Source organism: Pelomonas dachongensis (assembly GCF_043555865.1).
Taxonomy (GTDB): domain Bacteria; phylum Pseudomonadota; class Gammaproteobacteria; order Burkholderiales; family Burkholderiaceae_C; genus Pelomonas; species Pelomonas dachongensis.
On record NZ_JBIGHY010000001.1, the window covers coordinates 496,624 to 552,225 of the forward strand.

The following is a 55,602-nucleotide window of genomic DNA, read 5'->3' on the forward strand; positions in this document are numbered from 1 at the left end:
ACGACCAGTGGGCCGATCTGACTGGCGACGACACCTGGCGCTGGGAGCGCGTGCTGAAGGCCTTCAAGAAGCACGAGGACCACTGGCGGCTGGACGACCCCAAGACTGCGCCCGAGGGCTTTTCCGACCTGCACGGCCCGCTGCCCGGCAAGAAGGGCGAATGGCGCGTTGAGCAGCAGCGGCTGCGCTGGCCCCTCCTCGACGCCTTCTCGCAGGCGGCGCAGCAGGCGGGCATCCCGGCCACCGGCGACTTCAATGCCGGCAACAACGAAGGCGTGGGTTACTTCGAGGTCAACCAGAAGCAGGGCCTGCGCTGGAACGCGGCCAAGGCCTTCCTGCGACCCACCTGCTTCGGGCGGCCCAATTTCGAGATGTGGACCGGCGCGCACGTGAAGCGGCTGCGGCTGATGCAAGATGATGCCGGCCTGCGCTGCGGCGGCGTGGAGGTGCAGACGCCGCACGGCATCGAGCAGCCCTGGCTGCTGGCCGGCGGCGAGGTCATCCTGGCCGCGGGCGCGATTGGCTCGCCGCAGCTGCTGCAGGTGTCCGGCGTGGGCCCGGGCGAACTGCTGCAGGGGCTGGGCATCAAGGTTGCCCTTGACCTTCGCGGCGTGGGCGCGAACCTGCAGGACCACCTGCAGCTGCGCTCGGTCTACAAGGTCAGCGGCGCGAGGACGCTGAACACGCGTTCCGCCTCGCTTCTGGGCAAGGCCTTCATCGGCCTGGAGTACGCGCTGCGCCGCAGCGGCCCGATGAGCATGGCGCCGTCGCAGCTGGGCGCCTTCACGCGCAGCAGCCCGGACAAGACCTGGCCCGACCTCGAGTACCACGTGCAGCCGCTGTCGCTGGACGCCTTCGGCGAACCGCTGCACGGCTTCGATGCATTCACGGCCAGCGTCTGCAACCTGAACCCGACGAGCCGCGGCACCAGCCACATCACGTCGCCCGACGCGGCCGCGGCACCGGCCATCCGTCCCAACTACCTGGCCACCGACGCCGACCGGCAGGTGGCGGTGGAGAGCCTGAAGCTGACGCGACGCATCGTCGCCCAGCCGGCGCTGGCGGGCTTCAAGCCCGAGGAGTACAAGCCCGGCCCGCAGGTCCAGACGGATGAGGACCTGGCGCGGGTGACCGGCGACATCGCCACGACTATCTTCCATCCGGTGGGCACCTGCAGGATGGGCCGCAAAGACGACCCGGACGCCGTCGTCGATTCGCGCCTGCGCGTGCGCGGCGTGATCGGGCTGCGCGTGGCGGATGCGAGCGTGATGCCCACCATCACCAGCGGGAACACGAACTCGCCCACGTTGATGATTGCGGAGAAGCTGGCCGGGTGGATGGTGGGTTAGGCCGGGCGCCTCGCCCGTGCCACGAGCCGGCGCTGCGGCACGGCGACGGCTGCCTGGGGCATGCCGCACGGGGTGGGACGCCGGTGCACCTGTGGCGGTTGCTGGAACGGGGGATCGGCTAGGGAAAACACGGCCCCGCCCTTGAGGGTGAGACGCTGACCGTGCCGTCGCGTGACGACCAGAATCCGCCCCCGGTAACGGCTCAGCGGATAACAGGATGCGCATCAGATCGTGGATCGCGGCGGCGGCATTGGCGCTCACTGCGCCGGCATGGGCATTGCCCGTGACGAAGGTCGAGTGGGTGCAGCGGACCGGCACGACGAACGGCACGGACGCCGTCGAGATATGGCTGCGGCTCACCACACACGCCGATGCCAGCCCGCTGTTCCTTGACGGATCGACCACCAGCTTCGATGCCAAGGATTTCGAAACGCTCTCGAATCGCGGTTTCGCCCGCATCGACAGGATTTACAACTCCGGAGCGACGTCCTTCGGACGCGGCGACAACTTCTGCCCGCCGCCCCCGGCGCGCGGCTGCAGCGACGCGGCGTCGCCCTGGCGCTTCCAGTTCAATCGCGGCGCCGACTCGTTCTTCGCTGCGCAGGCCGAGCATTTGGCCGCCGGGCAGTCGCGCGACTACCTGTTTGCCACCTTCACGCCCAAAAATGGCGCCGTGGCCCCTGGCATCTACAGTCTCGGGAACGCCGAGCTCTCGCTGGGCGTGGACGGCGTCGATGTCGATGGCAACAGGCTGGCGTTCTCGCTGCGGCTGGGAGCCACATGCGGCGAGGGAGCTGCAGACTGTGCGTTCTCGCGCACCGTCACCGCCGTGCCGGAGCCGGCGACTGCTGCGTTGATGGGGCTGGGTCTGCTGGGGATGGTGATGGCGAGGAACTGGCGCAGGCAACGGCCCGGCTGACGGGCGACACGGCTGCCCGTCGCCGGACATGTCAGGCGAGGGGCGCCCACGGCCGACAATCCCGGCCATGTCGTCCCCGTCTCCCCGCGTGCTCGCCGTCATCCCGCCGATGACGCAGCTGAACACGCCTTACCCGTCCACCGCCTACCTGACCGGCTTCCTGCGCTCGCGGCAGATCGAGGCGCAGCAGGTGGATCTGGCACTGGCGTTGGTGCTGGAGTTGTTCTCGCCCGCCGGTCTCGCCCAGATCCGCGAGGTGGTGCAGGCGCTGCCGGCTGACCAGCAGACCTCGCAGACGGCCTGGTTCGACGGCGAATTCAGCTCGATCGCTGCGGCAACGCCGCGCGTGCTGCGCTTTCTGCAGGGCGGCGACCCGACGCTGGCGCATCGCATCAACACGCGCGCCTTCTTGCCCGAGGGCGCGCGCTTTGCGTCGCTGGACCACTACCTTGGAGAGGAGGGCGAGGACCCGCTGGCCTGGGCCTTCGGCGCTTTAGGCCTGCAGGACCGCGCCCGCCACCTGGCCACGCTGTTCCTGAACGACCTGGCCGACGTGCTGCGCGATGCGGTGGACCCGCGCTTCGAGTTTGTGCGCTATGCCGAGAAGCTGGCCGCCGCGCAGGCCTACTTTGACCCGCTGGCCAACGCGCTGGCCGAGCCGCCGCACCTCATCGACCGCACGCTGCAGCGGCTGACGCTGAGCGCCTTGCAGCAGCACGCACCCGACATGGTGCTTCTGTCCGTACCCTTCCCCGGTTCGGTCTACGCGGCGCTGCGCATCGCGCAGGCCATCAAGGCGGCGCGACCCGAGGTGGTCGTCGTGCTGGGGGGCGGCTACGTGAACACCGAGCTGCGCGAGCTGGCCGAACCGCGGCTGTTCGACTTCGTGGACTACGTGACGCTGGATGCCGGCGAACGGCCGCTGCTGGCGCTGCTGGAACATGTGGCCGGCAAGCGGTCGAAGACGCGGCTGGTGCGCACCTTCTGGCGCGGCGATGAAGGCCAGGTCAAGTACACCAACTTCGTCGAGCCGGACATCCCGTTCGACGACGTCGGCACGCCGACCTGGGACGGCCTGCCGCTGGACCGCTACCTGTCGCTGCTGGACATGCTCAACCCGATGAACCGGTTGTGGAGCGACGGGCGCTGGAACAAACTGACCATCGCGCACGGCTGCTACTGGAAGAAGTGCAGCTTCTGCGACGTGAGCCTGGACTACATCTCCCGCTACGAGGCCGCCAGCGCGGAGGTGCTGGTGGACCGTATCGAGGCCATCGTGAAGGAGACGGGGCAGACGGGCTTCCATTTCGTCGACGAGGCCGCACCGCCCAAGGCGTTGAAGGCGCTGGCGGAGGAGCTGCTACGCCGCAACGTCGCCATCAGCTGGTGGGGCAACATCCGCTTCGAAAAAACCTTCACGCCCGAGCTGTGCCAGCTGCTCGCCGACAGCGGCTGCATCGCCATCTCGGGCGGACTGGAGGTGGCATCCGACCGGCTGCTGAAGCTGATGAAGAAGGGCGTTAGCGTCGAGCAGGTGGCGCGCGTCACCAAGGCCTTTGCCGACGCGGGCGTGCTCGTGCACGCCTACCTGATGTACGGCTTCCCGACGCAGACCACGCAGGACACCGTGGACGCGCTGGAGTACGTGCGCCAGCTGTTCGAGAACGGTTGCATTCACAGCGGCTTCTTCCACCGTTTCGCCTGCACGGTGCATTCGCCGGTGGGCATGAACCCGGCGGAATACGGCGTCACGCTGCAGCTGCTGCCGGCGGATGCGCGCTTCGCGAAGAACGACATCGCCTTCGTCGACCCCACGCCTACCGACCACGACGGCCTGGGGCAAGGGCTGAAGAAGGGGCTCTACAACTTCATGCATGGCATCGGCGTGGACAGCGACATCCGCAGCTGGTTCCCGGTACGGGTGCCCAAGACCACCGTGCCCAAGCGCTTCGTCGAGCGTGCCCTCACCACACCCCGCTGATGTTCACGTCCACCTTCACCTTCGCCCCCGGCGCCTCCGACGACGAGTTCCACGCGCTGGATGCACGCATCGCCGACATGGCCCGCGTCATCCCCGGCTATCTGGGCGAGGAAACGTGGGAGAACCCGACGACCGGGCTGGTCTCCAACGTCTACTACTGGGCCTCGAGGGACGCGCTGCAGAAGCTGATGGGCGATCCGGCCCACCGCGAGGCCAAGCAACGCCAGGCCAGCTGGCTGAAGGGCTACCAGGTCGTCATCGCCGAGGTGCTGCACACTTACGGCGACGGCGGCATCGCCCACCCGCTGGCGGAGAAGCGGGCGGGCTGACCGGGCTCAGGGCTGCTTGACCGGCTGGCTTTCGGCGTCTCGCACGTCGACCTTGCGGCCCAGCTTTTCCAGCTGTGGCTGCACCTGAGCCCGGTCGCCCACGGCCACGACGATGAGCTGCTGCGGGTCCAGGCGCTGTTGCGCGGCCTTCAGCGCGGCGGCCGACGTGACGGTGGCGTACTTTCCCGGCAGCTCGGTGATGGTGGCCAGCGGCTGGCCGGCGGACCAGTTGCCCGCATAGCCGGCGACGACGGCGCCGTTGGTGTCGAACAGCCCCGGCAGCGAGAGCAGCTGCGCGTTGCGCACGCGGTTCAGCTCGGCCGCGCCCATGGGTTTGGCACGCATGCCGGCGATCTCCTTCCACATGTCGCTCAGCGCGGCGCCGGTCGCGTCGGTGCGCACGCTGCCGGAGATGCCGAACTGGCCACGCTCGCGGCCCATGCTGAAAGCCGAGAAGACGCCATAGCTGTAGCCCTTGACCTCGCGCAGCTGGGTGTTGATGCGCGACGTGAACAGGCCGCCCAGGGCCGCATTCATGACCTTCAGCGGCGCTGTGTCGGGCGCGCCCGCGAACGGGCCCGGCGCGACGACGGCCAGCGCGGTCTGCGGCGCGCCGGGCTTGTCGACCAGCACGGTGCGCGCGGCGATGGGCCGGGCAGGCGGTAGCGGCGTGGCGGCAGGCGCCTCGCCCTGGCCGGTCCAGCCGCCGAACAGCGGCTCCACCAGCGCGCGTAGTTCGGCGTCAGTCAGGTCGCCGGCGACGACGAGCGCAGCGTTCTCGGGCCGGTAGCGCGCCTGCCAGAAGGCGCGCAGCGCGGCGGCGTCCAGTGCCTTCAAGCTGGCCTCGGTGCCCAGGGGATGGCCCGCCAGCGGATGGCCTTCGCCGTAGATCGCGCGGCTGCCCACCAGTTGCGCCACGGCGGCGGGCTGCTCGCGCACCTGGGCCAGCGCGGCCTGCATCTGCGCGCGCACGCGCTCGACCTCGGGGGCGGCGAACGCTGGGTTCAGCGCCACGTCGGCCATCAGCGCCAGGCTCTCGCGCACGTTGGCCTTCAGGCCCGACAGCTGCACGCGCGCCTCCTCCGCGCCAGGGCTGGCGGTCAGCGTGGCGCCCAGGGCGGCGGCAGTCTCGGCGATCTGCTGCGCGCTGCGCGTGGTGGTGCCCTCCGGCAGCATGGCGGCCACGAAGCTGGCCAGGCCGGGCCGGTCCGCCGGGTTGGCTCCCTGGCCCGCGCGCACCACCAGGCTCGCGCTGACCAGCGGCAGCCCCGGCTTGGGCGAGTGGATGACAGTCAGGCCGTTGGCGAGCGTGAAGCTCTGCGCGGCGGGCAGCGTCAGCGGTTTGGCCTTGGCGGCCGCGGGCGGCTTCAGGCGCCAGGCCTCGTGACCGTTCAGCGACTCGCGCTCACCCTTGGCTGCCTTCGTCGGCATGGGCGGCGTGGCCACCTCGGCCGCCAGCACCGGCTCGCCCGGCAGCGCCTGCACAACGACGCGTGCGTCGCGCTGAAGCCATTGCGCCACCGCCGCACTGACGCCGGCAGGCGTCAGCGCCGCATAGCGCGCCAGGTCCTGTCCGACGAAGCCCGGGTCGCCGGCCATCTGGTTGTAGTGGTTGACCAGGTCGGCCAGCGACGCGACTTTCTCCATGCGCTGCAGCAGGTCGCTCTCGATGGTGGCGCGGGCCTGCGCGATCTCGGCGGCCGTGGGCGGAGTGGCGGCCAGCTTCGCCAGCTCGGCGTCCACCAGCGCCTCGATCTCGTCCAGCGAGGCGCCGGGGCGGGCCACGACCTCGATGTTGAACACCGAGCTGAGCGACTGCGAGCCCTGGCTGACGCTGACGCTCTGCGCCAGCTGCTTGTCGCGCACCAGCAGACCGTACAGCCGGCTGGCCTTGCCACCGCCCAGCACATGCGCGGCAATGTCCAGCTCGGCGTCGCCGGCCGCGAACATCGGCGGCGTGTGCCACGCGACGTTGAGGCGGCTCAGCTCGATGCGGTCCTTCACGACCAGCCGGCGCTCCTTCGTGATCCGCGGCGCGGCGACGCGCACCTCGGGCGGCTTGGGGCCGGGCTTCATCGTGCCAAAGTACTTCTGCACGAGCGCTTTGGCCTGCTTCGGATCGAAGTCGCCGGCCAGCGCCAGCGTCGCGTTGTTGGGCCGGTAGTAAGTGCGGGCGAAGGCCTTCACGTCCTTCAGCTGGATGGACTGGATGTCGGCATGCGAGCCGATGACCACCGCGCGGTAGGGGTGGCCCTCGGGGTAGAGCGCCTGGTACAGCGCTTCCTCGACGATGCCGTAGGGCTGGTTCTCCACGCTCTGGCGGCGCTCGTTGCGGACCACGTCCTGCTGGTTGGCCAGCGCCACCGAATCGACCTCGTCGATCATCCAGCCCAGCATGTCCGCCTTCAGCCACAGGCCCAGCGCCAGCTGGTTGGACGGCAGCGTGAAGAAGTAGTTGGTGCGGTCGAAGTTGGTGGAGCCGTTGGCGTCGGTGCCGCCGGCGGCGTCGATGTACTTGTCGAACTCGCCACGCGGGACGTGGCGACTGCCGGCGAACACCAGGTGCTCGAAAAGGTGGGCGAATCCGGTCTGCCCAGGGGCCTCGTTGCGCGGGCCGGCGTGCACCCACAGGTTGAACGCCACCAGTGGCAGGCGGCGGTCTTCCACCAGGATGACCTCGAAGCCGTTGGGCAGCGTGAACTTCTCTTGGCGGATGGCCAGCTGGCCGGCGGCCGTGCTGACGGCACCCTGCGCCTCTGGCGCGGCCAGCGCCGGCAGCGAGGTGGACAGCGCGCCGGCCAGGGCCAGCAGGGCGATGAGGCGGCGGGGGGCGTGGGGATTCATGCGATGCGGTCCTGAGGGATGCGACGAATTGGACGGGCGCCGAGCGGACCCTGAAAGTGACGTTGGTCAGGGGGCTGGCCACGGGGACAGCCAGGCCAGCAATGCCAGCCACAGCGGCGCCGTGGCGACGTACAGGATGGTGGAGACGACCGTGGCCGCCGTGACCTCGGCCTCCAGCGCGCGGTAGCGCTGCGCAAAGATCAGCGCGTTGGACCCGGTGGGCAGCGCCGCAATCATGACGACGACGGCCAGCGGCATGCCGGTCAGCCCCAGGCCCCAGTGCGCGGCGGCCAGCACCACCGCCGGCATCAGCAGCAGCTTGGTGGCCACCAGGCCCAGCAGGCCATTCCAGGTGCGCGGCCAGCCGTAGTAGGCCAGCGACATGCCGATCAGAGTCAGGCACAGCGGCACGACGGCGGTGCCCAGGCTCTGCAGTGCCTCGTCAGCCACCATCGGGAGGGGCAGGCCGGTGGCGTTCCAGGCCAGCCCGGCCAGCACCGGCAGCACCACCGGATGGATGACGGTGTTGCGCACCGTCTGCAGCAGCGTGTGGCCCAAGTGGCCGGTGCGGCGCTCGCGCGCCAGGTCCAGCTCCACCAGCGTGGTCAGCAGCGTCAGGATGCACAGCGCGTGCAGGCTGACGACGGCGATGTGCAGCGCCAGGCCTTGCTCGCCGAACACGCCGGCCGCCACGGGCAGGCCCACCTGCAGCGTGTTGCCGAAGCCCGCCGTGATGGCCTTGACGCTGGGCGCCACGATGTTCTCGCCAGGCGCGCGGCGCCAGCGGTAGACGACGTACAGCAGTGCTACGAGCACCAGCGCGGGCAGGAAGAACGCACCGAGGAAGTCCCACGGCAGCGCCGACGTGTCCAGCCGCGCCGTGGTGCGGAACAGCAGCGCGGGCACGAAGATGTAGAAGGCCGCATTGGCCAGCACGCGCGCCGGGTCTCCGGCTTCACCCGGCTGGCTGCCTGCCTCGCCACCGCCGAGCCAGCGCATGCGGCCGACCGCCCAGCCGATGGACACCGCCACCAGGATTGCAACCAGCTTGGCGGCAATCGCCCAGGTCATGCCAGCGGCACGCTCAAATCGAACGAGAAGCAGCTGCCTTGCCCCGCGCTGCTCTGCACGGTGATCTGGCCGCCCATCAGCTTGACGAGCTGCTGGCTGATGGACAGGCCCAGACCGGTGCCGCCGAGGTGACGGGAATCGTCGGAGACCTGCTCGAAAGCCTGGAACAGGCGTGCCTGTTGCTGGGGCGTCATGCCGATGCCGGTGTCGATGACCGCCAGGCGCAGTCGTGCCTGGCCGTCGCGCGCCCGCTCCAGCAAGGTGGCGCTGAGCCGGACGGTGCCGGTGTCGGTGAACTTGACCGCGTTGGACAACAGGTTCAGGAGCACCTGCCGCAGGCGCTGGCCGTCCACCAGCACGCGCACGGGCAGGTCCGGGGCGATGTCCGCGGTGAAGCCGAGGTTCTTCTGCTCGGCGCGCAGGCGCACGCTGTCGCAGGCCATCTCCACCAGCGAGCGCAGCTCGACGGCGCTGGGCTTGAGCGACACCTTGCCGGCCTCGATGCTGGCCATGTCCAGCACATCGCTGATCAGCTCCAGCAGGTGCAAGCCCGAGTCCCGCATCAGCTGCAGTTTGGTCGCCTGGCTGGCGGGCATCGCCGCATCCATCTGCATCAGCTGCGTGAAGCCGAGGATCGCGTTCAGCGGCGTGCGGAACTCGTGGCTCATGGTCGCCAGGAAGCGGCCCTTGGCTTGGTTGGCCGCTTCGGCGCGCAGCTTGGCCTCGCTGAGTTCGGCCGTGCGCTCATTGACGAGGTCTTCCAGGTGCTCGCGGTGGCGTGTCAGCTCGGCCTCGGTGCGCCGCCGCTGCGAGATGTCGCTGACCATGCCCTCGATGCGGCGGTCGCCGCCGCCGGCGTCGACCCAGTGCGCGTTCAGCTCCACCCACAGCGGCTGCCCCCCCCGCGCGCGCAGCTGCAGCTGGGCCTGCTGGATCTTGCCCTGCTCGTCCATCACGCGGACCACGCGCAGCATCTCTTCGCGCGAGATGCCCGCGACCGCGCGCAACCGGCGCCCCACGGGCGAGTGCGTACCCAGGCCCAGAATCTGCGTCAGCGCCCGGTTCATGCTGAGCACGCGTCCATCCGCATCTGCTTGGAAGATGCCCTCGGTCGCGTTCTCGAACAGGCTGCGGTAGCGCGCCTCGCTGGCACGCAGCCCTTCCGAGCTGAGCTGTACTTGGTCGGCGGCACTGCGCAGCCTCAGGCTCATCGCATTGAAGCGCGCGGTCAGCTCGCCGATTTCGTCGTCGCGCTCGATGCGCTCCTGCGCGCCCAGGTCGCCCGAGGCCACGCGTTGCGCCAGGGCGCCGAGCCGCGCCACGGGGCGGCGCACCAGCCAGTGCACCAGCAGCCAGCTGGCCGCCACGATGCCTGCCAGCCCCACCGCCAGCAGCTGCACCACCAGAAGCCGGGTGCGCTGGATCTGGCCGTCCACGAGGTCGCGCCTCAGTGTCAGCACGGCGGTGGCCACCTGCTCGCCGCTGCCGTCGGCCGCCGGTTGGTAGTTGATCGGGAACTCGCGGCGGATGGCGCCGCGGGCGGGCTCGCCGCGCTCGCGCTTCACCACGCCGCCCTGCAGCCCCGGCGCTTGCAGCTCCAGCGCGTGCACCTCGGGGTCGGCCATGACGGCGTCGAGCAAGTTCTCGATGGCGACGTTGTCCAGGTTCCAGATCGGGCCGGCAAAGCCGCGCTCGACGAGGCCGGCCAGGCGCGCCTCGCGCTGGCGCAAGCCCCGCATCAGCTCGTCTTCCTCGTGGGCGTTCCAGTACCAGCCGACCGCCAGCACGAGCAGGCTGGCCACCAGGGCGATGCCGGCCGTCAGGCGCGCCTGTATGCCCCTGCTCATTGGCGTCATGCGCTTTCCTCCCCGCCCGTGACGAGCTGTGGCGGCGAGCATAGGGGATTTGCGCGCGCGGCCGGCCGCTCGCTCAGGCCTTGGCGGCGGCCTTGCGGGCGGGGGCCTTCTTGGCCGGTGCGGCCTTGCCCGCAGCCTTGCCGGCAGGTTTGCCAGTGGGTTTGCCTGCCCGCGGCTCGAACTCGAAGACGACCTTGCCTTCCTTCTTGTCGTAAGCCAGGAAAGCCTTGAACTTGCGGCGCGTCTTGTTGGAGACGAAGTTCTCCAGCAGATCGGTCTTGCCGTCGTGCAGCAGCTTGGTCACCTGCGCCGGCTCGATGGGCTGGGTCAGGATGACCTTGCCGGTCTTGAAGTCGCAGGTCACCTTCTCGCCCACCGAGTGCTCGCACACGTAGTTGGCACCGTGCTCGTAGACATGGCCTGCGCACTTGGGACAGGCGCCCAGCGAGCTCTGGCTGGAGAAGTCCACCGGTTCGCCATCGTTCTCGGCCTTCTTGGCGTCCTCGCCGAAGTCGAACTCCAGCTTCCAGTTGGCGATCTCGTCGTCATAGACCAGCGCCAGCTCCGCCGTGAACGGCCAGCCCGCCTTGGAGCGGAAGCCTTCCAGCGGCCCGATTTTCTTGTTCGCCAGGAAGGTCTCCACCTCGGCAAGCTCGAAGCTGCGGCCGCCGGGGATCTTGCCGATGGAGAAGCCGCAGGCGTCGCTGCCGTCCGCATGCTTGCCGGTGCAGGTGAAGCGGCGGTAGTTCTCTTTCACCACGCCGCCGCACTTGGGGCAGGGCGTCTTCAGCGTCGCGTAGTCGCCGGGGATGGTGTCGCGGTCGTAGCCCTTGGCCTTGGCGACCATCTTCTCGGTCATGGCCGCGATCTCGGCCATGAAGGTCTCGCGGCTCAGCTTGCCCTTTTCCATCGCGGCCAGCTTGGACTCCCAGTCGCCGGTCAGCTCCGGCTTGGTCAGGTCTTCCACCTCGAGCCCGCGCAGCAGCGTCATCAGCTGGAAGGCCTTGGCCGTGGGGATCAGCTCGCGGCCTTCGCGCAGCATGTACTTCTCGCTGATCAGGCCTTCGATGGTGGCCGCGCGCGTGGCCGGCGTGCCCAGACCCTTCTCGGCCATGGCTTCGCGCAGCTCGTCGTCGTCGATCAGCTTGCCGGCGCCCTCCATCGCGCTCAGCAGCGTCGCTTCGGTGTAGCGCGCCGGCGGCTTGGTCTGCAGCGCCTTCACGTCCACGCTCTCGGTGCGCACGACCTCGCCGGTGTTCACAGGCACCAGGTTCGCGTCCTCGTCGTCCACGTCCTTGCCGTAGACGGCCAGCCAGCCCGGCTTCACCAGCACCTTGCCGTTGGTCTGGAAGTGATGCTTGTCCAGCACCTTGGAGATGCGTGTCGTGACCAGGAACTCGGCCGGGGGGAAGAACACCGCCAGGAAGCGCTTGACGACCATGTCGTACAGCTTGGCCTCGATCTCGGTCAGCGCCTTGGGTGCCTGCAGCGTCGGAATGATCGCGAAGTGATCCGACACCTTGGCGTTGTCGAACACCTTCTTGGTGGGCTTGATGTAGCCCTCCTTCAGCGACTTGGCGGCGTGCTGCGACAGCGCGGCCAGCGGGCCGGGCAGGTCTTCCGTCGCCAGCATCTTGGCCGTGTCCTTGGCCACGGCCAGGTAGTCCTCGGGCAGGAAGCGCGAGTCCGTCCGCGGGTAGGTCAGCACCTTGTGCTTCTCGTACAGGGCCTGCGCGATGGACAGCGTCGTCTTGGCCGAGAAGCCGAAGCGCGAGTTGGCCTCGCGCTGCAGCGTCGTCAGGTCGTACAGGCCGCCGCAACTGGTCGTGCTCGGCTTGCTTTCCTCGGTGACGACGGCGGGCTGGCCCAGCACCGCCTTGGCGATGGCTTCCGCGTCGGCCGCGTTCCACATGCGGTCCGCGCGGCGCTCGGCGTCGTCGTTCTTCTTCCAGCTCGGGTCGAACCACTTGCCTTCGTATTGGCCGGCCTGCGCGTCGAAGTTGGCGCGCAGCTCCCAGTAGTCGCGGGCAACGTGCTTGCGGATCTTTTCCTCGCGCTCGACGACGACCGACAGCGTCGGCGTCTGCACCCGGCCCACGGTGGTCAAGAAGAAGCCGCCGTCGCGCGAGTTGAACGCGGTCATCGCGCGCGTGCCGTTGATGCCCACCAGCCAGTCAGCCTCGGAGCGGCAGCGGGCAGCGTCGGCCAGCGGCAGCATCTGCTCATCGCTGCGCAGCTTCTCAAAGCCCTCGCGGATGGCGGCCGGCGTCATCGACTGCAGCCACAGTCGCTGGATGGGCTTGTTGAGCTTGCCCTTGGCGGGCTGCGCGTACTGCTCGATGAGCCGGAAGATCAGCTCGCCCTCGCGGCCCGCGTCGCAGGCGTTGATGAGGGCCGTCACGTCCTTGCGGCGGATCAGCTTGGACAGCGCGTTCAGCCGGCCCTTATTTTTGTCGATGGGGTTGAGATCGAAGTGCGGCGGGATCACCGGCAGGTTGGCGAAGCTCCACTTGCCGCGCTTGACGTCGAACTCCTCGGGCGCCGCGATCTCCACCAGGTGACCCACGGCGGAGCTGACGACGTACTGCTCGTTCTCGAAATGATCGTCGTGCTTGTCGAACTTGCCCGCCACGGGGGTCAGCGCGCGGACGATGTCCTGCGCCACGCTGGGCTTCTCGGCAATGATCAGGGTCTTGCTCATCGGGTCTTGTCTCTCGGTTCCCTAGGGGCGGGGACTCCAAATCCCCTGCCTACAATCCGGGCCTCGCGCGCACACCTGCGCACGCGCACCCATGAAATCACCGTACCACAGCGTTTGATGGCCACCAAAACCCCACGCCGCAAGATCGAAGTCCGGGATTCCGGCGTGCATGGCCGCGGCGTATACGCGGCAGCACCCATCGCGGCGGGCGCCAAAATCATCGAGTACACCGGCGAGCGCATCACCTGGGAAGAGGCGGTGGACCGCCACCCCCACGACCCCGCGCAGCCCAACCACACCTTCTACTTCCACCTCGATGGCGGCCTGGTCATCGACGCGCTGTATGGCGGCAACGATGCGCGCTGGATCAACCACGCTTGCGAGCCCAACTGCGAGGCCGACGAGGTGGACGGCCGTGTCTTCATCCACGCGCTGCGCGACCTGGAGCCCGGCGAGGAACTGTTCTACGACTACGGATTGGTGCTGGACGAGCGCCACACGGCCAAGGTCAAGAAGCAGTTCGCCTGCTGGTGCGGCGCGCTGACCTGCCGCGGCACGATGCTGGCCCCCAAGACCCGCCGCTGACGTGATGGAGCGGCGCCACCTCGCCGAATGCGGCTCGACCAACACCGAAGCGCTGGCGCACCTGCGCGACGGCGGCCGCCCGCTGATCGTCTCGGCCGACCGCCAGACCGCGGGCCGGGGCCGCCTGGGCCGGGCCTGGCAGTCGGATGACGCCTCGCTGACCTTCTCCATCGCGCTGCCCCTGCCCGCCGCGCTGGACCTGTCCGGCCTGTCGCTGGCCGTCGGCTGCACCGTCGCCGACGTGCTGGACCCGGCCGGCGACCGCATCCGCCTGAAGTGGCCCAACGACCTGTTCCTGGATGGCGCCAAGCTGGGCGGCATCCTCATCGAGACCGTGCCGCTTGCGCATGACCGCCGCGGCGTCGTCGTCGGCATCGGCCTGAACCTGCAACCGCTGCCCCCCGAAGCGGATCGCAGCGCCTTCGCCAGCGGCCATGCGGCCCTGCGTACGCTGGACCCGGAGGCTGCCGCCGCCGCCACGCTGGACCGCCTCGCCCCCGCTCTGCGCGCGCTGCTGGCCGACTTCGAGACGCTGGGCTTCGGCCCCTGGCAGCTGGCGTTCTCGCGGCGCGACTTGGCCGCAGGCCGGCGCGTGCGCGTCGGCGAGCAATCGGGCATCGCGCGCGGCGTGTCCACCCGCGGCGAACTGCTGTTGGACACGGCCACCGGCATGACGTTCGTCAGCGCCGGCGAACTCAGCCTGAGACTGGAGACTTCTTCGTGATGCGTGTGCTGGTCATCGTGCTGCTGGCGATCAACGCCTTGTTCTTCATCTGGTCCAAGGGATGGCTGGACACCGTCTCCGGGTTGCCCGCGCATGCCGGCCGCGAGCCGCAGCGCCTGGCGGCGGAGCAGCACCCGGAGCGCATCCAGCCGCTGGCGGCCAGTGCCGTGGCGGCGCTATCGCGGCGCAACTGCCTGGAGCTGGGGCCGCTGGATGGCGACACCGCACTGGCCGCCGCGCAGACGGTGCTGCGCGCGATGGGCGCCGAATCGCAGACCCGCAGCAGCGAGCAGGCCGGCGAGTGGGTGGTCGCGACCATCAGGCTGGCCGACCCCGACTTCCGCGCCCGCAAGGAGGCCACCTACAAGCAGATGCGCCTGCCGTTCGAGCTGCTGGAAGGCATGCCGGCCGAGAACCCCACGTTCGTGATGAGCCGCCACGCCAGCGAGGCCGAGGCGGCTGCGCAGCTGGAGGCCTTCGGTAAGCGCGGGCTCAAGGGCCTGCGCGTGCTGGCGCTGAAGCCGGCGCAGTCGCGCCACACGCTGGTCATCCAGGCCGACGGCCTGCTGGCGAACCGCCTCAAGGCCAGCAAGGATCCCGCGCTGGCCGCCGGCTTCAAGGCCTGCGCCGCAGCGCCTGCCGCATCGGCGGCCTCCGCAGGCTGACTGCGGCCAGCAGCAGCGCCAGCAGCCACGCCGCGCTGACGCCGCCACCGCCGCCGCCACCGCCACCGCCACTGTTGCCGCCGCTGCTGGTGCCGGGCGTCGTCGTGCCGCCCGAGGCGCCTGTGACGCTGATGCTGGCTGACTGGCTGTAGACGAAGCCCAGGTTGTCGGTCACGTCGGCGCGCACGACGACCGTGCCGCCTGCGGTGGGCGTCAGCGTCGTGGTGGCCGTGCCGGCGCCGGACGCCAAGCCGGTCACGGCGCCGCCGCCATCGACCAGCGTCCAGGCGGTGGACGCCACCGAGCGCCCGCTGGCCAGGCCGGTCACGGCCGCGGTCAGCGTCAGCGTCTGGCCGGCGGTCAGGCCGCTGCCGGGTGACGGCGTGATCGCCACCGTGGCGCCTGCCATGGCCTGCGCGGCCTTCACGGCCTCGAAGGCGTCCACCATGCCGGCGCCGCAGGTGGTGGTGGTGCAGTAGCACTCGTCCTGCACCGCCGAGGTGGGTGCCGCGCAGGCGCCGACACCGGTCGATCCCCCGGTGGTGGGGAAGGTGCGGGCGGTCAGCTTCAGGATGGAGACCGCCTCCGTGGGGGCCAGTGCCGGCCGCATCGAGGCCATCAGGCCCACGATGCCGCTGACGATGGGCGCCGAGAAGCTGGTCCCGACCGACTGCGCACTGTTCGTGTAGGCCGCCTCGGCGGCGACCGGCGCCGTGGTGCCGCTGTTGGTCGTGCTGACCATCGGGTACAGGCAGGGCTGGCCGGCGAAGATGTTGACACAGTTGCCACCCGGCGCCGCCACGGTCACCTCGGGGCCGACGCTGGAGAAGCCGACCTTGGTGCCGACATGGCGCAGCGCCGCGACGGTCACGACGCCAGGGCAGTTGCCCGGCAGTCCGACGGCCTGGCCCTCGGAGTTGCCCGCCGCGACGACGATGGTGGCGCCGGTTGCGTTGACCTTATTGATCACCTCTCGGTAAAGACCGCCGGTGCCCGAGGTGCCACAACTGCCATCGCCGCCCAGGCTGAGGTTCAGCACCTTGGCCTTTTGTGTGTTGGTCGGCAGGCCCGGCACGTCCAGCCCGGCCGCCCATTTCATGCCGGCCATGATGTCGCTGTCGTAGCCGCCGCACTTGCCCAGCACGCGCACCGGCAGGATCTTCAGCCGCCAGCCCACGCCGGCCATGCCTTGACCGTTGTTGCTGGCCGCACCGATGAGGCCGGCGACGCGCGTGCCGTGCCAGGAGCTGTTGCCGACGTCGCCGCTGTTGCAGTCCTTGCCCAGGGCGCCGCTGTTGACGTCGGCCTGCGTGACCCAGTCGCCCGGGTCTGACGCGTCGGCGTCCGGGCCGTCACCATCGTTGGCGATGGCGGTCGACATCGCGCCGGGGCTGCCGTAGCCGACCATGTCGTAGCCGCCCACGAGCTTGCCGGCCAGGTCGGGGTGGTCACCGCGCACGCCGGTGTCCAGCACCGCGACGATGACGTTGTCCGCGCCGGTCGTGAGGTCCCACGCCGCTGGCGCATTGATGCTGGACTTCACCACACCGGCCGGGGCTTTCAGGTACCACTGGTCGATGAGGCGGTTCTGCGTGCCGCCCGTGGTCGTCTCGGGGTTGACCGTCGCGCCGCCGAACAGCGGGTCGTTCGGCAGCGCCGCGATCTTGCGCCGGCCATCCACGGCAGCCACTTCCACCTCGGGGTCCATCGCCAGCTGCCGCGCCAGGTGCGCGGCCGTCATGCCGCGGGCGGTGACGACGTGCGTGCGCTCGTCCAGGCTGAGGCCGGCGCGCAGCGCGTGGCCGGTGCGCATGCCCAAAGCGGTGGCGCGCGTCTGGGCTACCTCACGGGCCTCCAGGCGCGTTGCACGCAGTGCCAGGGCCTTGGCGCGCACGCTGTCGGCCTGGGGCCTGAAGCGCACGATGACGCGCGCCTCGTCGTCGTTCTGGGCCGGCGCGGTGAACGGCACGGCCAGCATGGCGGCGGCGAGGGTGAACAGCAGTCGGCGCGGGAGGCTCATGGCGGCAACGGTGGGACGGGACGAACCAGTTTAGGCGCGCCCGCCTGTCAGCGGACGCCGCAAAATCCGCCGGCCTTGGGGGGCAAGCGCGCGATGCGCTGCCCATGCGTCTGAGTCAGCGCACGGGCGCGGGATGCATGGCGAGGCGGCCCAGCGCCTCGCGGGCGCGGCGGCGCGCCTCGGCCAGCCGCGCCGTCAGCCAGCCGACAGCAAACCAGGCGGCCGGGTCGGCGGCCACCAGGGCCTGGTAGGCCGTGCGGGCCACCACCAGGTCGTTGATCTCGCCCAGCGCCTGCTGCGCCGCGGCCAGCCCACGGCGGTAGGGCTTGAGCCGGTCCGCCGGCTGCAGCGGCGCGAACAGCTCGAGCGCATAGCGCTGACGCTTCACGCGCTTGCGCAGTTCGTGCAGCGCCTCGTCGTCCAGTTCCTCGAAGGCCCGGCAGGTGGTGGCCAGCGCGCGGTGCCAGCGGCGCAGCCTGCGGCGGGCCAGGCGCTTCAGCGACAGGTCCGGCGGTGCGTCGTCGTCGCTGAGCGCGGTGCGCCAGCGCAGCCAGTCCAGCAGCAGGCGCTGCGTGGCGGCCTCGCGCATCAGCGCGGCAGGGTCGGTCGGCGCCATGGGCAGCGGCAGCGGAAGCGGCGGTGCCCCGGCGCGTGCGAGGTCGGCGGCCACGCCGCTGTCCAGCACGTCGCGGTCGCGCGATTCGCCCAGCGTCGCGAACAGCGCGCGCAGGCCGTCCACCAGCTCGGGTGGCGGCGCGGCCACGCCGTCGCGGAAGGCGCTCAGCGCGCTGCGCAGCCGGCGGATGGCCACCCGCGCCTGGTGCACGTGCGCACCTCGCGCGGTCGGGTCGCCGGCGGCGGGTGAGGCCAAGGCGATGGCGTTGCGGCCCAGGTGGGCCAGGCATTCGTCCAGCACGGCGCCGAACGCTGCGGTGACGGTGGCGCCCTGGGCGTAGCGCGGTGTGGCCGCCTTGCGCAGCGGCGCGTCGGGAGCGCCCGTGGCCAGCGCGAAGCCGCGCTCGGCCTTGTTGCGCGGGTCCAGCACGAGGCCGAAGCGCGCACGCCAGCGCTCCGCCAGCGCCAGCAGGGCCAGCGGTGAGCCGGACACCAGCTCGAACTCGACCTCGCGCAGCCGCAGCTCGCGCCCGCCGGCCTGCACGCGGCCCTCGTCCAGCATGACGTCCACGACGGCACCGCGGGTGCGCACGCGCCGCGTCAGCCGCAGCACGCGGGTGCTGAAGCAGGGCGTGGGGGCATGGCCTTGCTTGTGCGCGGCCGCCAGCAGCGCCAGCAGCTCGCGGCCGGGCGCAGTGTCGGCATGGGCCTGGGCGTCGGCATTGGCGTCCGACAGTTCGACCTCGTGCTCGAAGCGCTCCAGCGCACCGGCCCGCGCGGCCTTCAGCGCCTGCACCCAGCGCCCGCCCTCGCGGCGCAGGCGCCAGGCCAGGCCGGCGCGCGCCAGGTGCAGGTCCGGCGTGTCGAGGTAGATGTCCTGCAGCAGCGTGCGTTGCGCGGTGCCGCGTCCAGTCAGCTCGACGGCCAGCGCGGCGCGGCGCGCGGCCGGTAGCAGGAACTTCAGCTCGATCTCTACCAGAGCTGTCAACGGCTTCAGCCGGCGCGGTTGGCGGCCAGCGAGCGTTCCTGGTCGGCCTTGCGGTCGGCGCTCACGCGCAGCGCATGCGGGCGCTCCCCGATCAACTTGGCGTATGGCTTCCAGTCCACGCCGCCGGCGGCCAGCAGGTCTTCGCCGTAGACGGCCTTGGTCGACATGGCCACCAGCGGCAGGCTGACCCAGCCGGCGCAGTCGGCCAGCGTGAACTGGTCGCCGGCCAGGTAGGGGCCGAACTTGGCCAGCCGCTTGAAGGCGGCGATATTCTCGGGCAGCACGCGGGCCACGCGCTGCTTGGTGCCGTCGCTGACCTTGCCGCCGAAGAAGGCCTCAGCGTACAGCTCGCGCGCTACCAGCTCCAGGTGCAGCTCCACGTAGGTGATCAGCTCGCGAACCTTGGCGGCCTGCCAGGAGTCGGCGGGAACGAGCCGCGGCGTGTCGGGGTAGGCGGCTTCCAGGTAGTCGACGATGGCTTGGCTTTCACACAGCGCGCCCTGGGGCGTCTTGATGAAAGGCACCTTGCCCAGCGGCGTGCAGCTCAGCACGGCCTCGTCGTGGGAATGCGTCTTCACGTATTCCTCGGTAAACGGGATGCCCTTCTCCAGCAGGGCCAGCTTGACCTTGTTGTAGTAGTTGGACAGCGGGATGCCGCAGAGGGTGATCATGGAAGTCTCCTGGTGTGATGCCGCAGTCTAGGCAGCCCGGATGACAGCACCTGGCGCGCTGGGGACATCAGCGGTTCACCAGCACGATGCCGGCCGCCAACGCCACCAGCGCGGCCACCAGCCGCGCGCTGATGCTCTCGCCCAGCAGCAGCGCGCCGGCCAGCAGCCCGAACAACGGCGTGCTCAGCGTGAACACTGCGAGCTTGGTGGCCGCGTAGTGACGGATGAGCCAGAACCAGGCCAGGTAGCTCGCGAAGGACACGAGGATGGCCTGGAAGCCGAACAGCCCCAGCAGCCGCGGTGACCAGTGCGTGGGCAGCGGCTCGCGGGCCAGGGCCGCCGCTGCGCACAGCGCCAGCGCCGACACGCCGAGCTGGTACAGCAGTGTCTTCTCGGCTACGGCCGACGACAGCCGCGTGCCCCGGATCGCCAGCGTCGTGCCGGCCCACAGCAAGGCGGCGGCAACGCCCAGTGCATCGCCCCACCAAGAGGGTCCGCGGGTATCGCCGTGCGGCGACGAGAAGCCCTCGGCAAACGCGAACGCCACCGCGCCGAAGGCGAGCGCCAGGCCGGCCCACTGCCGGCCGGCCAGCGTCTCGCCCCGCGCGATGAACGGCATGCCCAGCGCGACGACGAAGGGCGACAGGTAGAGGAACACCACCATGCGCGACGCGCTGGTGTATTGCAGGCCCAGGAAGATGCACGCGAACTCGGCCGCGAACAGCAGCCCGGCCAGCAGTCCGCCGCCGAGGCTGCCGTCGCGCTCGAACAGCCGGATGCCACGCCCCGCTGCCCAGGCCCACACCAGCAGCCCAGCGACCACCGAGCGCAGCCCCGCCTGCCACAGCGGCCCGATCTCGGTCAGTGCGGCCTTGACGGCCACCTGGTTGATGCCCCACAGCACGCAGCACAGCAGCAGCAGGGCAATGGCGCGGGCGTCGAGCTGGGTCTGGCGGGGTTGCGGGCTCATGGCCGCCATGCTGCCAGCATGTCGGGTGTGGCCGTCGCTGGGGGCAGCGTCAGGAGCGCCACGCTGCGCGATGCCGACGTGGGCTGAACCCGGCCGCAGCCGTTCACTCAGCGGTTGCGCACGCGCTTCTTGGCGGGCGGCTCGCTCAGCACGTAGCGCGTGGCTGTCAACCGCTCCGACACCGCCGTGGTCTTGTTGTCCACGTAGCCGCGGGCGCGCAGTTCCAGCCGCACGTCCGAGTCCGACGGGTTGGCGCCGGGGCCCTTGGCGTGCACCACCCAGACGGTCTTGCAGATCATGTCGGCGTGGAAGTCGGCCATGCGCGCCAGTTCGTCGCGCTTGCTGATGACGGCCACCAGCATGCGCGCCTCACGGACATTGGTCGTGATGCAGCCGGCCAACGCCTCGGCCAGCGCGGGGTCCAGCGTGCCGACCGTGGGGCCGATCAGCAGCGCCGGACTGGCGGCGCTGACGCCGAGCTTGGCGGCCAGCGTGGGTGGCGGGGTCTGCAGCTTCTTCAGCCACTTGCCGGCCTCGGGCTCGCCGAGCTGCAGCGTGACGGCGTCATCGCCCGCCTCAAAGCGCAGGGCGCCGCCTGCTTCGACGCGCAGGTTCTGCAGTGAGGAGATGTCCCACTTGCACTTGAGTTCGCCGCGCAGCACGACGGTGGTGGATTCGAGCAGGGCCGTCACATCGGCGGCCTGGGTGCCAATCTGGGCGGTACAGCGGGCTTCACGTCCCATGGGGCGTCCTGGTGGGGCTGGATAAGCGCTCCATTGTCAGCGCGCCGGCGATCAAGCCGGCGCCGGCGCCACAAAGATGCGCGAAAGGTGCCACGGCGAAGTCGAATCCCGGCGTCGCCCGCAGCACCGGCCCCAGCGGCGCTTCGAGCACCAGCTTGACCAGCAGGCCTGCGGCGATGGCCGAGCCGATGGCGCGTTCGCGCCCCCCGCGCCGTAGCAGGGCCAGCGCGGCGATGGCCGCCAGCGCATGAAGTTCGCCGGACAGGCCGGCGTAGCGCTGCAGCTCGGGCCGCAGCAGCAGGCCCAGCTGCGTCAGCGGCAGCGCGGCCAGGCCTGCCACCACCTGCCGCGGGCCCAGCAGGGCGCGCCAGCCCAGCAGCGCCAGCACCGCGCAGCCGGCCAGGTTGGCGGCCAGGTGTGTCGGCGTCCAGTGCACGAAGGCGGCGCTGACGGCGCGCCACGGCTGCGTGGCCGCCAGTGCGGGCTGCCAGTCCAGCGCCTCGCGCGGCCAGGGCCACGCCAGCAGCGACAGCAGCGCCAGCACGAGACAAAAGGCGGGCCAGCAGGCGGCGCGGGGCAATGGCATGGCGGCAGTATCCGGGGCCGATCTGGTCGCGCGACCGGGCGGTTCGAACCGCCAGGGGACAATCCGCCGATGGCAGTCCTCTCCCTAACCAACGCTCACCTCGCTTTCGGGCACGTCGCACTTCTCGACGGCGCAGGCTTCTCACTCGAAGTCGGCGAGCGCGTCGGCCTCATCGGTCGCAACGGCACCGGCAAGTCGTCGCTGCTGAAGATCCTCGCCGGGCTGGAAAAGCTCGACGACGGGCTGCTGCAGCAGCAGCAAGGCCTGACCAACGTCTACGTGCCGCAGGAGCCCGAACTGCGCGGCGATGCGACCATCTTCGACGTCATCAGCGAGGGCGTGGCGGAGCACAAGGCGCTGCGCGAGCGCTACGAACTCCACGACGAGAACGACGACCTCGCCTGGGTGCAGGAGCGCATCGAGCACATCGGTGCATGGAACTGGGAGCAGCGTGTCGAGGAGACGCTGCACCGCCTGGGGCTGGATGGCAGCCGTTTGGTCGGCAGCCTGTCCGGCGGCCTGAAGAAGCGTGTCGCCCTGGGCCGCGCGCTGGTCGCCCAGCCCGACGTGCTGCTGCTGGACGAGCCCACCAACCACCTGGACCTGGACGCCATCACCTGGCTGGAAGGCCTGCTGAACGACTTCAAGGGCTCGCTGCTGCTGATCACCCATGACCGCGCGTTCCTAGACAACGTCGCCAACCGCATCGTCGAGCTGGACCGTGGCCAGCTGCGCGGCTACCCCGGCAACTACGCCGCCTTCCAGGCCGCCAAGGCCTACGAGCTGGAGAACGAGGCGCTGTTCAACGCGCGATTCGACAAGCTGCTGGCGCAGGAGGAGATCTGGATCCGCAAGGGCGTCGAGGCCCGCCGCACGCGTTCCGTGGCGCGCATCCAGCGCCTGGAGGCCATGCGCCTGGCCCACGCCGCGCGGCGCGACGTGCAGGGCAAGGTGCGGCTGGACATCGACACCGGCGGCGCCAGCGGCAAGATCGTGGCCGAGCTGGAGGACGTGGGCAAGAGCTATGGCGACAGATCCATCGTGCGCGGCTTCACGTCCACCATCCTGCGTGGCGACAAGGTCGGCCTGATCGGCCCCAACGGCGCGGGCAAGACGACGCTGCTGAAGATGATCCTCGGCGAACTGCAGCCCGACACCGGCACCGTGCGCCTGGGCTCGCGCATGACGGTCGCCTACTTCGACCAGATGCGCGACACGCTGAACCTCGACGCGACGCTGGCCGACACCATCAGCCCCGGCTCGGAGTGGATCGAGATCGGCAACCAGAGGAAGCACGTCAAGAGCTACCTCGGCGACTTCCTGTTCTCGCCGGCGCGCGCCAACTCGCCGGTGCGCACGCTGTCGGGGGGCGAGCGCAACCGCCTGCTGCTGGCCCGCCTGTTCGCGAGGCCGGCCAATGTGCTGGTGCTGGACGAACCGACCAACGACCTCGACATCGAGACGCTGGAACTGCTGGAGGAGTTGCTGGCCGAGTACGACGGCACGGTCTTCCTGGTCAGCCACGACCGGCGTTTCCTGGACAACGTCGTCACGTCCACCATCGTCTATGAGGGCGAGGCGCGCTGGCGCGAGTACGAGGGCAGTGTGCAGGACTGGCTGACGCAGTCCAAGCGCGCCGCCGCGTTGCAGGCCAAGGCGGCCCCGGCATCGGCGCCTGCTGCGGCCGCTGTTGCGCCGTCCCCACCGCCGGCCGAGCCCGCCCCGGTCGTCGCCACCAAGCGAAAGCTCAGCTACAAGGAGCAGCGCGAGCTGGACGAACTGCCCAAGCAGATCGCCGCGCTGGAAGCCGAGCAGACGCAGCTGAATGCGCTGATTGCCGGCACCGAGCTGTACACGCAGGGCGCCAAGCGGATCGCCGAGGTCACCGACCGCGCCGCGGACATCGACGCCGAGCTGCTGGCGCTGATGGAGCGCTGGGAAGTGCTGGAAGCCAAATGACGACCACGGCGCTGCAGCAGGAATGGCTGGCGCTGCAAGCGCAGCATGAGCGCTACGAGGCGCTGACGCTGGCGGTCAAGCTGGCCGCCGTCGCCGTGTGTGTCGTGGTGCCGGACAGCGTGCTGGCGCTCGGCCTGATCGCGCTGCTGTGGCTGCAGGAGGGCGTGCTGAAGACCTTCCAGGGGCGGCTCGGTGACCGGCTGCTGGTGGTGGAGGCTGGCGTGAAGGCCGGCGCGGCGGCCTTGCCCATGCAGCTGCATAGCGACTGGCTGTTGGGCAGGCCGCGTGGCGCGGGGTTGCTGGCGCAGTACCTGAAGAGCGCGCTGCGCCCGACGGTGGCGCTGCCTTATCCGCTGCTGATGGCGCTGACCGTGGCCTGTTAAGCCGGCTGCAGCTTCTCGACCGGCACCAGCGTCGTCTGCCCCTTGAGCTGCACGACGGTTTCGCCGTGGCGGTGAACCACGTGCTGGGCCACGTGCACGGCGCCCTGGTAGCGCACCTTGTCGCCGGGTTTGACGACCGGCGTGGGCGGCAGCGGCGGCAGCACCGGTCGCGTAACTGGGCGCGGTGCCCGCGTCGGGACCGGGTGTCGCAGCAGTTCCAGCGTGCGCACCATCTCGGCCTTGAACTGCTCCGCGGTGAAAGGCTTTTTCAGCAGGAAATGCGCGCTCAGCGCGCGGGCCTCGGTTTGTTGTTCGGGAGTGGCGTCGAAGCTCAGCAAGGCCAGGCGCAGGCCCGGTAGCGAGTCGTGCAGGCGCTGGTACAGCTGCACGCCGGTCAGCGGCGATTTTGCAAACCAGTCCGTGATCAACAGGCCGGGCTTGAACACCAGGCCCTGGGCCAGCGCCGAGTCGGTGTCTGCGCAGCACAGGACTTGGTCGTTGTGGAATCCATGACCCTGCAGCAACTGGCGCGCAAAGGTCTGCACGCCGGGCAGGGCGTCGACGACGAGGAACTTCAGGGAATCGCTCATGGCTGCGTACAGGCGCAAGGTTGAGGGCGGCGCGAAGCGGCCGGATTGTGAGGGTGGTCAGCTTGCTGAAAGCCAGCAACTCCCGCGCAGCGAGAACTTTGTGGCGTTCCCCAGGGTAGTTACTGAGGGCCGCTAGCCGGGGCTGCGCGTCGACCGGTCCACCGCCGCGCGCAGCGCGCGCCAGAACGCCGGGTCCTGCGACGTGGCCATGTTGATGCGCATCAGCGAGCCCGGCGCGCGTGTCGCGCTGAACAGCGCGCCGGGTGCCGTCAGCCAGCCGGCGTCCAGCAGCGGCTGGGCCAGGCGCTCGCTGTCTACGCCGACGTCCAGCCAGCCGAACAGGCCGTCCGGCGGCGCCGCCCATGTGAAGCCCTGGCGCGCGGCCAGCGCCGCCACGCGCTGGCGGCCCTGTGCCAGCCGCTCACGCAGCCGCTGCGCATGGCGGCGCAGGCGGCCCTGCTCCATGCACAGCGCCACGGCGCGCTCCAGCACGGGTGAGCTGGTCAAGCCGTCCAGCAACTTGGTGTCGGTCAGCGCGGCCAGCTTTTCGGGCGCGGCGGCCAGGTAGCCCACGCGCCAGGCGGGCGTCAGCACCTTGGAGAAGCCCGACACGTAAGTCACGCGGCGCAGGCCGTCCAGCGCCGCCAGCCGCGGCAGGTGCTCGGGCGCGAGGAAGCCGTAGCTGTCGTCCTCAACGATGTGGAAATCCAGCTCGTCTGCCAGCCGCAGCAGCTTGTGCGCACCGGCCAGGTTGAGGCTGTGGCCGGTGGGGTTGTGCAGCACCGACACGGTCAGGTAGGCGCGCGGCACGTGCTGCGCTGCAAGCGCGGCCAGCACGTCCAGGTCGGGCCCCTGCGCGCTGCGCGGAACGGGCAGCAGGCGCACGCCGGCCTGCGTGAGGCGCGCAAACATGATGGCCCAGCCCGGGTCGTCCACCAGCACGGCGTCGCCGGGCTGCAGCTGCGTGCGGATCAGCAGGTCCAGCGCATGCGTGGCGCCATTGGTGGTCAGGATCTGCGCCGGGCTGGCATGGATGCCCAGGTCGGCCAGCCGGTGCGACAGCGCGTCGCGCAGCCGCGCGTCGCCGCTGGGGTCGCCGTAGCTGACCTGCAGGCCGTCGCCGTTGTCGCCCTGACCCAGCCGGCGCAGCGCTGACTGCAGCAGCGCCGGGTCCAGCCAGTCGGCCGGCAGCGTGCCCAGGCCCGGCGAGCGCGCAGCGTCGGCCTCGAACATGCCGCGGATCAGCGCGGTGGCGTCCATTGGGGCCTGGCGCGTCTGGGTCGTGGCGGGCCGTGCGCTGCGTGAGGTGGCAGGCCGGGATTCGCGCACGAAGAAGCCGCGCTGGCGGCGCGCCTCCAGCAGGCCGGCCGCCTGCAGCTGGTCGTACGCGGCGACCACCGTGTGCGGGCTGACGCCGTGCTGGCGCGCGCACTCCCGCACCGACGGCAGGCGGGCGCCCGGCAGCAGCAGGCGTTCGCGGATGCGCTGGGCGTAGCGCTCGGCCAGCTGGCCGGCCAGCGGCTGGCTGGCGCCGCGCAGCAGTGGGGTGGGTGTACCGGTGGGCATGGCGATACAGAATCGTGATGTGAGTGGCTGACTGTACTGGTGCTGTATTGGTTGCTGTGCCTAGACTGGACTCATGTCAGGATTAGCCACTTCATCCTCCACGCTGTCGACGACGTCGACGTCCGACACCACGCGGGGCCTGCTGCTTGGCTTGGCGGGTGTCGTGATGTTCGCGCTCAGCATCCCGATGACGCGGCTGGCGGGCGGCAGCGAGGCGGCGCCGCAGCTGGACCCAGCCTTTGTCGCCTTCGGGCGCGCGGCGGTGGCGGGGCTGCTGTCGATGGCCTATTTGCTGCTGACCGGTGCACGCCGGCCGCGCGGGCGCGAGTGGGGCTTGCTGGCGTTCACCGCCGGGGGCGTTGTGTTCGGCTGGCCCCTGCTGCTGGGCTACGCCGTGCGGCATGTGGACGCGGTGCACGCGTCCGTCGTGTCCGGCGTGCTGCCGCTGGCCACAGCCGTCATCGGCGCGCTGGTGTTGCGCCAGCGGCCCAGCCTCGGCTTCTGGGCCTTTGCGCTGCTCGGCCTGGCGCTGGTGGTGGGTTTCGCGGCCTGGCGCGGCGCGGGCGGCCTGGAGGTGGCCGACGGGCTGCTGCTCGGCGCGGTGGTCTGTGCATCGGCGGGCTACATCAGTGGCGCACGCTTGTCGGACAGCTTCAGCGCCGAGCAGGTGATCTGCTGGGTGCTGGTCATCAGCCTGCCCATCACCCTGCCGCTGGCCGTGCTGACGCGGCCGGTCGAGCCGGTGGCGGCCTCCGCGTGGATGGGCTTTGCCTATGTGTCGCTGGTGTCGATGTGGATCGGGTTCTTCGCTTGGTACCGCGGGCTGGCGCTGGGCGGCACGCTGCGTGTCAGCCAGGTGCAGGTGCTGCAACCCTTCTTGTCGATGCTGTTCGCGGTGCCCCTGCTGGGCGAGCAGCTAGACGCGATGACCGTTGTCTTTGCAGCGGCCGTGCTGGGCGTGGTATGGCTGGGCAAGCGGCAGCGGGTGAACTGAGGAGACGAGCATGGACGATGGATTCACGACGCGGCTGGCCGCCGGCCAGGCACTGACGCTGGCCGCCGCCCGCGCGCCGCGCCGGTTGCAGGTGACGCACGGCCGGCTGTGGCTGACGCTGCGCGGCGGCGGTGCGGACCACTGGCTGGACGCGGGCGAGGGCCTGACGCTGGCCGCCGGCCGCGAGGCCGTCGTGGAGGGCTGGCCCACGGCAGCGTTCCAGTTGCTGCAACCGGCGCCACAGCGGCGGCCCGCGCCGGCGCGTGGCCTGACCCTGGCGGGCGCCTGATGAAGACGCTGGGCGTGCTGGGCGGCATGAGCTGGGCCTCCACCCAGCATCTGTACGCGTTGCTGAACCGCGGCGTCGCGGCGCGACTGGGCGGCCTGCACAGCGCACAGCTGGTGCTGCACAGCGTGGACTTCGCGCCCATCGCCGCGATGCAGTCGGCGGGCCAGTGGGCCGAAGCCGCGCAGGTGCTGGGCGATGCCGCCGCAGGCCTGCGCCGTGCAGGCGCTGAGGCGCTGCTGATTGCGACGAACACGATGCATCTGGTGGCCAGCGAGGTCGAGCGCGCCGCCGGCCTGCCGGTGCTGCACATCGTCGATGCCACCGCCGAGGCCTTGCGCGCCGCCGGTGTGAGGCGCGCCGGACTGCTGGCCACGCGCTTCACGATGGAGCAGGGCTTCTACCGCGACCGCCTGTGGCAGCGCTTCGGCGTCGAGGCCATCGTGCCCGACGAGCGAGGCCGGGCCGAGCTGCACCGGGTCATCTACGACGAGCTGTGTGCGGGCCGGGTCGAGCCGGTGTCGTGCGAGCTGCTGCGTGCGCAGATCGCGGCGCTGGCCGACCGCGGTGCGCAGGCTGTCATCCTGGGCTGCACCGAGCTGGGGCTGTTGTTGCCGGCCGGCTCTGAGGCGGCACTGCCCCTGTTCGATTCCACCGACCTGCAGGCCCGTGCGGCGGTCGACTGGATGCTAGGCTGACTCCTTCAAGAAATTCCGAGACAAGCTATGACCACCGTCTGGACCCAGGCGCGGCGTGCCGCGCGCATGAATCCGTCCATCATCCGAGAGATCCTCAAGGTCACCGAGAAGCCGGGCATCCTGTCCATGGCCGGCGGCCTGCCCAGCGCGGACACCTTCCCGGTCGACGCCATCAAGGCTGCCTGCGACCGGGTGCTGACGCACTCGCCGCGCGAGGCGCTGCAGTACGCTTCCAGCGAGGGCTATGCGCCGCTGCGCGAGTGGGTGGCCGGGCGGGTCGCTTCATTGGGCATGAACGTGAACCCCGACCAGGTGCTCATCACCAGCGGCTCGCAGCAGGGGCTGGACCTGGTCGGCAAGATCCTCTGCGACGCCGGCGCGCCGGTGGCCGTCGAGACGCCCACGTACCTCGGCGCGCTGCAGGCATTCACGCCGTTCGAGCCTTTGTTCGCCAGCCTGGCCAGCGACGAGCAGGGTCCACGCCCCGAGGCCATTGCGGCCCTGCCGCACGACGCACCGGGCACGCGCTTCAGCTACTTGCTGCCCAACTACCAGAACCCTACCGGCCGCGTGATGGGCGCCCAGCGCCGCGCCGAGGTCGTCGAAGCGTCGCGGCGTGCCGGTGTGCCCATCGTCGAGGACAACCCCTACGGCGACCTGTGGTTCGACGAGCCGCCGCCGGCCGCGCTGTCCAGCCTGTGGCCCGAGGGCTCGCTGTACATGGGCTCGTTCTCCAAGGTGCTGACGCCGGGCTTCCGGCTGGGCTACGTCATTGCGCCGGCCGAGCTGTACCCCAAGCTGCTGCAGGCCAAGCAGGCCGCCGACCTGCACACGCCGGGCTTCAACCAGCGAGTGGTGCACGAGGTCGTGAAGGACGGCTTCCTGGACGGCCACGTGCCGTCCATCCGCGCGCGCTACAAGGCCAACCGCGACGCGATGGCCGTGGCGCTGCGCGAGCACCTGCCGCCGGGCTGCGAGTGGCAGTCGCCGCAGGGCGGCATGTTCTTCTGGATCCGCCTGCCCGCGGGCCTGGACGCGATGGCGCTGCTGCCGCGCGCGGTGGACGCCGGCGTGGCCTACGTGCCCGGTGCCGCCTTCTATGCGCATCAGCCCGACCCGCGTACGCTGCGCCTGAGCTTCGTCACGCTGACGCCCGACCTCATCCACGAGGGCGTCGCCAAGCTGGGCCGCCTGCTGCACGAGGCGCTGGAGCCGGCGATGGAGCACGCGCCATGAGCGCCGTGCCGCGCCGCCCTCGGCAAACGCGGTCCCGCCTCGCAGGACGTGGTGCAGGCCGGGAGATGCAGCCATGACGCAACTTCGCCGCTTTGCCCAGGTCGACGTCTTCACCGCCCAGCCGCTGAAGGGCAACGCGCTGGCCGTCGTCATTGACGGCGCCGGCCTGTCCGACGACGAGATGGCGGCCTTCGCGCGCTGGACCAACCTGTCCGAGACCACCTTCCTGCTGCCGCCTACCGACCCGGCGGCCGACTACCGCGTGCGCATCTTCACGCCTGGCGGCGAGCTGCCGTTTGCCGGACATCCGACGCTGGGCAGTGCACACGCCTTTCTGGCCAGCGGCGGCGACGTCAAGAAGCCCGGCGAGGTGGTGCAGCAATGCGCCATCGGCCTGGTGCGCGTGAAGCGCGACGGCGCACGGCTGGCCTTCGCCGCTCCGCCGCTGAAGCGCAGCGGCCCGGTCGGTGAGGCGGAGCGTGCGCAGGTCATCGCGTCGCTGCGCATCGCGCCCGAGGCGTTGCTGGATCTGGTGTGGTGCGACAACGGGCCGGGCTGGCTGGCGGCCCGCCTGGCGGACGCGGCCAGCGTGCTCGCACTACGGCCCGACTTCGCCGCCATGCAAGGCCTCAAGCTTGGCGTCGTCGGCGCCCATCCGCCTGACAGCGAATGCCAGTTCGAAGTGCGCGCCTTCGTGCCCGATCTGGGCGTGCCGGAAGACCCCGTCACAGGCAGCCTCAACGCCGGCCTGGCGCTGTGGCTGCAGCAGGCGGGGCTGGCAAGTGACCGCTATGTCGCGGCCCAGGGCGCCGCTCTGGGCCGTGCCGGCCGCGTGCATGTGGTGCGCGACGCCGAAGCGACCTGGATTGGCGGCGACGTGACGCCACTGATCCACGGACAGGTGAGGTTGTGATGACCGAAGAACTGTTCCGCGAAGACGCCACGCTGCTGCAGTGCGATGCGCGCGTGACTGGGCATGGTGAGGGTGGCGTGATGCTGGACCGCACGGTCTGCTATCCGCTGGGGGGCGGCCAGGCAGGGGATGCAGGCTGGCTGGTGGACGGCGAGCAGCGCTGGCGCGTGACCGACACCCGCAAGAGCAAGGAGCAGCCCCGCACCATCGTCCACCTGATCGACGGCGAGGCGCTGCCGCACATTGGCTCAGCCGTCTGCGTGCAGGTCGACGCCGCCCGCCGCGACGCCCACCGCCGCTTCCACACCGCCACGCACTTGTTGTGCGCGCTGCTGCCGTACCCGGTCGATGGCTGCTCCATCACCGAGTCCTACGCGCGACTGGACTTCCACACCGACGAGCCGTTCGACAAGAACGCCATCCAGGCCGGGCTGGATCGCCTGGTCGCCCAGGCGCATCCGGTGCGCCATCGCTGGATCAGCGAGGAGGAGCTCGACGCGAACCCCGGCCTCGTCCGCTCGATGAGCGTGCAGCCGCCGCGCGGCCTGGGGCGCATCCGTGTGCTGGAAGTGGAGGGCGTGGACTTGCAGCCCTGTGGCGGCACGCATGTGTCCAACACGGCGGAGATCGGCGCCCTCGTGGTGACGAAGATTGAAAAGAAGAGCGCCAAGACCCGCCGCGTGGTCTTGGGATTCGCGACCTGACCCCACTGGCTAAACTGCGCCGCCTATGGCCGGCCCCGATATCCAGCTCATCACGCCCGAGTCCGCCGAGGACTGGCAGGAAACACGCCTCATCCTGCGCGACTACGCTGCAAGCCTCGACGTGGACCTCGACTTCCAGGGTTTCGACGAGGAACTGCAGACGCTGCCCGGCGTCTACGCACCGCCTGGCGGCTTGATGCTGCTGGCCCTCGTTGACGGTGCCGTGGCAGGCAGCGGCGCCTTCCGCCCGCTGCCCGATGCCGACTACCCCAACGCCTGCGAGATGAAGCGCCTGTACGTGCGACCGCCCTTCCGCCGCTTCGGCCTGGGCCGCCTGCTGGCGCAGGCGCTGATGGACCGCGCGACCGAGGCGGGCTACTCCAGCATGCTGCTGGACACGCTGGACGACATGGAGGCCGCGCGCGGCCTGTACGAGAGCCTCGGCTTCGCGGAGGTGCCGCCCTTCTATTTCAATCCTATCCCCGGTGCGCACTACCTGAAGGCCGAGCTGGGCGGCTTCCGCCCGAGTTACTTCGGATAACGGCCTAGAGTGGAGGCATGACCGCCTCCTACGACATTCAGCCCCTTGGCACCCACCGCTGCCTGCTGGGCGAATCGCCGCTCTGGCATCCCGACGAGCAGCAGCTCTATAGCGTCGATATTCCCGGCCGGCAGGTGTTGCGCTGGCGTGCAGGCGTCGACGTGCCCGACGTGTTCCCGCAGGAGTCGGAGCCCGCGTGCATCGCCGTGCGCGAGGGCGGCGGCCTGGTCGTCGCGCGCCGCGACGGCCTGTGGGCGCTGGACACGGTCAACGGGCAGATACAGCGGCTGGCCGCGCCGCCCTACGACCCTGCCCGCCAGCGCTACAACGATGGCAAGCCCGATGCGGCCGGCCGCTTCTGGATCGGCGCGCTCAGCGATGCGCGCGAGCCCGAGGCTGCGCTCTACCGGGTCAGCGCCAGCGGCGCCGAGCCGCAACTGGCGGGCATCGTCACGTCCAACGGGCTGTCCTGGAGCCCGGACGGCCGCTGGATCTACCGCAGCGACACCAAGGCGCACACGGTCTGGCGTCATGCATTCGATGTGACGACCGGTGTGCTGGGCGACGCCGTGGAGTTCGCGCGCTTCGAGCCGCGCGCGGCGGGCCAGGCGCTGTCGGCCTATGGCGGTCGCCCGGACGGCGCGGCCGTGGACGAGTCCGGCGCCTATTGGGTGGCGATGTTCGAAGGCAAGCGACTGCTGCGTTATGCGCCGGATGGCGAGCTGCTGGAAGACATCGCGCTGCCCGTGCGCTGCCCGACCATGCCGTGCTTCGGCGGCGCCGACCGCCGCACGCTGTTCATCACGACGGCCAGCGACAAGCGGCCCGCCGACGAGTTGGCGCAGGAGCCCTGGGCCGGGGCCGTGCTGACGTTGCGCGTGGACGTGCCGGGCCTGCCCGCACAGCGCTGCCGGCTCTAGAAAGTCCCCCGCGCTCGCGGGGGCGGGCGGGTGCATTTTGGGAAGCTACGGGTTTCCACATATACTCCCGTGGTTTTGCCGGCCGGCATTTGGGTCGGCGCCCATCGTCCCGTCAACGCCGACATGACTGCCAGCAACAAGGCCCGTCCTGCCAGCACCCATGTTGGCCCTTGGGACGATGAAGCGCCCGACTCCGTGCCCGCGCCGCCCTGGACCGCCCAGCAGGTGCAATCCCTGATGGCGCGCGAGAAACCGCTTTCGCCTTGGCGTGTGGTGGTTCTCCAGGCGGTGGTCGGCGGCTTGTTGGCGTTGGCGTGGTGGCTGTTTGGCACTGCGCCCGCGCAGCAGGTGCGCTCCACGGTCTGGGGTGCGGCTGCGGTGGTGCTGCCCCATGCCCTCATGGCCTGGGGTCTGCGTCGTCCGGTCGCTCAGGCTCAGGCGGCGCTCCTGTCGTTCCTCGTGTGGGAACTGATCAAAGTGGGCCTCGCGGTCGTCATCCTGGTGGCGGCGGCGTGGCTGGTGCGGGATCTGAGCTGGCCGGCTTTGCTGGTGGCGCTGATCGCGTGCCTGAAAGTGCATCTGGGGGCCTGGTGGTGGTTGAGCCGGGCCGTTCAACGAACGAATTGAGTCACAAAGACGATGAGCAGCGAACAGCACGCGCCCAGCGCCGGTGAGTACATCACCCACCATCTGCAGCATCTGCAGAAGAACTTCGCGTTCGAAAGCGTGAAGCAGAAGGACATCGTCGACTTCAGCCTCTACAACCTGGACTCGCTGGTGTTCGCGACCGTGTTGGGCTTCCTCGGCGTGTTCCTGCTGTGGCTGGGCGTGCGCAAGGCCACCTCCGGCGTGCCGGGGCGCTTCCAGGCGGCCGTCGAGATCCTGTTCGAGATGGTCGACAACCAGTCCAAGAGCGTCATCAACAACGCCAAGAGTCGTGCCTTCGTCGGCCCGTTGGCGCTGACGGTGTTCGTCTGGATCTTCCTGATGAACTTCATGGACATGATCCCGGTCGACACGCTACCGCAGGCCTGGCATGTGGCTGGTCCGGCACTCGGCTTCAGTGACTACTTGCGCGTCGTGCCGACCGCTGACCTGTCCACGACGTTGGGCATGTCCACCTTCGTGCTGCTGCTGTGCATCTACTACAGCATCAAGATCAAGGGCCTGGGCGGCTGGGGCCACGAACTGATCGCCGCGCCGTTCGGCAATCACTGGGCGCTGTGGCCGTTCAACTTCCTGATGCAGATGATCGAGTTCCTGGCCAAGACCGTGTCCCACGGTATGCGGCTGTTCGGCAACATGTTTGCCGGTGAACTCGTCTTCATGCTGATCGCGCTGATGGGTGGCGCCTTCGCAATGACCGTGACTGGTTGGGGCATGGCTTTTGGCCACGTCGTCGCCGGCACGATCTGGACGCTGTTTCACATCCTCGTGATCGTGCTGCAGGCGTTCATCTTCATGATGCTCACGCTGATCTACATCGGTCAGGCGCACGACCATCACTGACCCCGGTCTTTCCTTTTCCCCTTCCTTTTTTCCTCACTGTCTCTGGAGATTCAAATGAACGACATCCTCGGTCTGGTTGCACTGGCTTGCGGCATCATCGTGGGCCTCGGCGCCATCGGCGCTTCCATCGGCATCGCGCTGATGGGCGGCAAGTTCCTGGAGTCCTCGGCTCGCCAGCCGGAACTGATGAACCAGCTGCAGACCAAGATGTTCATCTTGGCCGGCCTGATCGACGCGGCTTTCCTGATCGGCGTTGCCATCGCGCTGCTGTTCGCGTTCGCCAACCCGTTCGCCGCCACGTTCCTGGCCAACCTGCCGAAGTAATCACCGGCCCCTTTCAGGCTTGAAAGGAGATAAGCCGTGAACATCAACGCAACACTGTGGATCCAGTGGATCCCGTTTGCGATCCTGGCATGGGTGACGGCCCAGTTCATCTGGCCCGTCATCGCCAAGGCGCTCGACGAGCGCGCCGCCAAGATCGCCGACGGCCTGGCCGCGGCTGATCGCGCCAAGAGTGAACTCGCGTCGGCCAACAAGGCCGTCGAGAGCCAACTGGCGCAAACGCGCACCGAATCGACCAAGCTGCTTGGCGACGCTGAAAAGCGCGCTGCAGCCATCGTCGAAGAGGCCAAGAAGCGCGCCGAGGACGAGGCAGCCAAGATCATTGCCCAGGCCAAGGCCGATGCCGACCAGCAGGTCGTGCGTGCCCGCGAGGCCCTGCGCGAGCAGGTCGCCGTGCTGGCCGTGAAGGGCGCCGAAGCCATCCTGCACAAGGAAGTCAACGCCGGCGTCCACGCCGATCTGTTGGCGCGTCTGAAGCAGGAGCTCTGAGCATGGCCGAACTCGCCACCATCGCCCGCCCCTACGCGGAGGCGCTGTTCCAGGTTGCCCGCAACGCCGATCTGATCGCCTGGCGCGTTCAGCTCGACGCCCTGGCTGCCGTGGCGGGTGACGCCGCGCTGCGCCAGTTCGCCGAAGACCCCAAGGTCGCGCCCGACCAAGTCGTCGGCGTGGCTGCCGAGGTCGCCGAGAAGAAGCTGGGCCAGGCTCTGCTGCCCGGCGTGCGCAACTTCCTGCAGACGGTGGTCGAGAACCGCCGGCTCGACGCTGTGCCGGCCGCGGTCGCGCAGTTCCACACGCTGGCCAGCGGCGCCCTGGGCGTTGCTGAGGCGGTGGTCGAGAGCGCCTACCCGCTGGACGCGGCCCAGCTCGGCGAGCTGACCGAAGTGCTGCAAAAGCGCTTCGGTCGCAAGCTGACGCTGGACGTGCGCGTCGATCCGACGCTGATCGGCGGCGTGCGCGCCACCGTCGGCGACGAAGTGCTCGACACCTCCGTGCGTGCCCGTCTGGAACGCATGAAGACCGCGTTGATTGCCTAAACACCCAACCACCTGGCGCCTTGGCGCCAGGGCGGGAGACCGACATGCAACTGAACCCTGCAGAAATTTCTGAACTGATCAAGAGCCGTATCGAGGGCCTGGCCCCGAGCGCGGACATCCGCAACCAGGGCACGGTCGTGTCGGTCTCGGACGGTATCGTCCGTGTCCACGGCCTGTCGGACGTGATGCAGGGCGAAATGCTCGAATTCCCGGCCACCGCCGACGGCACCCAGACCTTCGGTCTGGCCCTGAACCTCGAGCGCGACTCCGTCGGCGCCGTGATTCTGGGTGCCTACGAGCACATCTCGGAAGGCGACACGGTCAAGTGCACGGGCCGCATCCTGGAAGTGCCGGTCGGCCCCGAACTGATCGGTCGCGTCGTCAACGCGCTGGGCGAGCCCATCGACGGCAAGGGCCCGATCAACGCCAAGATGACCGACGTCATCGAGAAGGTCGCCCCGGGCGTGATCGCCCGCAAGTCGGTCGACCAGCCGGTGCAGACCGGCCTGAAGTCCATCGACTCGATGGTGCCGGTCGGCCGCGGCCAGCGCGAACTGATCATTGGTGACCGTCAGACGGGCAAGACCGCCGTCGCCATCGACGCGATCATCAACCAGAAGGGTCAGAACATGACCTGCGTCTACGTCGCCATCGGCCAGAAGGCGTCGTCGATCAAGAACGTGGTGCGCTCGCTGGAGCAGGCCGGCGCGATGGAATACACCATCGTCGTGGCCGCGTCGGCTTCTGAATCCGCCGCGATGCAGTACGTGTCGGCCTACTCGGGCTGCACGATGGGCGAGTACTTCCGCGACCGCGGTCAAGACGCCCTGATCATTTACGACGACCTGTCCAAGCAGGCCGTGGCTTACCGCCAGGTCTCGCTGCTGCTGCGCCGCCCGCCGGGCCGCGAAGCCTACCCCGGCGACGTGTTCTACCTCCACAGCCGCCTGCTGGAGCGCGCCGCTCGCGTGAACGCCGACTACGTCGAAGCCTTCACCAAGGGTGAAGTCAAGGGCAAGACCGGCTCGCTGACGGCGCTGCCGATCATCGAAACGCAAGCTGGCGACGTGTCCGCTTTCGTGCCGACGAACGTGATCTCGATCACCGACGGCCAGATCTTCCTGGAAACCAGCCTGTTCAACGCCGGCATCCGCCCCGCCATCAACGCCGGTATCTCGGTGTCGCGCGTCGGTGGTGCAGCGCAAACCAAGCTGATCAAGTCGCTGTCCGGCGGTATCCGTACCGACCTGGCCCAGTACCGTGAGCTGGCGGCGTTCGCGCAGTTCGCTTCCGACCTGGACGAAGCCACTCGCAAGCAGCTGGACCGCGGTGCCCGCGTGACGGAACTGCTGAAGCAGGCCCAGTACTCGCCCCTGTCCATCTCGCTGATGGCCGCGTCGCTGTACGCCGCCAACAAGGGCTTCATGGACAGCATCGAAGTGAAGAAGGTCCTGGCCTTCGAACACGGCCTGCATCAGTTCCTGAAGACCAGCCACGCTGCGCTGCTCCAGAACCTGGAGACCAAGCAGGCGATGGACAAGGACGCGGAAGCTGAACTGAACGCCGCCATCACGGCCTTCAAGAAGTCCTTCGCCTGAAGCCACGGAACAGCGGGGCCGAGCCTCCACACTCAACCCCGCACTGACTAGGAGTTCGCATGGCTTCAAGCAAAGAAATCCGCGGCAAGATCAAGTCGGTCGAGAACACCAAGAAGATCACCAAGGCGATGGAGATGGTCGCCGCATCCAAGATGCGCAAGGCGCAGGACCGGATGCGTGCGGCTCGCCCCTACGCCGAGAAGGTCGGCCAGATCGCGGCCGCGCTGGGTGAGGCCAATCCGGAGTACCGCCATCCCTTCCTCGTGCAAAACGAGGGCGCGAAGGCGGCCGGCATGGTGGTCGTCACGACCGACAAGGGTCTGTGCGGTGGTCTGAACACCAACCTGCTGCGCGCCGCCACGGCCAAGCTGAAGGATCTGGAAGGCCAGGGACAGAAGACCGACGTCGTCGCCATCGGCGGCAAGGGCTTCAGCTTCATGAACCGTATCGGCGCCAAGGTCGTGGCTCACGTCACGCAGTTGGGCGACGCGCCGCGTATCGAGTCGCTGATCGGCCCCGTCAAGGTGCTGCTGGACGCGTATGCCGAAGGCAAGTTGTCGGCGGTCTATCTGGCCTACACCCGCTTCATCAACACGATGAAGCAGGAAGTCGTCGTGCAGCAGCTGCTGCCGCTGAAGGCCGAAGACCTGTCGGCGGGTAACAAGGCCGAGCACGCGTGGGACTACATCTATGAGCCCGACGCCGCCTCCGTCATCGACGAACTGCTGCTGCGCTACACGGAGGCGCTGGTCTACCAGGCCGTCGCGGAGAACATGGCCAGCGAGCAGTCCGCCCGCATGGTGGCCATGAAGGCCGCCACCGACAACGCCGGCACGCTGATCGGCGAGCTGAAGCTGGTCTACAACAAGACCCGCCAGGCCGCGATCACGAAGGAACTCTCGGAAATCGTCAGCGGCGCCGCCGCTGTGGGTTGATCGGGTTCAGGCACGCAAAGATTTGAATTGAAGGAACGCACAAATGGCTAACACTCAAGCAGTCGGCAAGATCGTTCAGTGCATTGGCGCCGTCGTTGACGTGGAATTTCCGCGCGACAAGATGCCCAAGGTCTACGACGCGCTGAAGATGGAAGGCGCCGCCCTGACCCTGGAAGTCCAGCAGCAGCTGGGTGACGGCGTGGTTCGCACCATCGCGCTGGGTTCGTCCGACGGCCTGCGCCGCGGCACCGAGGTCTACAACACCGGCGACACCATCCGGGTGCCGGTCGGCAAGGCCACGCTGGGCCGCATCATGGACGTGCTGGGCAACCCCATCGACGAACGTGGCCCCGTCTCTGCCACGCTGAGCGCCTCCATCCACCGCGCCGCACCGGCCTACGACGAGCTGAGCCCGTCGCAAGACCTGCTGGAAACCGGCATCAAGGTGATCGACCTGATCTGCCCGTTCGCCAAGGGCGGCAAGGTGGGCCTGTTCGGTGGCGCCGGCGTCGGCAAGACCGTGAACATGATGGAGCTCATCAACAACATCGCCAAGGCGCACAGCGGTCTGTCCGTGTTTGCCGGCGTGGGTGAGCGCACCCGCGAGGGCAACGACTTCTATCACGAGATGTCGGACTCCGGCGTCGTGAAGCAGGACAACCTCGAAGAGTCCAAGGTCGCCATGGTCTACGGCCAGATGAACGAGCCGCCGGGCAACCGTCTGCGCGTGGCCCTGACCGGCCTGACCATCGCCGAGTCGTTCCGCGACGAAGGCAAGGACGTGCTTTTCTTCGTGGACAACATCTACCGCTACACGCTGGCCGGCACGGAAGTGTCCGCGCTGCTGGGCCGCATGCCTTCCGCCGTGGGCTACCAGCCGACGTTGGCCGAGGAAATGGGCCGCCTGCAGGAGCGCATCACGTCGACCAAGGTCGGCTCGATCACGTCCATCCAGGCCGTGTACGTGCCTGCGGACGACCTGACCGACCCGTCGCCTGCCACGACCTTCGCCCACTTGGACGCCACCGTCGTGCTGTCGCGTGACATCGCCTCGCTGGGCATCTACCCCGCCGTGGACCCGCTGGACTCGACCAGCCGCCAGATCGACCCCAACGTCGTTGGCGAAGAGCACTACTCGACGACCCGTGCTGTGCAGCAGGTGCTGCAGCGCTACAAGGAACTGCGCGACATCATCGCCATCCTGGGCATGGACGAACTGTCGCCGGAAGACAAGCTGTCGGTCGCTCGCGCCCGCAAGATCCAGCGCTTCCTGTCGCAGCCCTTCCACGTCGCCGAAGTGTTCACCGGCACCCCGGGCAAGTACGTGCCGCTGAAGGAAACCATCCGCGGCTTCAAGATGATCGTCAACGGCGAGTGCGACCACCTGCCGGAGCAGGCCTTCTACATGGTTGGCACCATCGACGAAGCCTTCGAAAAGGCGAAGAAGATTCAGTAAGACTTCGCATTCGGGCGCCATGCGGCGTTGCCGTGCTCGCTGGACGCCAATCCAGCTCCGCGCGGCGCCTGCCCTGACGCCCGACTGCTCGGCTACTGAACCTTCTTCAACATTCGCTAAGGAAGATTGAACATGGCAACCCTCCACGTCGACGTGGTCTCCGCCGAAGAGCAGATCTTCTCGGGCGAGGCCAAGTTCGTCGCCCTGCCGGGCGAGTCTGGCGAGCTCGGCATCCTGCCGCAGCACACGCCGCTGATCACCCGCATCAAGCCGGGCGCTGTGCGCATCGAGCGTGCCGATGGCAGCGAAGAGTTTGTCTTCGTCGCCGGTGGCATCCTCGAAGTGCAGCCGCACCGCGTGACCGTGCTGGCCGACACCGCCATCCGCGGCAAGGACCTGGACGAAGCCAAGGCCAGCGAGGCCAAGGCCCAGGCCGAGGAAGCGATGAAAAACGCCAAGAGCGACATCGACTTTGCCAAGGCCCAGAGCGAGTTCGCCGCCATGGCTGCCCAGATCGCGGCGCTGCGCAAGTTCCGCAAGAAGTAAGTCGCGAAGCCAGTTCGCGGTGACTCTGAAAGGCGATGGGAGTGATCCCATCGCCTTTCGCTTTTTCCGGTAATCGTTCCGCTGTTCCTGCATGGGCCTGGGTCAGACGCCCCATGGCGCATCGCTACACTCGCGCCGCTTTTGTTCTAGGGAGGATCCATGAAAACATTGAATATCACGAACAGCCGACTGGGCGTTGTTGCGCTGATCGCCGTCCTGAGCGCTTGCGCGACGACCGAGCAGTCTCGAACCCTCGAGGTCCCCAAGGTTGCCGCAGCGACCGCGCCGGCCTATCAGGGGGCGCGGGCGCCCATCGCCGTCGGCAAGTTCGACAACCGCAGCAACTATCAGCGCGGCATCTTCTCGGATGGCATCGACCGTCTCGGCGCCCAGAGTAAGACCATCCTCGTCTCGCATCTGCAGCAGACCAACCGGTTCAGCGTGCTGGACCGCGAGAATCTCGCCGAGTCCAAGCAGGAAGCCCAGTTCAAGGGGAGCGCTCAGGCCATCAAGGGTGCGGACTACCTGGTGACGGGCGCGGTCAGCGAGTTCGGTCGCAAGGAAGTGGGCGACAAGCAGCTATTCGGCGTGCTGGGCCGGGGCAAGACGCAGGTCGCTTACGCCAAGGTCACGCTGAACATCGTCAACTCGGCCACGTCCGAGGTCGTCTATTCGGTGCAAGGCGCCGGCGAGTACAGCCTGTCCGAGCGCGAAGTGCTCGGCTTCGGCAGCACTGCCAGCTACGACGCCACGCTCAATGGCAAGGTGCTGGATCTGGCCATCCGTGAAGCCGTCAACGCACTTACGGCCGGTGTGGACAGCGGCGCATGGAAGCCCGTGCGGTGAGGTCGCCGATGAAGCATTTGATCCTCATTGCCTCGCTGGTGCTGGTTGGATGTGCGCAGCCAGTCAAGCCGATCTATCAGTGGGAAGGCTATCAGCCCGCGCTGTACCAGCACATGAAGTCTGATGGTGCAGAGCCAGGCGCGCAGATTCTGGCGCTGGAAGCGCAATTGCAGAAGAACGAGGCCACAGGTGCGGTCACGCCGCCCGGCATGCGCGCGCATCTGGCGATGCTCTACAGCAAGACGGGCGACGATGTGGCGGCCCGCCGTCTGCTGGAGGCAGAGCGAGCCAAGTTCCCGGAATCCACGACGTACGTGGACTTCCTGCTGAAGGCCAAGAGCAGCCAGGGCGCCATGCCGCCCGAGGTGGCCGCAAGCCAATCAAAGATTTGAGGGAGATCACTGTCATGAGCCAGACATTTCAGTCGTGGCGCCGTAGGGCGTATGCCCTCGCCGGCGCCTTCACGCTGCTCGTTCTGCAGGGATGCGCGACACCGCCCAAGCCGTATGACTACACGGCCTACAAGGCTGCCAAGCCCGCATCCATCCTGGTGTTGCCACCCCTGAACGCGACGCCGGAAGTGCAGGCCAGGCCCAGTGTGTTGGCGCAAGTCACCATGCCCCTCGCCGAGTCCGGCTACTACGTGCTGCCGGTGTCGCTGGTCGATGAAACGCTGAAGCAGAACGGCGTTCACACCGCAGACGAGGCGCATGCCATCGACGCTGCCAAACTGCGCGACATCTTCGGCGCCGACGCCGGCCTCTACCTGAAAGTGACGCGCTACGGCTCGGTCTACCGCGTCATCAACAGCGAGACGGCAGTCACGTTGGAGGCGAAGATGGTGGACCTGCGCACTAGCCAGGTGCTGTGGGAAGGTGCGGCCAGCGCGTCCAGCGCGGAGCAAGGCAACAACAGCCAGGGCGGCCTGGTGGGGCTGCTGGTGAAGGCTTTGGTAGAGCAGATCGTGGCGTCGGCCACCGACCGCAGCCACCCCATTGCCGGTCTCGCCAGCCAGCGGCTGTTGGGGGCAGGCAGCCCTAACGGCCTGCTGTTTGGCCCGCGGTCGCCGCACTATGGCAAGGTCGACGAAGCAGGAAAGCCGCCGACTACCGCGAAGTTGGGCGGCTGATAATCCGCCAAGCTGCAAGCAGCCGCCTGAGTGGGCGGCTTTTTCTTTTGTCTGTCCAGCATGTGCCATGAACCAGTCTGATCCCCGCGATGCCGTTCTGCTGACCGCCCCCGACGGCGCCTCCGCCACCATCGCGCTTCACGGCGGCCACGTGTTGTCCTGGAAGCCCGCCGGCGCCGCCGAGCAGCTCTACCTGTCCGCCCGCAGCGAGTACGCGCCCGGCAAGGCCATCCGGGGTGGCGTGCCGGTGTGCTTTCCGCAGTTCGCCGAGCGCGGGCCGCTGCCCAAGCACGGCTTTGCCCGCACGCTGCCGTGGAAATTGGTGCAGCAGGAGCAGGGCAAGGACGATGCGCTCGCCGTGCTGCGCCTGCGCGACAGCGACGCCACGCGCGCCATCTGGCCGCATGCCTTCGAGCTGGAGCTGAGCGTGCGCGTGGGCGGGCGCAGCATCGACATCGAACTGGCCTGCGACAACACCGGCGACGCGCCGCTGCAATTCACTGCCGCGCTGCACACTTATCTGCGCGTGGCGGATCTGGACGCGGTCAGCGTCGAGGGCCTGGCCGGGCTGCGCTATTTCGACAGCATCAAGCAGGCCGAGGCGCTGCAACGCATGGACCTGCTGCTGACGGGCGAGAAGGGCGTGCGGGACCTGGACCGCATCTACTTCGGCGTGAAGGAGCGGCCGCTGCTTGTGGCCGAGGACCGCCGCCAGGTCATCGTGCGCCAACAGGGCTTCGAGGACGCCGTCATCTGGAACCCCGGCCCCGAGCGCTGCGCCAAGCTGGCCGACATGCCGCCCGAGGGCTGGTCGGAGATGCTGTGCGTGGAGGCGGCCTGCGTCGGCCGCCCGGTCGAACTGCCCGCGGGCGAGAGTTGGGTGGGACGGCAGAGCCTGTCGCTGGCCTGAACGGCCTGCCGGGCGTTAGGGGCGCGCTGTCCTGGTCAGGCGTGAACCCGCGTCAATGGCCATGGGCTCCACCGAGCAGCGGCGCGTCGGGTAGCTCGTTGGGGCGCGGTCCGGCGGCATGCGCGTCACGCGGGAAGTGCGCCACCAACAGCGCGTCCACGGCGGCGATGGCCTCCTCCAGGCCTTGTTCAAAACGGCCGGCCCGGAAGGCCTCACGCATCGCGTCCACCAGCGACTGCCAGTGCGAGGCGTCCACGCAACGTGCCAGCGCCCGGTCGGCCACGATCTCGATGCGGTGTTCAGCCAGCAGGAGATAGATCAGCACGCCGTTGTTGTGCTCGGTGTCCCAGACCCGCAGCTTGGCGAACATCGTGATCGCCCGCTCGCGCGCATCCGCGTCGCGCCACAGGTAGCTCAGCGGCAGGCTCGGCTCCACGCAGACGCGGATCTCGCCGCTGTGCCGGGCCTCACTGTCAGCCACGCGTTGCTGCAGCCGGGCCAGGGCCTCGGCGGGCAGCGCACGGCGGGCGTCGTCCTCGTCCCAGAGGCGATGACGGAGGAGCCGCTTCAACGAGAGCCGCGCCATCACCAGTCCCCCGAGGCGCCGCCGCCACCAAAATCGCCGCCACCCCCGGACGAGAAGCCGCCCCCGCCGCCGAAGCCACCGCCACCTCCGCTGCCACCAAAGATGACCGGCGGAACGAACACCCCGCCATGCCGGCGCGTCGCGCGCGAGCGGCCCCGCGCCGCGCCGATGCCCAGCACCCCGACGAGCACCAGGGCCGCGAGGGCCGCCATGCCCGCCATGACCAAGCCGCCGCCGAACGCCCAGCCGGCTGCACCGGCAGCGCCGGCCGTCGCCAGGCTTCCGAGCTTGCGGCCCAGCATGCCGGTCAGCAGCATGCCGACGACCGGCACGCCGATGAAGAACAACAAGCCCAGGTCCTGAAAGCCGAAGTCATCGTCCGCTCTGGACGGCGGCGCAGGCGCGGGCAGGCCTTCGCCGGCGATGCGTGCCTGCAGCTTGTCGAGGGCGGCCTGCAGTCCACCGGCGTAGTCACCGGCCTGAAAAGCGGGCTTCATCGCCGCGTCGATGATCTGCCGCGCGGCCAGGTCCGGCACGGCGCCTTCCAGCCCCTTGGCCACCTCGATTCGCATCCGGCGGTCGTTCTTGGCGACGACGATCAGCAGCCCGTCACCCACCGCGCGGCGGCCGATCTTCCACTGGTCTGCCACACGTTGTGCATAGGCGGCAATGTCTTCGGGCGCCGTCGTGGCGACCATCAACACCACGATTTGCGGGCCGGACGCCTGCTCGTAGGCAGCCAGCCGGTCCTCCAGGGCCTGGCGCTGGGTGGCGTCGAGCGTGGCGGTCTGATCGATGACACGCGCACTCAGTGCCGGCACGGTCTGCACCTCCTGGGCATGGACGCAGGCCGCTGCGATCAGCAGCAGCAAGGCGGTCAGCCAGCGCATCACGCGGTCACTGCGAGGTGCCAGCGGAGGCCGGCCGAGCCGGGCCGAAGTCCACCGTCGGCGCGGTCGTGATGGCGGCCTCGTTCTGCACCGTGAAGTTGGGCTTGGCCTTGTAGCCGAAGACCATCGCGGTCAGGTTGTTCGGGAAGCTGCGCGTGTGCACGTTGTACGCCGCCACCGACTGGATGTAGCGGTTGCGCGCCACGGTGATGCGGTTCTCCGTGCCTTCAAGTTGCACGCGCAGGTCCTGGAAGCCCTGGTTGGCCTTCAGGTTGGGGTAGTTCTCGGTGACGACCAGCAGCCGCGACAGAGCGCTGCTCAACTCGCCCTGCGCGGCCTGGAATTTCTTCAAGGCTTCGGCATCGTTGACCAGCTCCGGCGTGACCTGCACGGCGGTGGCCCGGGCGCGCGCCTCGACGACGCGGGTCAGCGTCTCCTGCTCGAAGTTGGCCTCGCCCTTGACCGTGTTGACGATGTTGGGAATGAGGTCCGCACGGCGCTGGTACTGGCTCAGCACCTCGCTCCAGCTCGCGGCCACCTGCTCGTCCAGCGACTGGAACTGGTTGTAGCCGCAGCCGGACAGGCTCAGGGCGGCAAACAGGGCGACGAGCATCTTTTTCATAGCGTGCATTTCCGGCAAAAGGTTGAGCCGCCACCGGCAAGCGTCGTTCCCGAGCAGCGGATGGACTCAGCGTCGATAATTTAGCGATGTTCTCGCCGCTGCAAAACGACACCTTCCTGCGCGCCTGCCTGCGCCAGCCGACTGACCACACGCCTGTCTGGCTGATGCGCCAGGCCGGCCGCTACCTGCCGGAGTACCGCGACACGCGGGCCAAGGCCGGCAGCTTCATGGGGCTGGCCACGAACACCGACTACGCCACGGAGGTCACGCTGCAGCCGCTGGAGCGCTACCCGCTGGACGCGGCCATCCTGTTCAGCGACATCCTGACCGTGCCCGACGCGATGGGCCTGGGCCTGTCGTTCCAGCAGGGCGAGGGTCCCAAGTTCGCGAAGGTCGTGCGCGACGAGGCGGCCGTGGCAGCACTCGAAGTGCCGGACATGGACAAGCTGCGCTATGTGTTCGACGCGGTCACTTCCATCCGCCGCGCACTCAACGGCCGCGTGCCGCTGATCGGCTTCTCCGGCAGCCCGTGGACGCTGGCCTGCTACATGGTGGAGGGTGGCGGCTCGGATGACTACCGGCTGGTCAAGAGCCTGATGTACGCGCGCCCCGACCTGATGCACCGCATACTGGACATCAACGCGCGCGCGGTCGCCGCCTACCTGAACGCCCAGATCGAAGCCGGCGCACAGGCCGTCATGGTGTTCGACTCCTGGGGCGGCGTGCTGGCGGACGGTGCCTTCCAGCAGTTCAGCCTGGCCTATTCGCGCCAAGTGCTGGCGGCCGTGAAGACCGAGCACGACGGTGTGCGTATCCCGCGCATCCTGTTCACCAAGGGCGGTGGCCTGTGGCTGGACGAGATCGCCGATGCCGGTGCCGACGTCGTGGGCCTGGACTGGACGGCCAACCTCGGCGCTGCCCGCGCGCGCGTGGGCGATCGCGTCGCGCTGCAGGGCAACCTGGACCCCAACGTGCTGTTCGCACCGCCCGAGGCCGTGCGGGCCGAGGCCCGCCGCGTACTCGACAGCTTCGGCCCGCACGCCGGTCACATCTTCAACCTGGGCCACGGCATCAGCCAGTTCACGCCGCCGGACAGCGTGACGGCCCTGGTGGACGAGGTTCACAGCCACTCGCGCAGGCTCCGCGCGGGGCTTTGACGGGTCGTCAGATCTGCACGTTCCCTGCCGACTTATCCCCAAATATTGGGATGCGGGCGGACGCATTGACGATTGGTGCGGTGCAAATACGCGTTTTCCCGGTGCGCTTCTAAGTGGTTGATTTTTCAAGGGTCTTGCGGAAGCCGACGGGGCGCCATTTCGGGGGCTCTGCGGCAGCGACGAGGCGCGGCCCTGGGGCACGATCCGATTTGCTCACAAACTTATCCACAGAAATTGTGGGCAACCCCAGATCCCTTGCAAATCATGAACTTGCGGCGTCTTGCTGAGCCTGCACTTCACAAACAGCGTGGAGTGAGACATGGCTGAGCCAGCGGGCAGCGTGACGCTGCAGGTGGCCGTTGATGCGCCCCAGCACAGCGGCCTCGCGGGTCCGCTTGACTACGCCAGTGAGCGGGCGCTCACGCCGGGCTCGCTGGTGCGGGTGCCGCTGGGCAAGCGCGAGTTGCTGGGCATCGTCTGGCCGAGCGAGTCGCAGCCCGATCCGGGCTTTGCGCTGAAGTCCGTGGCGGCGGTGTTCGACGCGTTGCCACCCCTGAACGATGAGTGGTGCCGTCTGCTGGACTTCGCGGCCGGCTACTACCAGCGCTCGGTCGGTGAACTGGCCAGCGCCGTGTTGCCACCGCAGTTGCGCGAACTGTCGCCCGAGCAACTGGCCGCGCGGCTGCGCAAGCTGGACCGCAAGCCAGCCAGCGCCGCGGTGGCCCCGCCCGTGCGGCCTGACCTGGCGCCGGAGCAGGCCCTGGCGGTCCAGCGGCTGCAGGCGCAGATCGCCGGCGCCGAGGCGATCAAGCCGGCGCTGCTGTTCGGCGTCACGGGCAGCGGCAAGACCGAGGTCTACCTGCGCGCCGCCGAGGCGGCGCTCGCCGCCGGTCGGCAGGTGCTGGTGCTGGTGCCCGAGATCAACCTGACGCCACAGCTGGAGGCGCGCTTCACGGAGCGCTTCGCCGCGCTGCTGCCGCAGCCGCTGGCCATCGTGTCGTTGCACAGCGGCCTCACCCCCGCGCAGCGGTTGCAGAACTGGCTGGCCGCCCATCTGGGGCGGGCGCGGCTGGTGCTGGGCACGCGGCTGGCGGTGTTCGCATCGCTGCCCGACCTGGGACTCATCGTCGTCGACGAGGAGCACGACCCGTCTTACAAGCAGCAGGACGGCGCGCGCTACTCGGCACGCGACCTCGCCGTCTGGCGCGCCCACGATCTGAAGGTCCCCGTCGTCCTGGGATCGGCGACGCCTTCGCTGGAGAGCTGGCAGCATGCCGAGTCCGGCCGCTACGAGCGGTTGACGCTGGCCAGCCGCATCGGCGGCGGTGCATTGCCGCGCGTCAGGCTGTTCGACATGAAGGCGCTGCCGCCGTCGGCGGGCGTGACCACCGCGCTGACCGCACCCTTGCTGGCCGAGCTGAAGGCGCGGTTGGACCGCGGCGAACAAAGCCTCGTGTTCCTGAACCGGCGCGGCTATGCCCCGGTGCTGCACTGCGGCGAATGCCAGTGGAAGAGCGATTGCCCGCACTGCAGCGCCTGGCGCGTTTTCCACAAGCGCGATCGCACGCTGCGCTGCCACCACTGCGGCTTCACCGAGCGCGTGCCCCGAGCCTGCCCGAACTGTGGGAACCACGACATCGCGCCCATCGGGCGGGGGACGGAGCGGCTGGAGGAGCAACTGGCCGAGGCGCTGCCCGGCGCGCGCGTGCTTCGCATCGACGCCGACTCCACACGCCGCAAAGGCGAGCTGGAGGCGCAGCTGAAGGCCGTGCATGACGGGGAGGTGGACATCCTTGTCGGCACACAGATGGTCACCAAAGGGCACGACTTCCGGCGCATCCGCTTCGTCGCGGCCGTGAACCCGGACGGCGCGCTGTTCAGCAGTGACTTCCGCGCCCCGGAGCGCCTGTTCGCACTGCTGATGCAGGCCGCTGGCCGGGCGGGGCGTGATGCCGAACAAGACGCAGGGGGCGCGTCACCCGGCGAGATGTGGGTGCAGACCTGGCATCGCGACCATGCGCTGTACCAGGCGTTGGCGCGGCATGACTACGTGCGCTTCGCCAAGGACCAGTTGGCCGAGCGCCAGTCGGCCGGCCTGCCGCCGTTTGCGCATCTGGCGCTGCTGCGGGCCGAGGCGCGCACAGCCGAGGCCGCCAAGGCCTTCCTGAGCGCCGCCGCCGAACTGATGCACGGCGAGAACGTACTGGTCTACCCGCCGGTGCCGCACGCGGTGGCGCGCGTGGCGGACGTTGAGCGGATGCAGATGTTGGTGGAGGCGTCGCAGCGTGGTCGGCTGCAGACCTTCCTGCGCAGCTGGGTGCCGGCGCTGATCGCGCTGAAGCGCGATCACAAGGCGGTGTTGCGCTGGGCGGTGGACGTCGATCCGTTGTCGATCTGAACTTAGCGCTGCGTCTCGTGGGGTAGCGTGGCGGCCAGCGCCGTGGCGCGGCGTTGCTGGGCCTGGCGGCGCAGCACGCGGCTGACGGGGCGCGACAGCGCGAACGCCAGCACGGCGATGCTAACCAGCAGCGTGCCCGCATCGACGTTCGGCACGAACGCGTCCAGCGGCGACCCCTCGGCCGCAGCTTGCGGCCGCACCGTGTCCCAACGGCTGGCATTCAGCGCCGACAGGCTGGCCGAACCCAGGCGTCCTGCGTCCGCCATGACCGTGGTGGCACGGGCATCCGCCACGGCCGCGACCTGCGCGTCCTGCGCGGCTCCGGCGGTGGCTTGGAAACTCAGGGCAACGAGGGTGGCAGCGAGGATCAGGGCTTTCATGATGCGGGCACCGTTGTAAGGGCTGATACGCATTGTTCGCAGCCTACCGTGGCTGTGATGTGAAGACTTCACGCGCTTGGGGGGCCTCCCCCCCGAATGGGCGATTCAGTCGCTGCCGGGTGTTGACGCCCGGGCCGCCACCTTGGCGGCCAGCTCTTCGCGCATGCGTTTGAGCTTCTCGCGGGGGTCTTCGCGCGTGCTGCCTTCGTTGAGCTTCATCTCAGCCAGGAAACGGCTGGGAATGCCCACCACGGTATCGCGGCCTTTCTTGCGCCGACGCAACGTGGACACGGCCAGCGTCGTGCGCGCGCGGGTGATGCCCACGTACATGAGCCGGCGTTCTTCCTGCAGCGCCTCGGCGGTCAGCTCGGCCTCCTCGCGTTTGAAGGGCAGCAGGCCCTCGTTCACGCCCGCCAGCACGACGTGCGGCCATTCCAGGCCCTTGGACGCATGCAGGGTCGTAAGGGTCACCTGGTCCTGCTCCTCGCCGCGCTCGGCCAGGCTGAGGATGACGGAGATGGTCTGCGCCACGTCCAGCACGCTCTGCTTGGGCTCGGTGAAGCTGACGCCGCCTTCCTCGCTGTGCTGGCCGCCGCAGCGCTTGGCGACCCAGTCGACGAAGTCGAGCACGTTGCCCCAGCGGGCCTGGGCGACTTTTTCGTTCTCCTCGTTGTCGACCAGATGCTGCTCGTAGCCGATCTCCTTCAGCCACTCGGTCAGCATCGTGTGCGCGGCTGTGTGGCCTTCGGTGTGCTTCGCCTTGTATTGCAGCTCGTTCACGTAGCGGCCGAACTCGTGCAGGCTGTCCAGCCCGCGCTTGGTCAGCGCGGTGGCCAGGCTCTCGGAGAAGAGGGCCTCGAACATGCTGCACTTCCACTGCTTGGAGAACTCGCCCAGGGCGCCCAGCGTTGTGTGGCCGATGCCGCGCTTTGGCGTCGTGACCGCGCGCAGGAAGGCGGGGTCGTCGTCCTGATTCACCAGCAGGCGCAGCCAGGCGCACAGATCCTTGATCTCGGCCTTGTCGAAGAAGCTCTGGCCCCCCGACACCTTGTACGGAATCTGCGCGCGGCGCAGCGCCTGCTCGAACACGCGCGCCTGGTGGTTGGCGCGGTAAAGGATGGCGAAGTCCTTGAACGCCGGTCCCATGCCGTCGCCGCGCAGCTGCTGGATGCGGGCTACCGCGCGCTCGGCCTCGTGCTCCTCGCCGTCGGCCTCCAGCAGCGCGATGGGTTCGCCGTCGCCGTACTCGCTCCAGAGCTTCTTCTCGAACAGCTTGGGGTTGCCGGCAATGACGTTGTTGGCTGCGCGCAGGATGGCGCCGGTGGAGCGGTAGTTCTGCTCCAGCGGGATGACCTTCAGCGCCGGGTAGTCGGTGGGCAGGCGCTTCAGGTTTTCGATGGTGGCGCCGCGCCAGCCGTAGATGGACTGGTCGTCGTCGCCCACCGCCGTGAACATGCCTCGCTCGCCGACCAGCGCCTTCAGCAGCTCGTACTGCACGGCGTTGGTGTCCTGGTACTCGTCCACCAGCACGTAGCGCAGCTTGTTCTGCCACTTCTCGCGCGCCTCGGCGTCCGTCGTCAGCAGCTTTAGCGGCAGCGTGATGAGGTCGTCGAAGTCCACGGCTTGGTAGGCGGCTAGGCGCTCCTGGTAGCGCACCATCACCGCAGCGGCGGCACGCTCGTCGTCATCGGCGGCGATTTGCGCGGCCTGCAACGGCCCGATGCCGTTGTTCTTCCACAGCGAGATCGTCCACTGCCAGCGCTGCGCCTGTTTGGCGTCCGTCGTGCCGCCGGCGTCCTTCAGCACGTTCAGCACATCATCGCTGTCGAGGATCGAGAACTGCTCCTTCAGACCGAGGCGCGTGCCTTCCTCTCGCAGCAGGCGCACACCCAGCGAGTGGAAGGTCGAGATCGCGAGGTCCTTGGCGTATTTGTTCCCCACCAGCGCCTTGGCGCGCTCGCGCATTTCCTGCGCGGCCTTGTTCGTGAACGTGATGGCGGCGATCTGGCTGGCCCGGTAGCCCGAGTTCAGCAGCTGCGCGATCTTGGTGGTGATGACGCGCGTCTTGCCCGAGCCCGCCCCGGCGATGACAAGGCAAGGCCCCGTCAGGTGGTGGACGGCGGCGAGCTGGGCCGGGTTGAGGCCGGCGGACGGCGGGGCGGACGACATGGGGCGCGCATCATGCCACTCGCGCGACACCCTCTCCCGGCAAAGCGCGCAAGCCCAGGCCCAGCATCAGCAGCGCGAAGAACAGGAAGCCGATGCGCGGCGCATCCAGCAGGCTGTCGAAGGATCCCACCGTGGCGAAGCCGATCAGCGCGGCCACGAAGGCCGGTGCCAGCGGATGGTCGCGGCCACGCCCAAAGGACAGTCGTGCCAGCACCAGCACGAAGGCTGCACCCAGTAGCGCCACGCCCACCAGGCCCTGCTCGAACAGCACGTGCAGCGCCGCGTTCTTCATGTGCCACGGCATGTGATGCCGGTCGCTGGAGAAGAACCAGTGCGCCATCTCGCGGTTGAAGTCGCCGTTGACCAGCAACGCCCGCCCCTGGCTGTCGTGTATCGCGATGCGGCTGACGTCCACGCGCGCGCCACGGGTGTTCAAGGCCATCGAGAAGGTGACGAAGCGTGGCGCCCACCAGTCGCCCCCCAGCGCTGGCACGGTGCCGAGGTCGAACTGCTGCGTGACCCAGCGGCCCGGCGAATCGGCAGGCGCGCTCGCGTCGCGCAGCGGCTTCAGCGTCTGCTCGGTGCCGTGGCAGTGATCCGGGTAGATCAGGTTCTTCTCGCAGATCTGCAGGATGAGGTTGGCATCGCTGGCCGTGCGGCTGGTCAGTCGCAGCGTGACGGGCCCGGGCGCCGGCACGGCGATGCGCTGGCTGACGCGGAACTGCTCGCCGCGGCCCAGCATGTGGCGGCCGCCGGTCAGCGCCAGGAAGGCCTCGCCCTCGTCGGTGCGCAGGCGGTAGTCGCCCACCTGGGCCTCGGTGGGGCCTTCATAGAAGTTGCTGGCGACGAAGCGCCCCGAGCCCTTGCCCAGCAGCCACTGCTCGGCCCCGTGCAGCAGGTGCAGACCATCGTGCCAGTGCGTCAGACGCGTCTGGCCGTCTTCCTTCCAACTGGCGAGGCGGTCACGCAGGTAGCCGCCCCCGCCCGCGAGGGCGACGACCGCCATCACCAGCAGCAGCCCCGCCACCAGCAGCGCGCGCTTACGCCAGCCCGCGACGCCGGTGTTGGACGCACCCTGCAGCGGCCACAGCCGCTGCTCCAGCAGCATGGCGGCGAACACCCCCGCCAGCGCCAGGCCGGCAGCGAACGCCGTCCAGCGGCCGGTGGTGCCGCCCCAGTAGTCAGCCACAATGACCATGGTGGAAAGCAGCCAGAACCAGGCCGTCGTCACCAGCAGCACGTAGACCGGCCGCGACCGGCCCGGCGCGTCGCGCAGCCGCAGGCCCGCGCAGCACAGCAGCGCGATGAAGTTCAGCACATAGGCCGCCTTGGGCACGGCCATGGACAGCGCCCAGCTCGCACCGCCCAGCAGCAGCGCCAGCACGCCGCCCATCAGCAGCGCCGTCAGCCGTTGCGAAAAGCCCGGCAGCCACAGGCTGGCCGGCATTGCCAGCAGGACGAGCATGACGAACAGCAGCGCCATCAGCCCGCGGTAGCCGCCGCCGCCGAACACCAGCACGGCAGCCAGCGCGAAGGCGCCCGCCATCGCCAGGGCGCCCAGCTTGGCCAGGCGCGGCAGCGGCGCGTCGACCGCGCCCAGCGTGCTGTCCAGGCCGCTGCTCTCGGGTCCGGAAGCTGCCACTCGCCGGCGTTGCGCATCGGCCAGCAGCACCATGGGCAGCAGCGCCAGCGGCAGCGCGAGGTAGACGCCGCGCGAGAAGGTCGTCAGCACAGCATAGGCGGCCAGCAACGCGACGGCCAGCCCGATTCCGAAGCGCCAAGGCGAGCGCGTGCGCAGCAGCGCGAGCAGCGCGAACGGCAGCGTCATCACCAGAAAGCCGTCCAGCGCCGCGCCGCCCACGTGCATTTCCCAGAACAGCGCGGTCGTGCGGTAGTCGGTGGAGAAGTCCAGCAGGCCCGTGTAAGCCATGCGCTCCCACAGCGCCGCAGCACAACCCCCCGCCAGCGCCAGCACCAGGCCCAACAGCAGTCCGCGCGAGAAGCCGCGCGGCCGCGCCGCTGCCGCCGCCGTCCACAGCGGCAGCAGCGCCAGCACCAGGAAGATGGCCTTGGCGTTGCGCACCGCGTTCATCGGCTCGTGATAGCCGTGGAACCAGCCGAACTGGAACCCGCCGGCATCGGCGAAGCCGCGCTTCACGCTCCAGGCCGCCGACAGCGCCAGCGCCAGGATCAACAGCACCACGGCCGGTGAATAGACCAGCCCGTGCCGCCACGCCGGCGCGCGGTCGCGCGCGTTCAGCTGCAGCGCGTAGGCGAGATAACCCCCGCAGCCGCAGGCGGTCACGAGCAGGTCCAGCTCCTCGAAGGTGATCCAGCCGCTCCACGGCGCCAGGCCGATCAGCGGCAGCGGCGCGAACACCAGCAAGGGCGTCTTGACCCACAGCAGCGCCGCCAGCAGCACGCAAGCCCCCCAGGCCGCTAGCGCCAGCGCGCCGGACAGCGGGTGATGCCAGGCCAGCTCCGCGCCCGTCGCGCCCAGCCCCAGCCCGGCCGCGAGGCCCAGCCACTGGAGGCGGGTGGTCGGCAGCCGCAGTTGCAGTGCGCCCAAGCCCAGCGGGCCGGCGGCCGGTGCGGTGCCGACGGCCGACATCAGCGCTTGCGCCGCAGGCCGGCCAGCAGCGCCAGGCCCCCCGCCAGCAGCGCCGCGCTGGCGGGCTCGGGTACGGCGGTGACCTGGATGTTGTCGAAGCCGACCACCTCGCCTGGTCCGGCGTGGAACTCGCCGTTGATGGTCAGGCTGGTCACATTGGCCAGCACGGCGGCCAGCGAAGCGCCATTCCAGCCGGCTGTGGGCGTCAGCGCCACGCTGTAGTGCGTCCACAGGTTGTCTGCCGGAAGGTTGGGGGCGGCGGCGTCGAGGATCACACTGCCGCCCGGGCCGCTGATCCGGATCTCGCCAAAACCGCTCCAGTCGGAGGACACGTTGTTGTCCTTCTTCACATCGAAGGACAGCGTGCCGCCCAGGAAGGAAGACCAGTTGCCCAGCCAGCCAGAAGGCGCGGTCAGCAGGATGTCGGTGGAGCCATCGACGTCTTCCACCCGCAGCCAGCCGCCGGCATTGCCACCGACCGCGAACCAGGTCTGGACGCCATCGGGCGTGGTCCAACCCTCGTCACCGTCATCGAAACTGGCGGCCGGTGCGGCCAGCGGCAGGGTCAGGCAGGTGGCCGTCAGGAATGCGCGCAGCGAACGGGTCATGGCGAACCTCCGGGATTGGGGCGCGCATTGTTGCCGAGCGCCGCGCCCGGCGCATCCCCCGAGAATCCCGCGGACGCAGGGCCTGTCAGGCGGTGCTCAGGCGGCGCTCAGCCCCAGCAGGCGGCGCCACCAGGCGGGGCGCGTCTTGGCCGGTGTGTCGTCCGGCAGGCTGCTGGCGCGGGCAGGCGCCAGTGCCAGCCATTCACGCAGTTCGTCGGCCATGCCTTCGGCGCCGCGGGTGCGCAGATCCGCCGACTCGGCCATCGCCGCCCGCAGCAGCGTGTCCAGGAGGATCTGCTGCGGCTCCGCCATGGGGGGCCAGAGTTCGCCCACGCTGCCGCGTAGCGGTGCTGGGCCGCGGGGCGTGTCCTCCCAGCCGCAGATCAGCAGCCGGGCGAACGCGCCCAGGCCATACACCTCGCTGGCCAGGCTGGGCGGCCCGCCGGCGCGGCGCTCGGGGGCGACGAAGGCCGGGGCGGAACCGAGGATGAGACCGCGGTCGAACGGATCGGTGGGATCCGGGATGCGCGCCAGGCCCAGGCCCATCAGGCGCACGTTGTCGTCGGGGCCCAGCCAGATCATGGCCGGGTCCAGCTCGGCCAGCAGCCAGCCCTGTTGGTGGGCCCAGCGCAGGGCCTCGCACAGCTGCACCAGCAAGGTGACGCGTTCACGCAGCCCCAGCTGGGGCAGGCGCGGCAGCAGCGGCTCGCCGTGCTCGCCTTCGATGATCAGGTAAGGATGGGCGTCGGGCGTCACGCCGCTGTCGCTGGGCACGGCAATGTGCGGATGCTGCAGCCGGGCGAGGTCGCCGGCCTGATCGGCGTAGCGCAGCATGACGCCGGCGCCCTGATCGCTGCGGTCCAGCACCAGCACCGCGGCCTTCTGCGCGGTGGCCAGCGCGTGATGGGCGCCGTACCACTGGCCGGCATGCGCCTGCTCGCCGTCCGGCAGAGGCTTCTCCAGCCGCCAGACGCCCAGTGCCTGCCCCTCCTCCAGGGGCGCGGCGGCGGCCGGTGGGGGCAGGGAAAGGTTGGGCATGCGCATGCGCGCCATATTAGGGGTGACCCTGGGGTGCGGCCATCCCACGCCGGCACAAAGCAGCGGCGGGCGCGCATTCGCTCACGGCCTCGATACTGCCAGCCGCTCATGCTTGCCGTCCTCGCCACGACGTTCCCGTTCTTCGCGCTGGTGCTGTGCGGCTGGCTCGCGGCGGAGCGGGGCTGGCTGGCCGACAACGCCATCCCGGGGCTCAACGGCTTCGTGCTGTACTTCGCGCTGCCCTGCCTGCTGTTCCGCTTCGGGCGCGACACGCCGCTGCTACAGCTGCTGAACCCGGCGCTGCTGGGCGTCTATCTGGCGGCGGCGCTGCTCATCGTGGGCCTGACGCTGGCGCTCACGCTGAAGCCGCCGGTGGGCATGAAGGACGCCGCGTTGGGTGCGCTGGTGGCGGCGTTCCCCAACACCGG

53 protein-coding genes (2 of these 53 cut by a window edge) are annotated in these 55,602 nt (G+C 69.3%); 33 read left to right on the forward strand and 20 right to left on the reverse strand.

All coding sequences use genetic code 11. The annotated features are described in order from the left end of the window. The 4 genes from ACG02S_RS02445 to ACG02S_RS02460 all read left to right on the forward strand — a co-directional run. Nucleotides 1-1,349, forward strand: partial view of a GMC family oxidoreductase gene (locus ACG02S_RS02445; protein WP_394468847.1) — the 3' portion only. 313 nt of this gene lie to the left of the window's left edge; the window shows 1,349 of its 1,662 coding nt (coding positions 314-1,662); the start codon falls outside the window, past its left edge; its stop codon occupies nt 1,347-1,349. Nucleotides 1,350-1,566: 217 nt separating this feature from the next. After that, entirely contained in the window at nt 1,567-2,268 is a 702-nt protein-coding gene (locus tag ACG02S_RS02450; RefSeq protein WP_394468848.1) for a PEP-CTERM sorting domain-containing protein, read from the forward strand. Nucleotides 2,269-2,335: 67 nt separating this feature from the next. Further along, nucleotides 2,336-4,249 (forward strand): B12-binding domain-containing radical SAM protein, encoded by a 1,914-nt coding sequence (locus ACG02S_RS02455; RefSeq protein WP_394468849.1) that lies wholly within the window; start codon nt 2,336-2,338, stop codon nt 4,247-4,249. Beyond that, nucleotides 4,249-4,578 carry an antibiotic biosynthesis monooxygenase family protein gene (locus ACG02S_RS02460; RefSeq protein WP_394468850.1) on the forward strand — a complete coding sequence of 110 codons (330 nt, stop codon included), beginning with the start codon at nt 4,249-4,251 and terminating at the stop codon, nt 4,576-4,578. The genes ACG02S_RS02455 and ACG02S_RS02460 overlap by 1 nt, the downstream gene beginning before the upstream one ends. A 6-nt stretch (nt 4,579-4,584) precedes the next feature. On the opposite strand, the gene ACG02S_RS02465 is transcribed toward ACG02S_RS02460, so the two are convergent. From ACG02S_RS02465 to ACG02S_RS02480, 4 genes are all read right to left on the reverse strand, one after another. Then, complete coding sequence (locus ACG02S_RS02465; RefSeq protein WP_394468851.1) at nt 4,585-7,422, reverse strand: M16 family metallopeptidase; 2,838 nt, start codon at nt 7,420-7,422, stop codon at nt 4,585-4,587. Between the two features lie 66 nt (nt 7,423-7,488). Further along, the gene (locus tag ACG02S_RS02470; protein ID WP_394468852.1) at nt 7,489-8,493 is read right to left on the reverse strand and encodes an AEC family transporter; all 1,005 of its coding nucleotides are present in this window, start codon (nt 8,491-8,493) and stop codon (nt 7,489-7,491) included. Further along, on the reverse strand, nt 8,490-10,349 hold the full coding sequence (locus ACG02S_RS02475; protein ID WP_394468853.1) for an ATP-binding protein: 1,860 nt from the start codon (nt 10,347-10,349) through the stop codon (nt 8,490-8,492). The genes ACG02S_RS02470 and ACG02S_RS02475 overlap by 4 nt, the downstream gene beginning before the upstream one ends. Before the next feature lie 73 nt (nt 10,350-10,422). Further along, nucleotides 10,423-13,050 carry a DNA topoisomerase III gene (locus ACG02S_RS02480; protein WP_394468854.1) on the reverse strand — a complete coding sequence of 876 codons (2,628 nt, stop codon included), beginning with the start codon at nt 13,048-13,050 and terminating at the stop codon, nt 10,423-10,425. Nucleotides 13,051-13,167: 117 nt separating this feature from the next. Between ACG02S_RS02480 and ACG02S_RS02485 the strand changes: the two genes are divergently transcribed. Genes ACG02S_RS02485 through ACG02S_RS02495 form a run of 3 tightly spaced genes read left to right on the forward strand, consistent with a single transcriptional unit; the run spans nt 13,168 to nt 15,024 of the window. Then, complete coding sequence (locus tag ACG02S_RS02485) at nt 13,168-13,635, forward strand: SET domain-containing protein (RefSeq protein ID WP_394468855.1); 468 nt, start codon at nt 13,168-13,170, stop codon at nt 13,633-13,635. A gap of 4 nt (nt 13,636-13,639) precedes the next feature. Continuing rightward, a complete protein-coding gene (locus ACG02S_RS02490) occupies nt 13,640-14,359 on the forward strand; it encodes a biotin--[acetyl-CoA-carboxylase] ligase (protein WP_394468856.1) in 720 nt (239 codons plus the stop codon). Then, nucleotides 14,359-15,024 carry a hypothetical protein gene (locus ACG02S_RS02495; RefSeq protein WP_394468857.1) on the forward strand — a complete coding sequence of 222 codons (666 nt, stop codon included), beginning with the start codon at nt 14,359-14,361 and terminating at the stop codon, nt 15,022-15,024. Before ACG02S_RS02490 ends, ACG02S_RS02495 begins: the two co-directional genes overlap by 1 nt. On the opposite strand, the gene ACG02S_RS02500 is transcribed toward ACG02S_RS02495, so the two are convergent. The 6 genes from ACG02S_RS02500 to rrtA all read right to left on the reverse strand — a co-directional run bounded on the left by ACG02S_RS02500 (nt 14,975) and on the right by rrtA (nt 21,617). Continuing rightward, a complete protein-coding gene (locus ACG02S_RS02500; RefSeq protein ID WP_394468858.1) occupies nt 14,975-17,044 on the reverse strand; it encodes a S8 family peptidase in 2,070 nt (689 codons plus the stop codon). The two genes, ACG02S_RS02495 and ACG02S_RS02500, sit on opposite strands and share 50 nt — an antisense overlap. 115 nt (nt 17,045-17,159) lie before the next feature. Beyond that, nucleotides 17,160-18,647: a CYTH and CHAD domain-containing protein gene (locus ACG02S_RS02505; protein WP_394468859.1), complete on the reverse strand. Its 1,488-nt coding sequence runs from the start codon at nt 18,645-18,647 to the stop codon at nt 17,160-17,162. 5 nt (nt 18,648-18,652) lie between these two features. Then, complete coding sequence (locus ACG02S_RS02510) at nt 18,653-19,318, reverse strand: glutathione S-transferase (protein WP_394468860.1); 666 nt, start codon at nt 19,316-19,318, stop codon at nt 18,653-18,655. A gap of 67 nt (nt 19,319-19,385) precedes the next feature. After that, nucleotides 19,386-20,288, reverse strand: a complete 903-nt coding sequence (locus tag ACG02S_RS02515; RefSeq protein WP_394468861.1) for a DMT family transporter — start codon at nt 20,286-20,288, stop codon at nt 19,386-19,388. A gap of 107 nt (nt 20,289-20,395) precedes the next feature. Then, on the reverse strand, nt 20,396-21,031 hold the full coding sequence (locus tag ACG02S_RS02520; RefSeq protein ID WP_394468862.1) for a hypothetical protein: 636 nt from the start codon (nt 21,029-21,031) through the stop codon (nt 20,396-20,398). Continuing rightward, nucleotides 21,021-21,617, reverse strand: coding sequence for a rhombosortase (gene rrtA, locus ACG02S_RS02525; RefSeq protein ID WP_394468863.1), 597 nt, complete (start codon nt 21,615-21,617; stop codon nt 21,021-21,023). Before rrtA ends, ACG02S_RS02520 begins: the two co-directional genes overlap by 11 nt. Before the next feature lie 69 nt (nt 21,618-21,686). Here rrtA and ACG02S_RS02530 point away from each other — a divergent pair, with 69 nt between their 5' ends. After that, on the forward strand, nt 21,687-23,576 hold the full coding sequence (locus tag ACG02S_RS02530; RefSeq protein ID WP_394468864.1) for an ATP-binding cassette domain-containing protein: 1,890 nt from the start codon (nt 21,687-21,689) through the stop codon (nt 23,574-23,576). Then, nucleotides 23,573-23,959, forward strand: a complete 387-nt coding sequence (locus ACG02S_RS02535) for a hypothetical protein (RefSeq protein ID WP_394468865.1) — start codon at nt 23,573-23,575, stop codon at nt 23,957-23,959. The genes ACG02S_RS02530 and ACG02S_RS02535 overlap by 4 nt, the downstream gene beginning before the upstream one ends. Here ACG02S_RS02535 and ACG02S_RS02540 read toward each other — a convergent pair. Beyond that, entirely contained in the window at nt 23,956-24,549 is a 594-nt protein-coding gene (locus ACG02S_RS02540) for a response regulator (protein WP_394468866.1), read from the reverse strand. The two genes, ACG02S_RS02535 and ACG02S_RS02540, sit on opposite strands and share 4 nt — an antisense overlap. A 132-nt stretch (nt 24,550-24,681) precedes the next feature. Continuing rightward, nucleotides 24,682-26,115 carry an aminotransferase-like domain-containing protein gene (locus tag ACG02S_RS02545; protein WP_394468867.1) on the reverse strand — a complete coding sequence of 478 codons (1,434 nt, stop codon included), beginning with the start codon at nt 26,113-26,115 and terminating at the stop codon, nt 24,682-24,684. 73 nt (nt 26,116-26,188) lie between these two features. Between ACG02S_RS02545 and ACG02S_RS02550 the strand changes: the two genes are divergently transcribed. From ACG02S_RS02550 to ACG02S_RS02650, 21 genes are all read left to right on the forward strand, one after another. Further along, a complete protein-coding gene (locus ACG02S_RS02550; RefSeq protein ID WP_394468868.1) occupies nt 26,189-27,109 on the forward strand; it encodes a DMT family transporter in 921 nt (306 codons plus the stop codon). Nucleotides 27,110-27,119: 10 nt separating this feature from the next. Continuing rightward, nucleotides 27,120-27,398 (forward strand): DUF2917 domain-containing protein, encoded by a 279-nt coding sequence (locus ACG02S_RS02555; RefSeq protein ID WP_394468869.1) that lies wholly within the window; start codon nt 27,120-27,122, stop codon nt 27,396-27,398. Next, nucleotides 27,398-28,093: an aspartate/glutamate racemase family protein gene (locus ACG02S_RS02560; RefSeq protein WP_394468870.1), complete on the forward strand. Its 696-nt coding sequence runs from the start codon at nt 27,398-27,400 to the stop codon at nt 28,091-28,093. The genes ACG02S_RS02555 and ACG02S_RS02560 overlap by 1 nt, the downstream gene beginning before the upstream one ends. A 27-nt stretch (nt 28,094-28,120) precedes the next feature. Beyond that, a complete protein-coding gene (locus tag ACG02S_RS02565) occupies nt 28,121-29,329 on the forward strand; it encodes an aminotransferase-like domain-containing protein (protein ID WP_394468871.1) in 1,209 nt (402 codons plus the stop codon). 73 nt (nt 29,330-29,402) lie between these two features. Further along, nucleotides 29,403-30,242 carry a PhzF family phenazine biosynthesis protein gene (locus tag ACG02S_RS02570; RefSeq protein WP_394468872.1) on the forward strand — a complete coding sequence of 280 codons (840 nt, stop codon included), beginning with the start codon at nt 29,403-29,405 and terminating at the stop codon, nt 30,240-30,242. Continuing rightward, nucleotides 30,239-30,946 carry an alanyl-tRNA editing protein gene (locus tag ACG02S_RS02575; protein WP_394468873.1) on the forward strand — a complete coding sequence of 236 codons (708 nt, stop codon included), beginning with the start codon at nt 30,239-30,241 and terminating at the stop codon, nt 30,944-30,946. The genes ACG02S_RS02570 and ACG02S_RS02575 overlap by 4 nt, the downstream gene beginning before the upstream one ends. 25 nt (nt 30,947-30,971) lie before the next feature. Then, entirely contained in the window at nt 30,972-31,487 is a 516-nt protein-coding gene (locus ACG02S_RS02580) for a GNAT family N-acetyltransferase (RefSeq protein ID WP_394468874.1), read from the forward strand. Between the two features lie 17 nt (nt 31,488-31,504). Next, on the forward strand, nt 31,505-32,407 hold the full coding sequence (locus ACG02S_RS02585; protein ID WP_394468875.1) for an SMP-30/gluconolactonase/LRE family protein: 903 nt from the start codon (nt 31,505-31,507) through the stop codon (nt 32,405-32,407). 123 nt (nt 32,408-32,530) lie between these two features. After that, nucleotides 32,531-33,034, forward strand: a complete 504-nt coding sequence (locus tag ACG02S_RS02590; RefSeq protein WP_394468876.1) for an ATP synthase subunit I — start codon at nt 32,531-32,533, stop codon at nt 33,032-33,034. Nucleotides 33,035-33,046: 12 nt separating this feature from the next. Then, nucleotides 33,047-33,916: a F0F1 ATP synthase subunit A gene (gene atpB / locus ACG02S_RS02595; RefSeq protein ID WP_394468877.1), complete on the forward strand. Its 870-nt coding sequence runs from the start codon at nt 33,047-33,049 to the stop codon at nt 33,914-33,916. A 54-nt stretch (nt 33,917-33,970) separates the two neighbouring features. Further along, nucleotides 33,971-34,240 (forward strand): F0F1 ATP synthase subunit C, encoded by a 270-nt coding sequence (gene atpE / locus ACG02S_RS02600; RefSeq protein WP_394468878.1) that lies wholly within the window; start codon nt 33,971-33,973, stop codon nt 34,238-34,240. 36 nt (nt 34,241-34,276) lie between these two features. Beyond that, the gene (locus ACG02S_RS02605) at nt 34,277-34,747 is read left to right on the forward strand and encodes a F0F1 ATP synthase subunit B (protein ID WP_394468879.1); all 471 of its coding nucleotides are present in this window, start codon (nt 34,277-34,279) and stop codon (nt 34,745-34,747) included. Nucleotides 34,748-34,749: 2 nt separating this feature from the next. After that, entirely contained in the window at nt 34,750-35,295 is a 546-nt protein-coding gene (locus ACG02S_RS02610) for a F0F1 ATP synthase subunit delta (RefSeq protein WP_394468880.1), read from the forward strand. Between the two features lie 44 nt (nt 35,296-35,339). Further along, nucleotides 35,340-36,893 carry a F0F1 ATP synthase subunit alpha gene (gene atpA / locus ACG02S_RS02615; RefSeq protein ID WP_394468881.1) on the forward strand — a complete coding sequence of 518 codons (1,554 nt, stop codon included), beginning with the start codon at nt 35,340-35,342 and terminating at the stop codon, nt 36,891-36,893. A gap of 59 nt (nt 36,894-36,952) precedes the next feature. After that, complete coding sequence (gene atpG / locus ACG02S_RS02620; RefSeq protein ID WP_394468882.1) at nt 36,953-37,828, forward strand: F0F1 ATP synthase subunit gamma; 876 nt, start codon at nt 36,953-36,955, stop codon at nt 37,826-37,828. Between the two features lie 43 nt (nt 37,829-37,871). Beyond that, a complete protein-coding gene (gene atpD / locus ACG02S_RS02625; RefSeq protein WP_394468883.1) occupies nt 37,872-39,284 on the forward strand; it encodes a F0F1 ATP synthase subunit beta in 1,413 nt (470 codons plus the stop codon). 132 nt (nt 39,285-39,416) lie between these two features. Beyond that, nucleotides 39,417-39,830, forward strand: a complete 414-nt coding sequence (locus ACG02S_RS02630; protein WP_394468884.1) for a F0F1 ATP synthase subunit epsilon — start codon at nt 39,417-39,419, stop codon at nt 39,828-39,830. 159 nt (nt 39,831-39,989) lie between these two features. Further along, nucleotides 39,990-40,676, forward strand: a complete 687-nt coding sequence (locus tag ACG02S_RS02635; RefSeq protein WP_394468885.1) for a CsgG/HfaB family protein — start codon at nt 39,990-39,992, stop codon at nt 40,674-40,676. A gap of 8 nt (nt 40,677-40,684) precedes the next feature. Beyond that, nucleotides 40,685-41,068 carry a DUF4810 domain-containing protein gene (locus ACG02S_RS02640; RefSeq protein ID WP_394468886.1) on the forward strand — a complete coding sequence of 128 codons (384 nt, stop codon included), beginning with the start codon at nt 40,685-40,687 and terminating at the stop codon, nt 41,066-41,068. Between the two features lie 14 nt (nt 41,069-41,082). Next, entirely contained in the window at nt 41,083-41,805 is a 723-nt protein-coding gene (locus tag ACG02S_RS02645) for a DUF799 domain-containing protein (RefSeq protein WP_394468887.1), read from the forward strand. 67 nt (nt 41,806-41,872) lie between these two features. Then, the gene (locus ACG02S_RS02650) at nt 41,873-42,715 is read left to right on the forward strand and encodes a D-hexose-6-phosphate mutarotase (RefSeq protein WP_394468888.1); all 843 of its coding nucleotides are present in this window, start codon (nt 41,873-41,875) and stop codon (nt 42,713-42,715) included. Nucleotides 42,716-42,767: 52 nt separating this feature from the next. Here the strand turns inward: ACG02S_RS02650 and ACG02S_RS02655 are convergent, their stop codons facing one another. The 3 genes from ACG02S_RS02655 to ACG02S_RS02665 are packed head-to-tail and all read right to left on the reverse strand — an operon-like array spanning nt 42,768 to nt 44,813. Continuing rightward, nucleotides 42,768-43,301, reverse strand: coding sequence for a TPM domain-containing protein (locus tag ACG02S_RS02655; protein WP_394468889.1), 534 nt, complete (start codon nt 43,299-43,301; stop codon nt 42,768-42,770). Beyond that, nucleotides 43,301-44,191: a TPM domain-containing protein gene (locus tag ACG02S_RS02660; RefSeq protein WP_394468890.1), complete on the reverse strand. Its 891-nt coding sequence runs from the start codon at nt 44,189-44,191 to the stop codon at nt 43,301-43,303. Before ACG02S_RS02660 ends, ACG02S_RS02655 begins: the two co-directional genes overlap by 1 nt. Before the next feature lie 7 nt (nt 44,192-44,198). Next, nucleotides 44,199-44,813, reverse strand: coding sequence for a LemA family protein (locus ACG02S_RS02665; protein ID WP_394468891.1), 615 nt, complete (start codon nt 44,811-44,813; stop codon nt 44,199-44,201). 86 nt (nt 44,814-44,899) lie between these two features. On the opposite strand from ACG02S_RS02665, the gene hemE reads away from it, so the two are divergent. Beyond that, the gene (gene hemE / locus ACG02S_RS02670; protein WP_394468892.1) at nt 44,900-45,970 is read left to right on the forward strand and encodes a uroporphyrinogen decarboxylase; all 1,071 of its coding nucleotides are present in this window, start codon (nt 44,900-44,902) and stop codon (nt 45,968-45,970) included. 319 nt (nt 45,971-46,289) lie between these two features. Next, nucleotides 46,290-48,368, forward strand: a complete 2,079-nt coding sequence (locus ACG02S_RS02675) for a primosomal protein N' (RefSeq protein WP_394468893.1) — start codon at nt 46,290-46,292, stop codon at nt 48,366-48,368. A gap of 2 nt (nt 48,369-48,370) precedes the next feature. Here ACG02S_RS02675 and ACG02S_RS02680 read toward each other — a convergent pair whose 3' ends face one another. From ACG02S_RS02680 to ACG02S_RS02700, 5 genes are all read right to left on the reverse strand, one after another. Beyond that, nucleotides 48,371-48,748, reverse strand: coding sequence for a hypothetical protein (locus tag ACG02S_RS02680; protein WP_394468894.1), 378 nt, complete (start codon nt 48,746-48,748; stop codon nt 48,371-48,373). A 105-nt stretch (nt 48,749-48,853) separates the two neighbouring features. Next, on the reverse strand, nt 48,854-50,917 hold the full coding sequence (locus ACG02S_RS02685) for an ATP-dependent helicase (protein WP_394468895.1): 2,064 nt from the start codon (nt 50,915-50,917) through the stop codon (nt 48,854-48,856). 10 nt (nt 50,918-50,927) lie between these two features. Beyond that, on the reverse strand, nt 50,928-53,528 hold the full coding sequence (locus ACG02S_RS02690) for a hypothetical protein (RefSeq protein ID WP_394468896.1): 2,601 nt from the start codon (nt 53,526-53,528) through the stop codon (nt 50,928-50,930). Next, nucleotides 53,528-54,136 (reverse strand): laminin B domain-containing protein, encoded by a 609-nt coding sequence (locus ACG02S_RS02695; protein WP_394468897.1) that lies wholly within the window; start codon nt 54,134-54,136, stop codon nt 53,528-53,530. Before ACG02S_RS02695 ends, ACG02S_RS02690 begins: the two co-directional genes overlap by 1 nt. Nucleotides 54,137-54,232: 96 nt before the next feature. Continuing rightward, nucleotides 54,233-55,174 carry a protein kinase family protein gene (locus ACG02S_RS02700; RefSeq protein WP_394468898.1) on the reverse strand — a complete coding sequence of 314 codons (942 nt, stop codon included), beginning with the start codon at nt 55,172-55,174 and terminating at the stop codon, nt 54,233-54,235. Between the two features lie 108 nt (nt 55,175-55,282). On the opposite strand from ACG02S_RS02700, the gene ACG02S_RS02705 reads away from it, so the two are divergent. Further along, nucleotides 55,283-55,602 carry the beginning of an AEC family transporter gene (locus ACG02S_RS02705; protein WP_394468899.1) on the forward strand. It continues 655 nt past the right edge of the window, so the window shows 320 of its 975 coding nt (coding positions 1-320); it begins with the start codon at nt 55,283-55,285; the stop codon falls past the right edge of the window.

Coding starts and splice junctions, on each gene's coding strand:
- ACG02S_RS02450 (WP_394468848.1), top strand. CDS start 1,567: ATGCGCATCAGATCGTGGATCGCGGCGGCGGCATTGGCGCTCACTGCG.
- ACG02S_RS02455 (WP_394468849.1), top strand. CDS start 2,336: ATGTCGTCCCCGTCTCCCCGCGTGCTCGCCGTCATCCCGCCGATGACG.
- ACG02S_RS02460 (WP_394468850.1), top strand. CDS start 4,249: ATGTTCACGTCCACCTTCACCTTCGCCCCCGGCGCCTCCGACGACGAG.
- ACG02S_RS02465 (WP_394468851.1), bottom strand. CDS start 7,422: ATGAATCCCCACGCCCCCCGCCGCCTCATCGCCCTGCTGGCCCTGGCC.
- ACG02S_RS02470 (WP_394468852.1), bottom strand. CDS start 8,493: ATGACCTGGGCGATTGCCGCCAAGCTGGTTGCAATCCTGGTGGCGGTG.
- ACG02S_RS02475 (WP_394468853.1), bottom strand. CDS start 10,349: ATGACGCCAATGAGCAGGGGCATACAGGCGCGCCTGACGGCCGGCATC.
- ACG02S_RS02480 (WP_394468854.1), bottom strand. CDS start 13,050: ATGAGCAAGACCCTGATCATTGCCGAGAAGCCCAGCGTGGCGCAGGAC.
- ACG02S_RS02485 (WP_394468855.1), top strand. CDS start 13,168: ATGGCCACCAAAACCCCACGCCGCAAGATCGAAGTCCGGGATTCCGGC.
- ACG02S_RS02490 (WP_394468856.1), top strand. CDS start 13,640: ATGGAGCGGCGCCACCTCGCCGAATGCGGCTCGACCAACACCGAAGCG.
- ACG02S_RS02495 (WP_394468857.1), top strand. CDS start 14,359: ATGCGTGTGCTGGTCATCGTGCTGCTGGCGATCAACGCCTTGTTCTTC.
- ACG02S_RS02500 (WP_394468858.1), bottom strand. CDS start 17,044: ATGAGCCTCCCGCGCCGACTGCTGTTCACCCTCGCCGCCGCCATGCTG.
- ACG02S_RS02510 (WP_394468860.1), bottom strand. CDS start 19,318: ATGATCACCCTCTGCGGCATCCCGCTGTCCAACTACTACAACAAGGTC.
- ACG02S_RS02515 (WP_394468861.1), bottom strand. CDS start 20,288: ATGAGCCCGCAACCCCGCCAGACCCAGCTCGACGCCCGCGCCATTGCC.
- ACG02S_RS02520 (WP_394468862.1), bottom strand. CDS start 21,031: ATGGGACGTGAAGCCCGCTGTACCGCCCAGATTGGCACCCAGGCCGCC.
- rrtA (WP_394468863.1), bottom strand. CDS start 21,617: ATGCCATTGCCCCGCGCCGCCTGCTGGCCCGCCTTTTGTCTCGTGCTG.
- ACG02S_RS02530 (WP_394468864.1), top strand. CDS start 21,687: ATGGCAGTCCTCTCCCTAACCAACGCTCACCTCGCTTTCGGGCACGTC.
- ACG02S_RS02535 (WP_394468865.1), top strand. CDS start 23,573: ATGACGACCACGGCGCTGCAGCAGGAATGGCTGGCGCTGCAAGCGCAG.
- ACG02S_RS02540 (WP_394468866.1), bottom strand. CDS start 24,549: ATGAGCGATTCCCTGAAGTTCCTCGTCGTCGACGCCCTGCCCGGCGTG.
- ACG02S_RS02545 (WP_394468867.1), bottom strand. CDS start 26,115: ATGCCCACCGGTACACCCACCCCACTGCTGCGCGGCGCCAGCCAGCCG.
- ACG02S_RS02550 (WP_394468868.1), top strand. CDS start 26,189: ATGTCAGGATTAGCCACTTCATCCTCCACGCTGTCGACGACGTCGACG.
- ACG02S_RS02555 (WP_394468869.1), top strand. CDS start 27,120: ATGGACGATGGATTCACGACGCGGCTGGCCGCCGGCCAGGCACTGACG.
- ACG02S_RS02560 (WP_394468870.1), top strand. CDS start 27,398: ATGAAGACGCTGGGCGTGCTGGGCGGCATGAGCTGGGCCTCCACCCAG.
- ACG02S_RS02565 (WP_394468871.1), top strand. CDS start 28,121: ATGACCACCGTCTGGACCCAGGCGCGGCGTGCCGCGCGCATGAATCCG.
- ACG02S_RS02570 (WP_394468872.1), top strand. CDS start 29,403: ATGACGCAACTTCGCCGCTTTGCCCAGGTCGACGTCTTCACCGCCCAG.
- ACG02S_RS02580 (WP_394468874.1), top strand. CDS start 30,972: ATGGCCGGCCCCGATATCCAGCTCATCACGCCCGAGTCCGCCGAGGAC.
- ACG02S_RS02585 (WP_394468875.1), top strand. CDS start 31,505: ATGACCGCCTCCTACGACATTCAGCCCCTTGGCACCCACCGCTGCCTG.
- ACG02S_RS02590 (WP_394468876.1), top strand. CDS start 32,531: ATGACTGCCAGCAACAAGGCCCGTCCTGCCAGCACCCATGTTGGCCCT.
- atpB (WP_394468877.1), top strand. CDS start 33,047: ATGAGCAGCGAACAGCACGCGCCCAGCGCCGGTGAGTACATCACCCAC.
- atpE (WP_394468878.1), top strand. CDS start 33,971: ATGAACGACATCCTCGGTCTGGTTGCACTGGCTTGCGGCATCATCGTG.
- ACG02S_RS02610 (WP_394468880.1), top strand. CDS start 34,750: ATGGCCGAACTCGCCACCATCGCCCGCCCCTACGCGGAGGCGCTGTTC.
- atpA (WP_394468881.1), top strand. CDS start 35,340: ATGCAACTGAACCCTGCAGAAATTTCTGAACTGATCAAGAGCCGTATC.
- atpG (WP_394468882.1), top strand. CDS start 36,953: ATGGCTTCAAGCAAAGAAATCCGCGGCAAGATCAAGTCGGTCGAGAAC.
- atpD (WP_394468883.1), top strand. CDS start 37,872: ATGGCTAACACTCAAGCAGTCGGCAAGATCGTTCAGTGCATTGGCGCC.
- ACG02S_RS02630 (WP_394468884.1), top strand. CDS start 39,417: ATGGCAACCCTCCACGTCGACGTGGTCTCCGCCGAAGAGCAGATCTTC.
- ACG02S_RS02635 (WP_394468885.1), top strand. CDS start 39,990: ATGAAAACATTGAATATCACGAACAGCCGACTGGGCGTTGTTGCGCTG.
- ACG02S_RS02640 (WP_394468886.1), top strand. CDS start 40,685: ATGAAGCATTTGATCCTCATTGCCTCGCTGGTGCTGGTTGGATGTGCG.
- ACG02S_RS02645 (WP_394468887.1), top strand. CDS start 41,083: ATGAGCCAGACATTTCAGTCGTGGCGCCGTAGGGCGTATGCCCTCGCC.
- ACG02S_RS02650 (WP_394468888.1), top strand. CDS start 41,873: ATGAACCAGTCTGATCCCCGCGATGCCGTTCTGCTGACCGCCCCCGAC.
- ACG02S_RS02655 (WP_394468889.1), bottom strand. CDS start 43,301: ATGGCGCGGCTCTCGTTGAAGCGGCTCCTCCGTCATCGCCTCTGGGAC.
- ACG02S_RS02660 (WP_394468890.1), bottom strand. CDS start 44,191: ATGCGCTGGCTGACCGCCTTGCTGCTGCTGATCGCAGCGGCCTGCGTC.
- ACG02S_RS02665 (WP_394468891.1), bottom strand. CDS start 44,813: ATGAAAAAGATGCTCGTCGCCCTGTTTGCCGCCCTGAGCCTGTCCGGC.
- hemE (WP_394468892.1), top strand. CDS start 44,900: ATGTTCTCGCCGCTGCAAAACGACACCTTCCTGCGCGCCTGCCTGCGC.
- ACG02S_RS02675 (WP_394468893.1), top strand. CDS start 46,290: ATGGCTGAGCCAGCGGGCAGCGTGACGCTGCAGGTGGCCGTTGATGCG.
- ACG02S_RS02680 (WP_394468894.1), bottom strand. CDS start 48,748: ATGAAAGCCCTGATCCTCGCTGCCACCCTCGTTGCCCTGAGTTTCCAA.
- ACG02S_RS02685 (WP_394468895.1), bottom strand. CDS start 50,917: ATGTCGTCCGCCCCGCCGTCCGCCGGCCTCAACCCGGCCCAGCTCGCC.
- ACG02S_RS02690 (WP_394468896.1), bottom strand. CDS start 53,528: ATGTCGGCCGTCGGCACCGCACCGGCCGCCGGCCCGCTGGGCTTGGGC.
- ACG02S_RS02695 (WP_394468897.1), bottom strand. CDS start 54,136: ATGACCCGTTCGCTGCGCGCATTCCTGACGGCCACCTGCCTGACCCTG.
- ACG02S_RS02700 (WP_394468898.1), bottom strand. CDS start 55,174: ATGCCCAACCTTTCCCTGCCCCCACCGGCCGCCGCCGCGCCCCTGGAG.